Origin of the sequence: Halorubrum sp. FL23, from assembly GCF_052439115.2 — an archaeon.
Lineage (GTDB): Archaea > Halobacteriota > Halobacteria > Halobacteriales > Haloferacaceae > Halorubrum > Halorubrum persicum.
The window spans coordinates 1-57388 of sequence record NZ_JBQVRO020000010.1 but is presented as its reverse complement, the minus strand read 5'-3'; the positions used below and the strand labels follow the sequence as shown (position 1 = coordinate 57388).

General features: G+C 56.7%; 52 protein-coding genes and 8 pseudogenes (1 of these 60 cut by a window edge). 36 read left to right on the top strand and 24 right to left on the bottom strand.

Going from position 1 to position 57388, the window contains the following annotated elements:
- The 4 genes and pseudogenes from ACT4MF_RS12910 to ACT4MF_RS12895 all read right to left on the bottom strand — a co-directional run.
- A protein-coding gene (locus ACT4MF_RS12910; RefSeq protein ID WP_444682910.1) for an ATP-dependent helicase crosses the window boundary here: on the bottom strand, positions 1–1202 show its beginning. 2239 nt of this gene lie to the left of the window's left edge; the window shows 1202 of its 3441 coding nt (coding positions 1–1202); its start codon is at positions 1200–1202; its stop codon lies beyond the left edge, outside the window.
- Positions 1199–2104: a RecB family exonuclease gene (locus ACT4MF_RS12905; RefSeq protein WP_444682909.1), complete on the bottom strand. Its 906-nt coding sequence runs from the start codon at positions 2102–2104 to the stop codon at positions 1199–1201. Before ACT4MF_RS12905 ends, ACT4MF_RS12910 begins: the two co-directional genes overlap by 4 nt.
- Entirely contained in the window at positions 2101–4158 is a 2058-nt protein-coding gene (locus ACT4MF_RS12900) for a PD-(D/E)XK nuclease family protein (protein WP_444682908.1), read from the bottom strand. The genes ACT4MF_RS12905 and ACT4MF_RS12900 overlap by 4 nt, the downstream gene beginning before the upstream one ends.
- A 130-nt stretch (positions 4159–4288) precedes the next feature.
- Positions 4289–5090: pseudogene (locus tag ACT4MF_RS12895) on the bottom strand (transposase).
- 93 nt (positions 5091–5183) lie between these two features.
- Between ACT4MF_RS12895 and ACT4MF_RS12890 the strand changes: the two are divergent.
- The gene (locus ACT4MF_RS12890; protein ID WP_099255321.1) at positions 5184–7076 is read left to right on the top strand and encodes a cation:proton antiporter domain-containing protein; all 1893 of its coding nucleotides are present in this window, start codon (positions 5184–5186) and stop codon (positions 7074–7076) included.
- A gap of 152 nt (positions 7077–7228) precedes the next feature.
- Here ACT4MF_RS12890 and ACT4MF_RS12885 read toward each other — a convergent pair.
- Positions 7229–7399, bottom strand: a pseudogene (locus ACT4MF_RS12885) (RNA-guided endonuclease TnpB family protein); the annotation flags it as partial.
- Positions 7400–7421: 22 nt separating this feature from the next.
- Positions 7422–7544, bottom strand: a pseudogene (locus ACT4MF_RS12880) (IS6 family transposase); the annotation flags it as partial.
- 148 nt (positions 7545–7692) lie between these two features.
- Here ACT4MF_RS12880 and ACT4MF_RS12875 point away from each other — a divergent pair.
- The 4 genes and pseudogenes from ACT4MF_RS12875 to ACT4MF_RS12860 form a co-directional block, all read left to right on the top strand.
- Positions 7693–8123 (top strand): annotated as a pseudogene (locus tag ACT4MF_RS12875) (universal stress protein); the annotation flags it as partial.
- Positions 8124–8188: 65 nt separating this feature from the next.
- Positions 8189–8872 (top strand): potassium channel family protein, encoded by a 684-nt coding sequence (locus ACT4MF_RS12870; RefSeq protein WP_444682907.1) that lies wholly within the window; start codon positions 8189–8191, stop codon positions 8870–8872.
- A gap of 198 nt (positions 8873–9070) precedes the next feature.
- The gene (tnpA, locus tag ACT4MF_RS12865; RefSeq protein WP_444682906.1) at positions 9071–9451 is read left to right on the top strand and encodes an IS200/IS605 family transposase; all 381 of its coding nucleotides are present in this window, start codon (positions 9071–9073) and stop codon (positions 9449–9451) included.
- Entirely contained in the window at positions 9448–10722 is a 1275-nt protein-coding gene (locus tag ACT4MF_RS12860; protein WP_444682905.1) for an RNA-guided endonuclease InsQ/TnpB family protein, read from the top strand. The genes tnpA and ACT4MF_RS12860 overlap by 4 nt, the downstream gene beginning before the upstream one ends.
- 47 nt (positions 10723–10769) lie before the next feature.
- Here the strand turns inward: ACT4MF_RS12860 and ACT4MF_RS12855 are convergent, their stop codons facing one another.
- Positions 10770–11510, bottom strand: a complete 741-nt coding sequence (locus tag ACT4MF_RS12855; RefSeq protein WP_444682904.1) for an Lrp/AsnC family transcriptional regulator — start codon at positions 11508–11510, stop codon at positions 10770–10772.
- Positions 11511–11889: 379 nt separating this feature from the next.
- Between ACT4MF_RS12855 and ACT4MF_RS12850 the strand changes: the two genes are divergently transcribed.
- The 8 genes from ACT4MF_RS12850 to ACT4MF_RS12815 all read left to right on the top strand — a co-directional run bounded on the left by ACT4MF_RS12850 (position 11890) and on the right by ACT4MF_RS12815 (position 20968).
- A complete protein-coding gene (locus ACT4MF_RS12850; RefSeq protein ID WP_444682903.1) occupies positions 11890–12249 on the top strand; it encodes a hypothetical protein in 360 nt (119 codons plus the stop codon).
- A gap of 198 nt (positions 12250–12447) precedes the next feature.
- Positions 12448–13134 (top strand): potassium channel family protein, encoded by a 687-nt coding sequence (locus tag ACT4MF_RS12845; RefSeq protein ID WP_444682902.1) that lies wholly within the window; start codon positions 12448–12450, stop codon positions 13132–13134.
- A gap of 126 nt (positions 13135–13260) precedes the next feature.
- Positions 13261–14790, top strand: a complete 1530-nt coding sequence (locus ACT4MF_RS12840; protein WP_444682977.1) for a TrkH family potassium uptake protein — start codon at positions 13261–13263, stop codon at positions 14788–14790.
- Positions 14791–14905: 115 nt separating this feature from the next.
- Positions 14906–15571 (top strand): potassium channel family protein, encoded by a 666-nt coding sequence (locus tag ACT4MF_RS12835; protein WP_444682901.1) that lies wholly within the window; start codon positions 14906–14908, stop codon positions 15569–15571.
- A 200-nt stretch (positions 15572–15771) separates the two neighbouring features.
- The gene (locus tag ACT4MF_RS12830) at positions 15772–16704 is read left to right on the top strand and encodes a universal stress protein (RefSeq protein WP_444682900.1); all 933 of its coding nucleotides are present in this window, start codon (positions 15772–15774) and stop codon (positions 16702–16704) included.
- A gap of 33 nt (positions 16705–16737) precedes the next feature.
- Positions 16738–18294, top strand: a complete 1557-nt coding sequence (locus ACT4MF_RS12825; RefSeq protein ID WP_444682899.1) for a TrkH family potassium uptake protein — start codon at positions 16738–16740, stop codon at positions 18292–18294.
- Between the two features lie 76 nt (positions 18295–18370).
- A complete protein-coding gene (gene rdfA, locus ACT4MF_RS12820; protein ID WP_444682898.1) occupies positions 18371–18964 on the top strand; it encodes a rod-determining factor RdfA in 594 nt (197 codons plus the stop codon).
- 57 nt (positions 18965–19021) lie between these two features.
- On the top strand, positions 19022–20968 hold the full coding sequence (locus ACT4MF_RS12815; protein ID WP_444682897.1) for an archaea-specific SMC-related protein: 1947 nt from the start codon (positions 19022–19024) through the stop codon (positions 20966–20968).
- Between the two features lie 50 nt (positions 20969–21018).
- Here ACT4MF_RS12815 and ACT4MF_RS12810 read toward each other — a convergent pair whose 3' ends face one another.
- The gene (locus ACT4MF_RS12810) at positions 21019–21720 is read right to left on the bottom strand and encodes a potassium channel family protein (RefSeq protein WP_444682896.1); all 702 of its coding nucleotides are present in this window, start codon (positions 21718–21720) and stop codon (positions 21019–21021) included.
- A 217-nt stretch (positions 21721–21937) separates the two neighbouring features.
- Between ACT4MF_RS12810 and kdpF the strand changes: the two genes are divergently transcribed.
- From kdpF to ACT4MF_RS12775, 7 genes are all read left to right on the top strand, one after another.
- Positions 21938–22027: a potassium-transporting ATPase subunit KdpF gene (gene kdpF / locus ACT4MF_RS12805; protein WP_444682895.1), complete on the top strand. Its 90-nt coding sequence runs from the start codon at positions 21938–21940 to the stop codon at positions 22025–22027.
- A 2-nt stretch (positions 22028–22029) separates the two neighbouring features.
- Entirely contained in the window at positions 22030–23778 is a 1749-nt protein-coding gene (gene kdpA, locus ACT4MF_RS12800) for a potassium-transporting ATPase subunit KdpA (protein ID WP_444682894.1), read from the top strand.
- A 1-nt stretch (position 23779) separates the two neighbouring features.
- On the top strand, positions 23780–25936 hold the full coding sequence (gene kdpB, locus ACT4MF_RS12795) for a potassium-transporting ATPase subunit KdpB (RefSeq protein ID WP_444682893.1): 2157 nt from the start codon (positions 23780–23782) through the stop codon (positions 25934–25936).
- Positions 25936–26586 carry a potassium-transporting ATPase subunit KdpC gene (gene kdpC, locus ACT4MF_RS12790; protein WP_444682892.1) on the top strand — a complete coding sequence of 217 codons (651 nt, stop codon included), beginning with the start codon at positions 25936–25938 and terminating at the stop codon, positions 26584–26586. Before kdpB ends, kdpC begins: the two co-directional genes overlap by 1 nt.
- Complete coding sequence (locus tag ACT4MF_RS12785; protein WP_444682891.1) at positions 26586–27404, top strand: universal stress protein; 819 nt, start codon at positions 26586–26588, stop codon at positions 27402–27404. Before kdpC ends, ACT4MF_RS12785 begins: the two co-directional genes overlap by 1 nt.
- Positions 27405–27518: 114 nt before the next feature.
- A complete protein-coding gene (locus ACT4MF_RS12780) occupies positions 27519–27677 on the top strand; it encodes a DUF7556 family protein (protein WP_444682890.1) in 159 nt (52 codons plus the stop codon).
- Between the two features lie 602 nt (positions 27678–28279).
- Entirely contained in the window at positions 28280–28639 is a 360-nt protein-coding gene (locus ACT4MF_RS12775) for a hypothetical protein (RefSeq protein WP_444682889.1), read from the top strand.
- Positions 28640–29029: 390 nt separating this feature from the next.
- On the opposite strand, the gene ACT4MF_RS12770 is transcribed toward ACT4MF_RS12775, so the two are convergent.
- The 5 genes and pseudogenes from ACT4MF_RS12770 to ACT4MF_RS12750 form a co-directional block, all read right to left on the bottom strand.
- Positions 29030–29566 carry an Lrp/AsnC family transcriptional regulator gene (locus ACT4MF_RS12770; RefSeq protein ID WP_444682888.1) on the bottom strand — a complete coding sequence of 179 codons (537 nt, stop codon included), beginning with the start codon at positions 29564–29566 and terminating at the stop codon, positions 29030–29032.
- The gene (locus ACT4MF_RS12765; RefSeq protein WP_444682887.1) at positions 29563–30636 is read right to left on the bottom strand and encodes a DHH family phosphoesterase; all 1074 of its coding nucleotides are present in this window, start codon (positions 30634–30636) and stop codon (positions 29563–29565) included. Before ACT4MF_RS12765 ends, ACT4MF_RS12770 begins: the two co-directional genes overlap by 4 nt.
- Complete coding sequence (locus tag ACT4MF_RS12760) at positions 30636–31667, bottom strand: hypothetical protein (protein ID WP_444682886.1); 1032 nt, start codon at positions 31665–31667, stop codon at positions 30636–30638. Before ACT4MF_RS12760 ends, ACT4MF_RS12765 begins: the two co-directional genes overlap by 1 nt.
- Before the next feature lie 387 nt (positions 31668–32054).
- Positions 32055–34253 carry an amino acid permease gene (locus ACT4MF_RS12755; protein ID WP_444682885.1) on the bottom strand — a complete coding sequence of 733 codons (2199 nt, stop codon included), beginning with the start codon at positions 34251–34253 and terminating at the stop codon, positions 32055–32057.
- 312 nt (positions 34254–34565) lie between these two features.
- Positions 34566–34846 (bottom strand): annotated as a pseudogene (locus tag ACT4MF_RS12750) (zinc ribbon domain-containing protein); the annotation flags it as partial.
- A gap of 142 nt (positions 34847–34988) precedes the next feature.
- Between ACT4MF_RS12750 and ACT4MF_RS12745 the strand changes: the two are divergent.
- From ACT4MF_RS12745 to ACT4MF_RS12735, 3 genes and pseudogenes are all read left to right on the top strand, one after another.
- Positions 34989–35252, top strand: a complete 264-nt coding sequence (locus ACT4MF_RS12745; RefSeq protein ID WP_512053298.1) for a hypothetical protein — start codon at positions 34989–34991, stop codon at positions 35250–35252.
- Between the two features lie 240 nt (positions 35253–35492).
- Complete coding sequence (gene trkA / locus ACT4MF_RS12740; RefSeq protein ID WP_444682884.1) at positions 35493–36827, top strand: Trk system potassium transporter TrkA; 1335 nt, start codon at positions 35493–35495, stop codon at positions 36825–36827.
- Positions 36828–36909: 82 nt separating this feature from the next.
- Positions 36910–38478 (top strand): annotated as a pseudogene (locus ACT4MF_RS12735) (TrkH family potassium uptake protein).
- Positions 38479–38580: 102 nt separating this feature from the next.
- Here ACT4MF_RS12735 and ACT4MF_RS12730 read toward each other — a convergent pair.
- Both ACT4MF_RS12730 and ACT4MF_RS12725 read right to left on the bottom strand, forming a co-directional pair.
- A complete protein-coding gene (locus ACT4MF_RS12730) occupies positions 38581–39018 on the bottom strand; it encodes a potassium channel family protein (protein WP_444682883.1) in 438 nt (145 codons plus the stop codon).
- Positions 39015–39212 carry an FAD-dependent oxidoreductase gene (locus ACT4MF_RS12725; RefSeq protein ID WP_444682882.1) on the bottom strand — a complete coding sequence of 66 codons (198 nt, stop codon included), beginning with the start codon at positions 39210–39212 and terminating at the stop codon, positions 39015–39017. Before ACT4MF_RS12725 ends, ACT4MF_RS12730 begins: the two co-directional genes overlap by 4 nt.
- 16 nt (positions 39213–39228) lie before the next feature.
- On the opposite strand from ACT4MF_RS12725, the pseudogene ACT4MF_RS12720 reads away from it, so the two are divergent.
- A pseudogene (locus ACT4MF_RS12720) lies at positions 39229–39785 on the top strand (transcriptional regulator TrmB); the annotation flags it as partial.
- A 794-nt stretch (positions 39786–40579) separates the two neighbouring features.
- Here the strand turns inward: ACT4MF_RS12720 and xacF are convergent.
- The 3 genes from xacF to ACT4MF_RS12705 all read right to left on the bottom strand — a co-directional run bounded on the left by xacF (position 40580) and on the right by ACT4MF_RS12705 (position 44723).
- On the bottom strand, positions 40580–42028 hold the full coding sequence (gene xacF / locus ACT4MF_RS12715) for a 2,5-dioxovalerate dehydrogenase (protein ID WP_444682881.1): 1449 nt from the start codon (positions 42026–42028) through the stop codon (positions 40580–40582).
- A gap of 603 nt (positions 42029–42631) precedes the next feature.
- Positions 42632–43393: an IclR family transcriptional regulator gene (locus ACT4MF_RS12710; protein ID WP_444682880.1), complete on the bottom strand. Its 762-nt coding sequence runs from the start codon at positions 43391–43393 to the stop codon at positions 42632–42634.
- A 544-nt stretch (positions 43394–43937) separates the two neighbouring features.
- Complete coding sequence (locus tag ACT4MF_RS12705) at positions 43938–44723, bottom strand: IclR family transcriptional regulator (RefSeq protein WP_444682879.1); 786 nt, start codon at positions 44721–44723, stop codon at positions 43938–43940.
- A 278-nt stretch (positions 44724–45001) separates the two neighbouring features.
- On the opposite strand from ACT4MF_RS12705, the gene ACT4MF_RS12700 reads away from it, so the two are divergent.
- Genes ACT4MF_RS12700 through ACT4MF_RS12690 form a run of 3 tightly spaced genes read left to right on the top strand, consistent with a single transcriptional unit; the run spans position 45002 to position 48224 of the window.
- Complete coding sequence (locus ACT4MF_RS12700) at positions 45002–46114, top strand: amidohydrolase family protein (RefSeq protein ID WP_444682878.1); 1113 nt, start codon at positions 45002–45004, stop codon at positions 46112–46114.
- Between the two features lie 5 nt (positions 46115–46119).
- On the top strand, positions 46120–46584 hold the full coding sequence (locus ACT4MF_RS12695) for a Rieske (2Fe-2S) protein (RefSeq protein ID WP_123115003.1): 465 nt from the start codon (positions 46120–46122) through the stop codon (positions 46582–46584).
- Positions 46581–48224, top strand: a complete 1644-nt coding sequence (locus tag ACT4MF_RS12690) for a BCCT family transporter (protein WP_444682877.1) — start codon at positions 46581–46583, stop codon at positions 48222–48224. Before ACT4MF_RS12695 ends, ACT4MF_RS12690 begins: the two co-directional genes overlap by 4 nt.
- Positions 48225–48368: 144 nt before the next feature.
- Here the strand turns inward: ACT4MF_RS12690 and ACT4MF_RS12685 are convergent, their stop codons facing one another.
- Positions 48369–48797, bottom strand: a complete 429-nt coding sequence (locus tag ACT4MF_RS12685) for a universal stress protein (protein WP_512053297.1) — start codon at positions 48795–48797, stop codon at positions 48369–48371.
- A 149-nt stretch (positions 48798–48946) separates the two neighbouring features.
- On the opposite strand from ACT4MF_RS12685, the gene ACT4MF_RS12680 reads away from it, so the two are divergent.
- The 4 genes from ACT4MF_RS12680 (at position 48947) to ACT4MF_RS12665 (ending at position 51888) form a co-directional block, all read left to right on the top strand.
- Entirely contained in the window at positions 48947–50197 is a 1251-nt protein-coding gene (locus ACT4MF_RS12680; RefSeq protein ID WP_444682875.1) for a saccharopine dehydrogenase family protein, read from the top strand.
- 799 nt (positions 50198–50996) lie between these two features.
- On the top strand, positions 50997–51287 hold the full coding sequence (locus ACT4MF_RS12675) for a hypothetical protein (protein ID WP_444682874.1): 291 nt from the start codon (positions 50997–50999) through the stop codon (positions 51285–51287).
- A gap of 200 nt (positions 51288–51487) precedes the next feature.
- Positions 51488–51661, top strand: coding sequence for a hypothetical protein (locus tag ACT4MF_RS12670; RefSeq protein ID WP_444682873.1), 174 nt, complete (start codon positions 51488–51490; stop codon positions 51659–51661).
- Positions 51658–51888 (top strand): hypothetical protein, encoded by a 231-nt coding sequence (locus tag ACT4MF_RS12665; RefSeq protein ID WP_444682872.1) that lies wholly within the window; start codon positions 51658–51660, stop codon positions 51886–51888. Before ACT4MF_RS12670 ends, ACT4MF_RS12665 begins: the two co-directional genes overlap by 4 nt.
- A gap of 13 nt (positions 51889–51901) precedes the next feature.
- Here ACT4MF_RS12665 and ACT4MF_RS12660 read toward each other — a convergent pair whose 3' ends face one another.
- The 3 genes from ACT4MF_RS12660 to ACT4MF_RS12650 all read right to left on the bottom strand — a co-directional run bounded on the left by ACT4MF_RS12660 (position 51902) and on the right by ACT4MF_RS12650 (position 53447).
- Positions 51902–52261 (bottom strand): hypothetical protein, encoded by a 360-nt coding sequence (locus ACT4MF_RS12660; RefSeq protein WP_444682871.1) that lies wholly within the window; start codon positions 52259–52261, stop codon positions 51902–51904.
- 138 nt (positions 52262–52399) lie between these two features.
- The gene (locus tag ACT4MF_RS12655; RefSeq protein ID WP_444682870.1) at positions 52400–52750 is read right to left on the bottom strand and encodes an ArsR/SmtB family transcription factor; all 351 of its coding nucleotides are present in this window, start codon (positions 52748–52750) and stop codon (positions 52400–52402) included.
- 19 nt (positions 52751–52769) lie between these two features.
- On the bottom strand, positions 52770–53447 hold the full coding sequence (locus tag ACT4MF_RS12650) for a CPBP family intramembrane glutamic endopeptidase (protein ID WP_512053296.1): 678 nt from the start codon (positions 53445–53447) through the stop codon (positions 52770–52772).
- Between the two features lie 381 nt (positions 53448–53828).
- On the opposite strand from ACT4MF_RS12650, the gene ACT4MF_RS12645 reads away from it, so the two are divergent.
- From ACT4MF_RS12645 to ACT4MF_RS12630, 4 genes are all read left to right on the top strand, one after another.
- The gene (locus tag ACT4MF_RS12645; RefSeq protein WP_444682868.1) at positions 53829–54164 is read left to right on the top strand and encodes a helix-turn-helix domain-containing protein; all 336 of its coding nucleotides are present in this window, start codon (positions 53829–53831) and stop codon (positions 54162–54164) included.
- Between the two features lies 1 nt (position 54165).
- On the top strand, positions 54166–54486 hold the full coding sequence (locus ACT4MF_RS12640; protein WP_099255184.1) for a hypothetical protein: 321 nt from the start codon (positions 54166–54168) through the stop codon (positions 54484–54486).
- Positions 54486–54782 carry a DUF7521 family protein gene (locus tag ACT4MF_RS12635; RefSeq protein ID WP_444682976.1) on the top strand — a complete coding sequence of 99 codons (297 nt, stop codon included), beginning with the start codon at positions 54486–54488 and terminating at the stop codon, positions 54780–54782. The genes ACT4MF_RS12640 and ACT4MF_RS12635 overlap by 1 nt, the downstream gene beginning before the upstream one ends.
- A 698-nt stretch (positions 54783–55480) precedes the next feature.
- On the top strand, positions 55481–56032 hold the full coding sequence (locus ACT4MF_RS12630) for a hypothetical protein (RefSeq protein ID WP_444682867.1): 552 nt from the start codon (positions 55481–55483) through the stop codon (positions 56030–56032).
- On the opposite strand, the gene ACT4MF_RS12625 is transcribed toward ACT4MF_RS12630, so the two are convergent.
- On the bottom strand, positions 56033–56539 hold the full coding sequence (locus ACT4MF_RS12625; protein ID WP_444682866.1) for a GbsR/MarR family transcriptional regulator: 507 nt from the start codon (positions 56537–56539) through the stop codon (positions 56033–56035). It lies immediately after the preceding gene.
- Positions 56540–56683: 144 nt separating this feature from the next.
- On the opposite strand from ACT4MF_RS12625, the gene ACT4MF_RS12620 reads away from it, so the two are divergent.
- The gene (locus tag ACT4MF_RS12620; protein WP_444682865.1) at positions 56684–57028 is read left to right on the top strand and encodes an ArsR/SmtB family transcription factor; all 345 of its coding nucleotides are present in this window, start codon (positions 56684–56686) and stop codon (positions 57026–57028) included.
- Between the two features lie 290 nt (positions 57029–57318).
- On the opposite strand, the pseudogene ACT4MF_RS12615 reads toward ACT4MF_RS12620, so the two are convergent.
- Positions 57319–57388 (bottom strand): annotated as a pseudogene (locus ACT4MF_RS12615) (IS6 family transposase); the annotation flags it as partial.

Sequence of the window (57388 nt, the reverse complement as noted above, 5' to 3'; positions counted from 1 at the left end):
CACTCGTAAATCGCCTGATCGTCGTCACCGACGACGAACAGGTTGTCGTCGGTGACGAGCGACGTGACGAGGTCGAACTGGAGGCGGTCCGTGTCCTGGAACTCGTCACAGAACACGTAGTCCCACCGGTCGGCGATTTCCTCGCCAACAGGCGAGTCCAGTAATGCCGCCGTTTCGACGACCAAGCCGTCGAAGTCGATGAGATTCCGCTCGTTGAGCTCACGCTCGTACGCGGCGTACCCCGCCGTCAGGTCACGGGCGGTGAGGCAGTCCGAGAGGAACGAGTCGAGGTGATCTGTGAGTTCGAGGTTGAGATCAGCCGGGATGCCTGTCGGTGCACCGCTGGCGTACCCACCGAGCAGGTATTTCGGGAGCTTGTACGCGTTGTCGGGGAGTTCCCGGTCTCCCGCTTCGTGGGCTTCGAACGCTGTTTCGAGCGCGTCGCAAAGACCCACGAGTCGATCGAGGAAGTCGCGTGCGCTACCCTCCATCCCGGTTGTCTCCAGTGCATCGCGTTCCGCAACGAGATCAGCACGCGCGTCTGGCAGTGCATCCAGTACGCTTGATACCGACCGGCCGCCGAGATGGTCGCCGGCGATGGTTTCGATGCGCTCTGCGAGGTCAGCGAGTTCGTAGACGCGATCAGCAGGCCCGAGGAACGCGTCGATGTCGTCGGGGGTGATGCCGCTGCGTTTCATCGATCCGATGAAGTTGAGCAGCTTCGACGCCGCGCCGGACGCGTACCCGTCGCTACCGTACACGTTGGGTTTCACAGACCGGTACTCGATGTCATCCAAGACATCCAGCACGATAGCGTACTTCTCGGCGTCCGTGGCGACCTCGAAGTCCGGGTCGATCCCCGCCTCGTATGCGTAGTCGGTAAGGATCTCGTTACAAATCGAGTGGTACGTGTACGCGTCAATGTCGTACCCTGCGGTCCCGAGTTTCGCGTTCAGTTTCTCCCGCATCGAATCCGCAGCGTTGTTGGTGAACGTCAACGCGAGGATCCGGTCCGGGGAGACGTCTTCTTCGTCGATGAGGTGCTCGATTTTCCGCACCATCGTGAACGTCTTCCCCGTCCCTGCGCCGGCGAGCACGCGCATCGGGTACGCCTCCGAATCGATGATCGTCTGCTGTTGGGGCTCCGCCGTCACGTCTTCTTCTGTGACTGGATACCACGACGGGTACTCGTCGTTGGTCATCGGCGGACCTCCTCAGAGAGGCGCTCGGGACACATCTCTCGATAGTCACAGTCCGGGCACGCCTCTTCGTTGATGATCTCGAACGGTTCCGGCGCGAACGCCTCGCCCGTGATGCCGTCGTGCGCCGTTCGTATGAGCGCCCAGATCGTGTCGCGGTGGTCCTCGTAAATATCCGTAGTCTCCCGCGGATACCCACGGACAGACACCTCATAACCGTCGGGCGTGCTCTCAAAGGACGTCCTGTTGAGGAGGCCGTAGAAGCTGAACCGGACCGTCGTTCCGTCCTCGTAAAACGGTTCGTTCTTCACACCCTCAACGTACGTCGCCGTCTGGAACGCATTCCGCACGCGCTTGGGCTCGTGGGCCTCACCGTCGAGATGGTCAGCGAGATACTCGGCCGTTCCGCTGGAGATCACGCCGCGCGTATTGCGCTTGTAGTCGAACACGTGGAGGCCATCGTCGGTTCGAATCACGTTGTCCGCCTTTCCGTGAAGGGCTCGCCCGTCGATTTCGCACGTCACCCAGACCTCGGTGGCGACCGACTGGCGCGCGTGCTCGACACCGTCGCCGCCGTCCGGGTCGAAGAACGCGTCAATAGCTGCGCGGTTCTCCACGCGCTGGTACTCTCGGTGCGCATTCGACTCGTAGTCGTCTCGGCTGCTGTGTTCGTTCCACTTCTCGTCGAAGACACGCATCGCTCGCTCGTGAATCGTCGACGCGTCGTCGTCTCGCTCGGTTGCGTCGCACACGTCTTCGATGGTCTCGTGGTAAATCGTTCCCTGATTCAAGTACAGTTCCGTCCGGTCTGGCGTGTTCACGTCCTGAACGTAGCCGTACTCGTACTGCCGCGGGCACGTCGCGTACGTCGCCAGCCGCGACGGCGAGAGCGCACGTTCGCTCATCGCCGCACCTCGCCGTTAGCGAACTCGACACGCGCACGCAACGCTTCTCGGAGTTCGTCGCCACGCGCCCCGCTCTTATCGAGCAGATCCTGAATCTCGCCGAGTTCCGCTTCCACCTCGTCGAGCGACACCGTCACCCCTTGACTGTTCGCGCGGCGCACCGCCGCAAGCGCCTCGTCAACCCGCGACAACAGGAACTCCTCCGCCGCTTGCTCACTCGTGATGTGCGGGTCATCAGACTCGGTGACCCACGGAAGGCGGTCGTACGCGTCCGTGAGGAACCGCGACGCCTGCGCACGCTCCTCCAACGCGGTGTCCTCGTACTCGTAGAGACAACAGTACAAGTGCTCGTCCGCAGCGCCAGCCCCAACCGCTAGGCGTCGCCGCGCGTGTTCCGTGTGATACCGCGCGAACGGCCGACTCGACGCCGTTGACGTCGTCGGGAACGTCGCATCTACGTCCAACTCGTCGAGGTCCGTGGCACCCGGGTAATCCGGCATCGATGCGACGCGCTCAGTCGGGAACAGCCGCGTCATGAACGGATCGCCCGGGTACTCACTGTCCACGAGATTCACGAGAAACACCGCGCGGAAGGACTCGTTCTTGATCGCTTGCAAGTGATCGACGCGGACCCCGCCGTCGAGATCCGTGGCACTCGTCTGGTTTTGCTGCGGCGCGTACTCGTGTGCGCGTTCAAGCATCTCCTCGAAAGATTCCCACGTCGCATCTAGGAACTGGGTGTCTTCGAGGAACCCGGCCATCCGGAACGCTCGCCGGACGTTCCCGAATTGCGCCCGTGCGTCGAGCGGCGACGCGCGCTCTGCGATTCGTTCTTTCAATCCCGCGTCTGTCGCCCACCAGCGAATCCCCTCTTCGAGGTTGTCCATCTCCCGGACGCAGGCTAATCGCTCCGCATCGAGATCAGGGCCGTGGTCGGCTACCTCATCTTCGTCGTCGGCCGCGAGATACCGAACAGCAGCGAGGAGCTCTCGAATCGCAGGGTCGTCACCGAACCCCGTGACAGTCGTCGAGTCTGTTGGAATACCGGTGCGTTCGAGCGCTTCGATGGTGTCCGTAACGGTACCCCCACTTTGTTTGGTGGCGACAGCGATGTCGCCGTACCTCCAGTCCTGCTGCGCCACGAGGGCTTCGATCTCGTTGGCAATTTCGGCGAGTTGTTCGTCACTGGAGTCTGTAGCGAGGACGGACACCGACCCGGTCTCCGGATCTGTCGGGACCGTCCCTTCGGCGAAGTAGGCTGCTGTGGCGGCCGGTCGTGACGACGGCGGTTTTGATTCCTCACGTCGTGACTCGGTGAACGCGACGTATTCCGTGATTGGCCCTGGTTCGACCCACGTGCGGCGCACACTCGCGTTCTCTTCGCCGATACAGACGAGCTCACAGTCCCCTACGAGCGCGTCGAGATACGCGCGATCGAGGGGCATGAACTCTTCAAACTCGACTACGAGCACCGCATCAAAATCGACGACCTCGTCACGGGCATCTCCGGTGAGGACGCCGAGCGCATCAGAGATGAGTTGGCCGCGTTCCATATGATCATGCTCGGCCAGCCACTCTTGGAAGGCATCGAGGGCACCCGTGATGTCTCGGAGTTCCGGCGTTGCCTCTGGCGTAACTGTCTGCCAAGAGATCGTGCTCATCACGGCGTCTACATCCTCGATAAAAGACGGTTGTTCAGATGCGTGTTGGAGGTACGCTGTGTCCCACTCGTAGTCTGCGAGGAATCGGTGAAGGAGTTCTCGTCGTAGCGCGTCGGAGAGAATGACGCGGTCATCGGTCTGATTGAGAACATCGGTCGCGTGTACAACGAGCGACGTCACGTACGGCGTCGCCGCACCCGGCAACTCCTCACCCAAGGTCTCCCGGAACGTGTCCGTGCTCGTCGGTGCACCAGTAATGACGAGTACATCCTCAGAATCGTGCTTCTCAAGATAGTCTGCGTAAGTAGCGCGTGCTGCTGCTTTGACGTTCCGTGTTCCGAACGGAGCCGTCACCAGTTCGCCATTAATGCTGTGATGGCCCGCTTTACTCATTGACAACCCTCAAACGGAGAAGACATACTGTTCGTGTACCGCATACTACATGAGTCTAAGACCTATCTGATAGGTGTTCTCCTCTTCAGTAGTCTAATCTGCTCTGTTGAATCCGATAACGGCGTGGGGGTCACTGTTTGAGACCCTGTTCGAAGTTGCTGACTGCGGTGGTCACCACGAGTTCGCGGAACTCGCGGTGCCAAGCGAGAGGATGGACAGCGGGGCCGGACCGACGCTTGATGGCCGAGACCGCCTTCTCGTCCATCCAGCGCTGACCGTATAACTCGCTGCCCAACCGTGCGTTGTGGGCGTGATCGTACGCAGCGAACAGCCGATGGCGCAGCAAGGGTCGGACGCCCTCTGACCGGAGGGCGTCCCGGAGAGATTGGTCGTCATAGCCTTCGTCGCCGGCGATACTTTCTATTTTCCGGTGTTACGAAGGGCGACTCGACGGCCAGTTTGCGTGTCGTGAGGCCAGTGTGCCGAGCAGTGAACATCGAGGATGGCACACGAGTCTGTATCGACGAGTGCCGTCGTTTTCAGCGTGCGTATGTGACGATCCGAGCGGTGTTGGTATGTCTCGATGCCGTTTCCCGATCGAAGAACGTGGCATCGATGGCACCGTGCGAGCCCGGATCGCAGATGGTCGCGGACTCCCGAAGGAAGCCGAGCTACACCGACAGAGGCGACAGAGGCACCCTCTCGAACGACCGGTACAGCGTTGAGGGTGCGGGAAATGCCGTTCGAGCGAGCTGTAACAGACCACGAACGCGATCCATCTCGCTCGCCCAATCGACGATTTCGAGCTGCGTCGCGTCCATATGAACCCGCAAAAAGTGAAGCGTAACGTGCTTCCATCCGGGAAACCCGTGGCCAGTCGGGTCACTCACCGCCGTTGGACTGGCGGCACAGCGCTTTTGAGCCAGCGACACGGCCTGCTTAACACTTCCACCGAATCAGCGGACGATAGTGTGGCTCACCAAGTATCTTATATCCCACCATCAATTGAGAAACCGCACGAGGAACTGAGTGTGGCAGGAGATTTATTGATTCCGCTTGTTGCAGGTATCATCGGGCTTGGAGTCCTTGCCCAGGTTCTCGCGGCCCGGCTCCGGGTCCCGAGTATCATTTTCTTCCTGCTTGTCGGGTTGATTATCGGCCGGCCGGGCCTCGGGATCGTGACGAACGCGAGTTTCGGTGACTCCCTCCCAGCAATCGTCGGCCTCGCCGTCGCGATCATCGTGTTCGAGGGAGCCTTCCACCTCGAGTTTGAGCGTATTCAGAAAGCCCCACGTGCGGCCGTCCGCCTCGTCACTATTGGTGCCGCCATCGCATTAGTCGGAACTGCGGTAGCTGTTCGCCTCTTGGAAGGACTCCCGTGGGGGCTCTCATTCGTGATCGGCGCGCTGCTGGTCGCCACGGGCCCAACGGTCATCACCCCAATCCTGGATGTCGTCCCCGTCAGAGATCGGGTCTCGGCTGTCCTCGAGACTGAGGGGATCGTCAACGACGTGACCGCAGCGATCACGGCGGTCGTACTCTTTGAAACGGTGAATCCGACGGTGTCCTCTGAGGGGCTGATTCAGGGGTTTGCCCTCCGTCTCGGTGAGGGACTGCTTGTCGGTCTCCTCGTCGCGGCACTCCTCTACTACCTGCTTCGGTACGTCGACCTCTCGCCCGAAGCCGCGCCGCGGAATGCGCGCTTACTCGTACTCGCTGGAGCGTTGGCTGCGTATGCGGGCGCGAACCAGCTGGCAAGCGAGGCCGGGGTCGCGGCGGCCGCTACTGCTGGGTTAGCTCTCGGGAATTTGGACATCCCTTACAAAGAGGAAATCACCGATTTCAAAGGCGACATCACGCTCCTCGTGTTGGCGTTTGTGTTTATCGCACTCGCCGCCCAACTGCCGCCAGAGGCGATATTTGACGTCGGAGTCGCTGGACTCGGTGTGGTCGTCGTGGTCGCGGTGGTGATCCGACCACTCCTTGTCTTCATCTCGACCGTCGGCGACCGGTTCACCATCCCAGAGCGATTATTTATTAGCGCGATCGGCCCGCGGGGGATCATTCCAGCGTCAGTCGCAACGCTCTTTGCCACCGAACTCAGAACCGCTGCTACGGAACTCAATAACCCCACACTAGCGCAGCAAGCGGACTTGTTGATCGGGACGGTGTTTCTGGTTATCTTCGTTACAGCCCTCGTTCAGGGCGGGCTGGCACGCTACATCGCACAATACCTCAACGTGATACCCATGAGAGTCATCATAGTCGGAGGCGGACAGGTGGGTCGCGCACTCGCCGAACGTCTCGAAGATCGCGGCGAAAACGTCGTCATCATCGAACAAGATGAGGCGACTGTTGAATCGTTACGAAATGCCGGTTTTGGTACCGTTATCGGCGACGGCACGAAAACTGAGGTGTTGCAGAAGGCCGGCGCAGCGAACGCCAAGACCGTCGTTGCAGCTACTGGTGACGACGACGCGAACCTGCTTGTCGCACAGCTCTCGAAGACAAAATTCGATGTCGAGACAGTCCTCGCAAAGGCGAACAACTCTGATAATGTCGAGGCGTTCGAAGACCTCGGCGTGAGCACGATCTCCGCGGCAATGTCGGTCGCGTGGGCCCTCGATAATCAGATTGAACGGCCAGATATCGCTCACTGGATGACCGATATCGGGAAAAACGGTGATGTCCAACAAGTCACAGTCACCAACGAGAAGTACGTTGGAAAGAGTATCCAAGAGGTGGGTCCAATGCTCCCCGATTCCTGCCTCATCGCCGTCCTTAGTGATAGTGAGCACGAATCGGTTAGGGTTCCAGACGCAAACACGGTCGTCAATCGTGGCGATCACGTTACGCTCCTTGGTCAGCGGAAAGCCGTCCGAGAGGGAATGTCGATGCTAACCGACTCTCACGACTGATTTAGTTGCTCAGTCGAGCCGGCGATTTGTGCTTGACCTTCTTCAGGCTGTGTGCGGCTTTACCCGTCGCCATGAGGTATGTGAAGGTGAGAACAACAACCCATTGATATTCTCTTCCGACTAAAGGCGGAGAAGTCCCGAGCGTTGGGATGTTACGATTTGCAGTCTCTCTGCTCTCTCGTGGTGAACGCTCCGCTCACCTGGTCGAACAGGAAGACTCCGGGCTGTGCCACCCAGCCGTTACTCATATCCCCAGTTAGGGGAGTCTGAGTCATCTTTCGTCGGATGTTCACCGCACCGTTCACGTCTGCGTTCATCCAAGTAAGCTACCACGCCCGGTAGTGTTCAGATAAGCTGATTCCATGCGAAAGCGAACGATCTCAGCCACTCATGAGCAGTTTCTGCGTTGGCGTTGCTGAAATAGTTTGAAAAACAGATAGTGTGTTTTATCTCACGAAATAGACGTTTGGGAGTCAGTGCTATTGAACATAGTTTGCGGAATGGGTTGTCGGCTTCCTCCCGCGCCTACAGACGCGGGTTTCCGCCTTTCCGTCATTATCTGCCGATATCGCTGGTTTAGAAGGGTGAAGCCGAGGAAATCGAGCTTGGTATGGAGATCGTCTTGGATGGGCAGGAACTGGATCTATCGAACGTGCTCGTGCCGACTGGCGGTGGCCCCTCCTCGGATCTCTCTGCGGAGGTCGCTCGCGCGCTCCGAGACACGATCGGCGTCGACGTCTCCCTGATGTACGTCGTCGACTCGGGTGAAGAGGCGTCCGGCCGCGAGTTCCTCGCCGGTTGGGCCGACGGGCACGGTCTCGGCGATGCGGAACTCCGCGTTGAGGCGGGCGACGTCGAGGAGACGATCGGCCAGGTCGTGCGAGAGTCCGACTTCGTAATAATCGGGCGATCGAACGCGGGCTGCTCTCGCGGATCGTCCGCGGCTCCTTGGCGTTCGAAACGATAGAAAACCTCGAGACGCCAGTGTTACTCGCAGAACGTCCCTCTGTGCGGTCCCTGTGGGAGCGGCTGGTCGGCGGGCGATAAGACATCCGTAGTCCGTCTAGGCTGGAACGGTAGCCTTTCAATGCTCCCGTTTGCATCTTAGTAGCATGTATCTGATCATCGTTGGTGCGGGCGATATTGGAACACCACTTATCAAGCTCGCGACCGAAAGCGGGAACCAAGTTGTCGTCATCGAGCGAGATGAGGAACGGGCAGAACGGGCCTCAAGCCAGTATGATTGTCTGGTGCTCAACGACGATGCGACGACCAAAGAGACGCTTCAGGATGCTGGAGCTGACCGAGCGGACGCACTCATTTCGACGACTGATCAGGACGCGACGAACATTATGGTCTGTTTGCTTGCCCAAGAGCTGTCGATTCCGAACATCGTCTCGGTCGTTCACAACCCCGAGCACATGAGCGTGTTCGAACAGATCGGCGTCAACACAATGCAGAACCCACAGAGCCTCATCGCAGAATACCTCTACAGAGCTGTGAGTCGGCCGTCGATCATTGACTTCATGCACATCGGTGAGAATGCGGAGGTGTTCGAGATCACCGTTGGGGCCGACGCGGCGATCGCCGGCAAGACGCTCCGTGAGGCGGACGGGGAAGACCTCTTAGGGGATCAGATCCTGATCGTTGCGATTGAGCGTAGTGGCACGGAGACCCCGATAACACCTCGCGGGACTACCCGTATCGAGGCCGGGGACCTGCTCACCGTCTATTCGGGGATCGGTGTGACGCCGGAGGTAACAGACGTGTTCGGACACGCGGAAGACCATGACTGAGAAGACGATCGGTCCGATGGCAGTTGAATTCCGTCTGATCTGACTCACAATCTCAGTGGTCTTACGGGAAAATACGAGGCGAAAGCCTCGCGCTTCAGGGCGGGGATGAAGCCGACCAATAGTATTCAACCGCTGTCGGTGGCATAGACGGGGTTCCAATGCAGTGCTTAAGCTATCCGACCATGATAGTATACTCAGATGGTGAAGAGTACCCGTCACGCGAAATACGAACTCTACTACCACATTGTGTTCGTGCCGAAGTATCGGCGTTCGCACCTGACGGGGAAGACGAAGGAACGTCTCGAAACCATCTTCGCGGAAATCTGTGAGGGCAAGGGCCTCGAACTGGCCGAGTCCGAGGTCATGCCCGACCACGTACACCTGTCCATCGGGAGTCCACCGAAGAACGCCCCGTCGCTCATCGTCAACTGGGTCAAGGGCATCTCGGCGCGGAAATACAATCAGCGGTACGACGACCGCGTGAAGTGGACTCGTTCGTACTACGTCGGTACGGCGGGGAGTGCCTCGAAGGGCGCTGTCGAACAGTACATCGCTGATCAGGAGGGTGGCGACGAATGAAGCGCGACAACACCTTCGAGGTGGTTCCACAAACCGAGAACGACAAAGAGTGTCTTCGACGGCTACTCGACGCCTCCGCCTCTCTGTGGAACGAACTGACCTACGAACGTCGTCAGAACTACTTCGGTGACGGCGACGTGTGGGACACTTCCGAGTACCGAGGACGCTACAACGGCGTCGTCGGAAGCGCGACCGTTCAACAGGTCACGCGCAAGAACAGCGAAGCGTGGCGGTCGTTCTTCGCCCTCAAAGAGAAAGGCGAGAACGCCAATCCACCGTCGTACTGGGGCAACGAAGAGGATGGACGCGAACTCCGAACCTACATCCGCAACGACCAGTACACGATTGAGTGGGGCACGCGTAGCCGTCTCGAAATCCCTGTCGGGCAAGAACTGAAAGACGAATACGGACTCGGCTACCACGAACGACTCCGCCTCGAAGTCCGAGGCAACCCGAAGTGGGACGGCAAACAGGGTCGTCTGGAACTTGAGTACGACGAGGTTAGCGACACGTTCAGGGCTTTCCAACCAGTCACCGTACCTGACTCTCGACTGGATTCACCACTGGCTTCGGAAGAAGCCGCCCTCGACGTTGGCGCGAACAATCTCGTCGCCTGTTCCACGACCGCTGGGAACCAGTACCTCTACGATGGGCGGAAATTGTTCGGACGGTTCCGCGAGACAACAGACGTGATCGCCCGCCTACAGTCGAAACTCCGAGACGGACGCTACACTTCCAAGCGGATTCGACGGCTGTACCGACAGCGGACGAAGCGCCGTGACCACGCACAGAACGCGCTGGTGCGCGACCTCGTTGAACGGCTGTACGACGAGGGCGTGGCGACGGTGTACGTAGGCGACTTGACCGACGTGCTGAGAACGCACTGGTCGGCCAGGGTGAACGAGAAGACGCACAACTTCTGGGCGTTCAAGACGTTCATCCACCGTCTCGCGTGTGTCTGTGAGGAGTACGGCATCAGCCTCGAAGCCGAATCGGAAGCGTGGACTAGTCAGACGTGTCCTGAGTGTGGCGACCACGAGGAGACGGTTCGCCACGAAGATACGCTGACGTGTCCATGCGGATTCGAGGGACATGCCGACCTCACGGCGTCAGAGACGTTCCTTCGAGAAAACAGCGATACGGAAGTCAGGCCGATGGCACGGCCCGTGCGATTCGAGTGGGACGACCACGAGTGGTCGGGGAAACCACACCCTCATGAAAGTCCCAAAGAAGTGCGCACAAACCCGCAAGTTGCCTCCGTGGGTCGGTAGCCGAACCCCTAACGGAGGAATCCTCGCGCTTTAGCGCGGGGAGGATGTCAAGTTCCAAAGGCATCTAAAGAGCTCTTGTCCAGTGGTCTCTTTGAGAACAGCGAAAGAATATCTCCTGGTTGTATCTGTGTTCTCCCTTTCGGGGTGAGAACCTCTCCATCTCGTTCGATACCAACGACGAGCATTTCATCGGCTATCAGGTTTTCCTCTACAGCCTGCTCAATAGTTTTATTTGCAATCTGCGCACCCTCAGATACGGTAAACTCAACTACTTCTGCACCTCCAGCGAGACTCATGAAATCCGTTAGTGACGGCCCTTTCGTGATATTCTCTGGACCAAACGGGTTATATGGGGTATGATACTCGCCTTCAATAACACTCTCGTCTTCTATTTTTAGTCCCAAGTCAGAAAGCTCGCCTGCGATCTTATTGATTTCGTCAGTACCGTCTCCGACAACTGTAATAATGAGATTTGTAGAACCAGACATCAGTTCCCGTACCGATACAACTCCAGATACTTCTCGAGCAGACTGACCAAGCTGGAACCGATCTGGAATTGGTGCTGTACATATGAACTGGTACGTCACATACCCTTCAATTGATTTATAATCGACATCGGCCAAATAGCCCCGCAAAATGTCTTGTTCCTCAAGCCGGTTGATTCGATTTCGGATTGTCGCTGGGGTCACGTCCATCTCTTCAGCGATATCCGTTGTTGCGGTATTTCGCGCATCTAATGCTAAATAATAGATGATGCGCTTATCGATTTCATCGATTCGCTGGGACATATTGGCTCTAGTATCAGTATACATAAGAAGTATTCTGTATGGATTGTGTTTTGAAAGAGCTATTCTGTTGTGTTTTTGATTCGTACTATGACAGGAATAGTGAGATAATTTATCATTTAACTAAATAAATATGTCTTGGAGTACACTAAATCTCCTATTTTTTCTCTGTGGTGAATCCCTCCGGCCACAGTTACAAGGACAAAAATATAGGCGCGATCTTTCGCTGTGCGAGAAAATTTCATGCCAATACTTATGTTCTAGGGTGAATTGAGGGAGACACGGACAGCCTAGCAACAGATCAGTTGCCGCTAGCAGGGCCGGTTAGCAGCCACGCCGTAAACTGCTATACCGCACCGAAAACGGTAACACCCGATTCACCATGACCCACTCAGATATTGACTCCCCTGAGGACCTTCCCGAGGGACTATCGGCTGTGCTTGAGGAATATGATGACAGTCAGCTCAGAGATATCATCAACCACGCACAACGGCTTCTCAGGGATCATCCTCCCCTGACGGAGGCTATTGAAGCGCGCCACGGGGAGGAGATCGTTCGGACTGAGGAGTATGACGCATACACGATTGTCGTTGTAGAACGTCCGGCCGAAGTAGGTGAAGCGCGTGGACCGTTTGCCTATAGGGTACAGTGGGAGCCTAAAATCGATGACGGGGAGGGTCGATACAAGTGGCATTACCTTGGAAGAGTAACCGAGACTCCGAGCACTGATCGCGATGACTAAACCGATTTCCCAACGAGTCGTTGTCCCGTCGTACACCGTGACGATGCGGTATCGACCGCGACGGCACTCGGGCCATATCTCGAGGTTACCAATAGTGACCTGCCATTCCTGGTCATTCCCGACCGAGACCAGCAGCAAGCCGATACAGCAGCATCCCAGCCGAACAAGCAAACCGCAGATCGTTAACCCATACCACACATGTACATAATCATCGTCGGTGCCGGTGACATCGGAACACCACTGATCGACATCGCAACACGAGCCGGAAACGAAATTGTGGTCATCGAAAAGGACGCCCAGAAAGCCGACGCAGTCGCGGGTGAGTACGACTGTATGGTACTGAACGCAGATGCGACAACGAAGGAAACTCTGGCGGATGCCGGCGCTGAACGGGCTGATGCGATCATTTCGACGACCGATCAGGACGCGACGAACGTCATGATCTGTCTGCTCGCAAAAGAGCTGGAAATCCCGGGGATCACTTCTGTCGTCCACAATCCAGAGCATATGACTCTGTTCAGACAGATTGGTGTGAATACAATCGAAAATCCTCAACAGCTCATCGCTGGCTACCTCTATCGGGCGGTCGCCAGACCAGCGATTGTCGACTATATGCGTATCGGAGAGGATGCGGAAGTCTTCGAAATTACGGTCACTGAAGAGGCGCCGATAGCTGGAAAGAATCTCACAGAAGCCGGTGAAGAGGGGATACTTCCTGATGACGCTTTGATCGTGGCCATTGAACGTGAGGGTGAAGACAGACCACAGACGCCGCGCGGAAACACCCGAATTGAGATCGGTGACCTGTTGACGGTATATTCGGCGACGGGCGCTGACCCAGAACTCACAGACATTTTCGGTCACTACGAAGACCGAGCAGTATAATTAAATACGTACCGTTAGTGATATGGTAACATGTCCCCTTCTCAGAGCGGCCGGCTCGATTTTCTGACCGCCTCAAAGACGGTTGTCAGAGATATCGGTGCCCTCCAGGTTCTCATCGGCAGTCTGATGTTGATTCCGCTGCTTGTGTCGTTAGTTTACCAGGAATGGTATAGTGGGCTGGCGTTTCTCATCAGCAGTGGCGTTACCGCACTCGCAGGCGGAATCGCGTACAAGACATGTGTGGATGCCCCGGAACCCAAACGCTACCACGCAATGATTGTCGCCGCGCTCGGGTGGCTCATTACGGCAGCATTCGGCGCACTCCCGTTCATCATTGCTGCGTACATCACGCCGCCGGCAGTTCTTGAGTCGTTCGTGCCAGCGGGAGCTAGCTACCAATCAAGTCTGCTCAACTTCCAAAATCCGATCCACGCGCTCTTCGAGAGTATGAGCGGCTATACGACGACTGGCCTGACGATGAGCGTCCGTGAGCCCTCGATCGGTCACGGTTTCCTCTGGTATCGGTCCCAGATACAGTGGATCGGTGGTGCCGGGATGATTGTCCTCTCGTTAGCGATACTGCGACAGCCGCTCGGGGCTGCTGGTGTCTCACTCTATCAATCAGAGGGCCGCAGCGAGAAGCTACGGCCGAGCATTGCCGGCACCGCGCGTGCGATCTGGAAGATTTACCTCGGGGTTACTGCTCTCGTAGCAGCCTACCTCGCAGTAGCAACCTTTCTGGTTCTCCCCGGATACGGAATCGAACAGACGATCTTCGACGCGATCAACCACGCAATGACTGGCCAGTCGACCGGTGGATTCAGCACGCTAGACAACTCTATCGCGGGGTACAACTCCTACGCGATGGACCTCGTCCACATCCCCGCGATGATCACAGGCGCGATTTCGATCCCGGTGTACTACGCGGCGGTCTCCGAACGTGACCTCCGAGAGTTTGCGCGCGATCCGCAGGTCAGGGTCATGTTCGCGCTGTTCCTCGTTGGCGTGATCGGTTTAACGGCGTTTCTCGCCCGGTGGGTCGGGGTCCCGTATAACGGCGATCCTGTGGGGTACGTCGGGCGAGTGGCGACGAGCCAGGCGTTCCGCGAGGGGCTCTTCCAGTTCATCAGTGCACAGACGACCACCGGATGGCAGACGTCTGCTATCGGCGACTGGAACAACGGCGCAGTGATGTTCATCGTCTTCGGAGCGATGTTGATCGGGGGATCTGCCGGCGCGACAGTCGGAGGGATCAAAATTCTCCGCGCGTATATCATCCTCCGCGGTATCATCTGGGAGATCTCTCGTGTGTTCCTCTCCGAACACGCCGTTGATGATCTCCGAATTGGGCGGCAACGGTTCAAAACCGATGAGGCCAACGATGAAATCCGCGCCGCGGGTACGATGGCGGCAACGTACCTCATCGTGCTGATCATATCTCTGTTTGTGCTATTGGCGGTCCTCCCGTCTGATTTCACGTTGGCCGACGCGATCTTCGAGGTCGCAACCGCACAGGGAACCGTAGGCCTGTCTTCGGGGATTACTGGCCCGGGTATGCCAGTCATCGCTGAGATCTTATTTATCATCCAGATGTGGATGGGGCGACTTGAGATCATTCCCGTGCTCGTCCTGATTAGCAGTCTCTTCCGGAGGTAACTCGCATGCTTTTCCAAGTACATTTCAGGAACAGCATTATTGATGTTCCCGGTCCACCTTCGGGTGTAACTCTCTCTAACCGTATCGCTTAGAAACTATCAGCAAACCACCACAAATGTACATAATCGTCGTCGGCGCAGGCCGCACCGGACGTATCGTCATCGACCTTGCGACTCAGGACGACCACGACGTGGTCGTTATCGAACGCGACGCAGAGCTGGCGGAGGAGGTGAGCGCATCCTATGACTGTCTGGTCATCAACGCTGATGCCGCATCGAAAGATATCCTGCTTGAAGCTGGGGTCGAAGAGGCAGATGCGCTTATTTCAACGACTCCAATCGATTCTGTGAATCTCATGGTCACCATGTTCGGCAAACAGTACGGGGTCGAGACGCTGGTGAGCTCAATCAACGACCCCGAACACAAGGATCTCTTCGAAGATCTTGGCGTAAATATTGTTGAAAGCCCCCACCAGCTGAACGGCGAATATCTCTACCGTGCTGTCCAACACCCTGCAATAGAGGAGTTTATGCCGATCGCTGGCGACGCGGAAATCTTCGAGGCAACCGTCGATATGGGTGCCCCGATCGATGGGCTCAGTCTGATCGATGCAGACAAGAACGATCTACTCCCCGAAGAAACAATCATCGTAGCTATCGTTCGTGATAGCGAACTGATAATTCCACAGGGGGAAACTGAAATCCAGGCAGGTGACGAGGTAACAATCTTCTGTGGCAATGGAGCAACAAGCCGTGTCACCGAGATATTCACAGCTTCATAACGATGTCAAACGACCCTGAGGGCTCGTCGGTTCGCGTTTCTGTTCAACCTGAACCATCCGAGTCGGCTGAAGATTCGAATTTACGGAGCGGTCCAGTCATACGGACTCCAGATTATCTCGTTGTTGTCCCGATTACCGAGACGCTTCTCGACTCGTATACGGGAGTCAATATCCGACGATTTTTACAGACGGCCGTTGCGATGGCAGCAGATAACGATGGCCGAGTGCTTCTCCTCGGTTTCGAGTCGGTGTCAAGTGACACGACACTCGAAACCGTTCGCGAGCACATACAGACCGGGCAATCGGACGACACTGACCGTCCGGACACGATCGATGCCGTTGAAAAACGGCGCACCCAGCTAGCGGAAATGATCGATGTAGCGCAAGAACTTGCTCCGGCTCCGCCAATCACAGCCTCTCTCCAGGTTGTGAGAGATGTCACCAGCGGTATTCTGGCAGTCGCGGACCGAGACGGTGAGACCACAGTCCTACTTTTGCGCGGTGTTGGTCTGGGGGGAGACCAGCTGCTTAATAGATCCACCGTCGATGCGGTACTCGCCAACGCCCAGTGTGACGTCTTCGTTGAAAACACGAGCACGGAGGGTGGCGAATTCCCACTGTATGTTCTAAACACCGAGGACCATGCGGTCACTCCGTTGGTTGACTCCGAAGCGAGACCCGTCGACTCGATACTGCTTCCTGTCAGTGCGGGCCCACACGCTGCTCTTGCCGCGGAAGCAGCACGGGCGGTGGCACGTGCCGACGATGCGCCGGTCACCATACTCCACGTCATCTCGTCCGATGAAGCAAGAGCTGATGGAGAAGATATCCTGAAATTCGCAGACTACGTCCTCGGCCCTAATGTCGAAACAACGACAAAGATCCAAACGGCCGACACGGCAGTCGAAGCGATTGCGAACGAAGCAACGGAACACGACTTCGTATCGATCGGAGCACCGGACCAGAAATCGCAAGTAGAGCAATTCGTCTTTGGGTCTCTAGAAGAGACGCTCTCGGAACAGATTGAGGCGACGATCTTGATGGCACGCGATGCTGACGCGACGATGCGATCGCTTTATTACCGATGGAAGCAGGGTATTGAATCGACAGACGATAATGAGACGTCTGAATAAAACGTGGGCAGGCGAGCCGCTGACTGAAGAGTCATGTTGACAGTAAACAGACGCGCCGTCGGACACGACGTTGGTCGGATCGTACAGGCGATATCGCTGATGTCTGCGGGTTCCATCCTCGTGGCAGCCGTCAACGCCGAATTCTTCGCGGTACCCGCTTTCGCCGTCACGGCGGTGATTATGGGCGCTATCGGAACTGGACTGGTCCGAAGATACCAAGGCGCTGATCCGCCGGAGAAACGTGACGCGATGGTTACTGCGGCCACCGCGTGGGCTCTCATCGGTATCCTCGGTGGACTCCCGTTTCTACTCATTGCGTGGACCATCCAGATCGACCCGTTCCCGGTCTGGATGAATACTCCACCGATGGATGATACGACTGTCATCTTTCTCAACCCGTTAGACGGAATCTTCGAGAGTATGAGCGGCTTCACCGGAACCGGACTGACCATGGCCGCCGTTGAAGACAAACTCCCGCGGTCGATCCACTGGTGGCGGTCGTTCATCGAGTGGGTCGGTGGCGTCGGTGTGATCGTGTTGACCGTTGCGATCCTCAGCCGGGGCGGCGGAAGCAGCGGCTCGTATACGCTCTACGAGAGTGAAGCTCGGTCGGAGAAGATTCACCCGAGCATCGTAACGACGGTTCGAGAAATTTGGAAGATCTTTGTGGGACTCACGGTCGGATCTATCGTGCTGTTTCTCATCGTCGGAATGCCCCCATGGGACGCGATCAACCATGCCATGACTGGCATTGCTACCGGGGGATTCTCTGTCCATGGCTCGTCGATCGGCCATTACGGTAGCCCGCTCATTGAGTATGCGGTTGTGCCGGTGATGGTCGCGGGGAGTATTGCATTCCCGATCCATTATCTAATCTACAAAGGCGAAATTCGGAATCTCTATGCTGACTTACAGACACGGTGGGTGTTCATCTGGTTCACGGCAGGGTCGCTCGTGTTAACAGCGATTCTGTGGGCGAACGGACAGTACGACACGCTTGAGCATACGTTCCGTGCGAGTCTGTTCCAGTTCGTCTCCGCGGTCTCGAACACTGGCTTCGGAACCGAGTCGATCGGTAGCGGGACGGAACAAGTCTGGAGTCCCGGTGCGACGCTGGTCACGTGTCTCGGAATGCTCACCGGCGGTGCGGCTGGGTCGACGACCAGTGGGCTCAAAATCATCCGAATGGTCACGCTAGTCAGAGGGACAGCGTGGCAGATCCGCAACGTTTTCCAGCCGTCGAGCGCGATTCGATACCTCAGGATTGGGGACCGCAAACTCGACGAACAGCAGGCGGAACGCGAGTACACGGAAGCGACGGTGGTGTTTATGCTCTGGATTGTGTTCCTGATGATCGGCGTTGCTGTACTACTCCGCGTGCTCCCATCGGGGTATCCGCTTGAGTACGTGATATTCGACGTGATGAGCGCTCAGAGTAACGTCGGGCTGGATTCGGGTATTACTGGCCCGACGATGCCTGACAGCGCGAAAGCGATGTTGATAATCAATATGTGGGTCGGCCGGCTTGAGATCATCCCAGTAGCAGTGCTACTCGGAGCGATACTACAGCGGCTGAACCTCTACCGCTAACGACCGACAGCGGATTTCCTTTCAACAGTTTTCCGAACCGATACACTCCTATTGGTGGGGACGCTACTGTGTGACAATGGGGACGCAGAGTTCCGAACCGTGTTGTAAGGTCACCAGGGTGGCTGCCGAGTACCATATTCCAGACATCGACGAGCGGCTGCTTAGGCGACGCGACCGTGGGGAAAGCCTTCGCGAGATCGCGGCGTACTTCAACAAGCAGGTGCTCTCTCAGGCCCTCGATTCTGCCACACAGGAGATTGTCGGCGATGCAGACCAAATATACAACGCGTTGACGGGGGAATCATCGACTCGCAGTAAGAAAGTAGAACTTCGTTCGAAGCTCGATCGTAATGGTGTGGATATTCAGGCTGTTGAGTCTCACTTCATCTCGCATCAAACCGTTCGAAATCATCTACACGACTGCTTAGAAATAGACACTGGGAGGCAGTCTCACGTAGATATAGACGGGGGACGGAAGACGATTGAGTGGGCACAAGCGCGCTCGGAAGGAGTTATCGAACAAACACTTGAACGACTCCGCTCTGCTGAGGAAATTACTGATGTGCCGACGGAAGTAACCCAATCAGTACGAGTGGGATGCCGTGCCTGCGGTCAGACGTATCCCATAGAGGAGTTCTTAGAAAACCGTGGCTGTGACTGCCAACAATAACATATACAACGATCCCTAATACACGGTACATTAACCGATCTCAGTTACACTAAATCTATGAGCCAATCCAACACAGCCGACGAAATTACGATTCGGGCGGAGAACATCGGCGGCATAGACAGCTGCGATATTACGTTTACCCCAGGTGTGACCGTTCTTGAAGGGCGAAACGCCACCGGACGGACATCACTGTTAAACGCCTTAGCTGGGGCACTCGGTGGCTCTCCTCCATCACTCCGGAGTGATGCAGAACACGGCCGTATTGAATTGTCCGTTGACGGGCAGAGTTTCAATCAGGATTATACGCGGACACAGAATGGAATCGAAACGTCCGGTGAGTCGTTTTCAACACGGGACGATCTCATCGATTTGTTCGTTCGATTAACCGAAGACAACCCTGCCCGGCGCGCGATCATCCAAGACGGCGATCTCCGGGATATAATCATGCGCCCGGTCGATACGGACGCAATCCAGCGACGAATCGAAGAGCTCGAGTCTGAACGAAATCAGCTCGGTCAGCGCATCAGAGAGATCGAACGGCAGCTAGAAAAACAGCCGGCACTCGAATCACGTCGGGTTGAGCTACAGGGTGATCTCGAGGATCTCGATCAAGAGATAACGGAGCTACGAGAGCAGCTTGAGGAGTTCGATACGAATCCCGAGGAAGCCGAGGCTGTGGAAGAGGCGTTGGAGTCTCTTGAGGAACGAAAACAAGAGATCACGTCGGTTCAAAATCGAATCCAGACTCAACAGGAGACCATAGAATCACTGCGAGATGAAAGAAAGGACCTCCAAAAAGAGGCTGACGCTCTCGAAACATCTGAAAACGAACTTACACAGATAGACACTGAACTGTCAGAACTTACGACGCGGGAACGTTCACTTGCGACGACGATCAATGACCTCTCCGCAATTGTTGATTTTAATGACGATCTGATTTCCGGGGGCGACCTCGATGCGGTTACAGCTGAGAAAGAATCTCAGTCGCCTCTCTCCCAATTGGATCCGATGTCTCAATCAGTGCGGTGCTGGACCTGTGGGAGCGAAGTTCAACGAAACGACATCTCTGAACGGTTGGACGAACTTCGCGACGTCGTCGATGAAAAACGACAGGAGCGTGCTGATGTCCAGTCTCGAATCAAGGAACTCCGGTCACGACAACAGAATCTTCAACAAGAGATTGATCGTCAAGAGGAGGTCAATCGTCGTTTAGAAGAAGTTTCTGCGGAAATACAGCGCAGAAAGGGGACTCTCGAGTCATTGAAAGAGCAACGGGACGGCCTTCGTGAGCAGCTTTCTGAGCTCGAATCGTATATCGAGGAGAATGACAGTTTCAAGGAAAGCGAACTGGTTAGCCAGTATCAGCAACTGAGTGAACTCGAATACGATCGGGGACAGCTCGAAGAGGAGCTCTCATCGGTTCGGTCAGAAATCGCTGAACTGGACCGCCTTGAGGAAGAACGTGATCAGATCGAATCACAACAACAGGAAATCCGAGAGGAACTTAAGAGCCAGCGGACACAAATCCGCGAGCTCGAAGAATCCGCTATTGAGGCGTTCAACGAGCACATGACGGAAATTCTCGACATCCTCGAATACAAGAATATTGCTCGTGTGTGGATACAGCGGAAGGAAGGGACAAAATTCGAATCGAGTCACGGTGGGTACCGCGGCGGTTCAGCGACGCGCTTTGATTTACATATCGTGCGTGAAACCGACGACGGGAGTGGATACGAAGATACGGTGGCTAATCTGAGCGAAAGCGAGAGAGAGGTGATCGGACTGATTGTCGGCTTAGCTGGGTATCTCGTTCACGACGTCTATGAAGTCGTTCCGCTGATGCTACTGGACTCGCTCGAGGCCATCGATTCCCAACGGATCGCTGCGCTCGTGGACTACTTTTCAGATTTCGTTCCGTACCTCCTCATCGCATTATTGCCGGAGGACGCGGCCACAATAGACGATGCGTACTCGTACGTGACCGCCGACGCGCTCACTTCGTGACAGAGTGCGTTCTCTCCCCTGATTTACAGTAGATCTATTGTAAACAAATCTTAGTCTAGGATGTCTGTCAGGCCGTCCGTTCCTGAGTCGAACGGTTCTGTTACCTCGTCGGTTACTCCCTCTTTCGAAAACACAGTCACAAGGTCTCCTGCTTCGACAGTCGTGTGGCCGCGGGGGATGATGATCTCCCCGTCCCGTTCCACGGCCACGACAATCATGCTCGAGGGAAGCAGCCCCTCGACATCAGCCTGCTCTAGTGTCTTGGCGACAATTGGTGCCGACTCGTTAACTGCCAGCTCGAATACTTCGGCCTCACTTTTTGGGTCTCCGACGTGCATGAAATCCTGAATCGTCGGATTCCAAACGCCCCGAAAGAGGTACTCCGCGATCAGTCGCTGCGGGTTCTCGATGACGGTCGCACCGAACTGACTGAACAGTGGTAGATTCGCTTCCTGATGAACCACACTAACCAGCGTATCACAGCCCATCTCACGGGCGACCATCAACACCATCAGATTCGTTGCGTCCTCTTCAGTAGTCGTTATCACGGCATCAGCATCGTTGACCCGAGCGCGAAGGAGGGTCTCTCTGTCGGTCGCGTCACCGCTTATAACCTCACAGTTTTCAGCCGATTCGAGCTCATCGACCCGACTGGGATCCTGCTCGACAACTCTGATCTCGATGTCCACATCAGTAGCCATCTCGAGCACACTTGACCCGATCCGACCTGCTCCGACGATAACGATAGACATTACCAGCTCTTATACTACCCATGATAATAACCTCTCGGGTCGGTGGCGCGCGCACGAAAAATATCGGGCTGCAGATGTGGACTCTCCGTACTCCATTTATATGGTGAACTTCGCCTTATCGAATCTCGCTCGAATCGATTTACAAACAATTGGTTGTAAAATTTTCCGATCAAAGCGCAACCGATATATATGGGTCATGCCTCGAAGGCGACTGCACATGCTAATCGGCGAAGCGGTACTGGCAGTTACGACAGTAGCGGTCATGGCGTACCTAGCGTACGTCATGATAGATCCAACGAGGTTCTAACAATGACGAGTCCACCACCGGTCGTCGAGTACACGGTGTTCTTCGTCCTCGCGGCGATACTGATATTCGCCCTCGGTGAGTACCTCGCGTGGGTCTACCGCGACCAAGCGAACAGCGACCACAGACCACCCAGTTTCTTGAGCTGGTTTAACCGGCTTGACAGGGTTTTCACACCCGTTGAAAACGGGTTCTATCGACTTGCCGGGATCAATCCCAGACGGGAGATGACCTGGAAGGGATACCTCAAAGCCGTACTCGTGTTCAACGCGTTCATCTGGGTGCTGTTGTTCGGCGTCCTGGTGTTCCAGAACGTTCTCCCGATGAACTACGTCGGGGTCGGCGGTGAAAGCCTTGACCTCGCGTTCCACACCGCGAGCTCGTTCACCTCGAACACGAACCAGCAACACTACAGCGGTGAGAACCTCTCCGTGTTCGCTCACACGTTCGGGATCGGGATCGCGATGTTCCTGACGCCCGCGACCGGGCTGGGGCTCATGCCCGCGTTCGCACGTGCGTTCACCAACTCGGAGGACCCGCGTCTCGGGAACTTCTACGAGAACGTGGTACGGGGGCTCGTTCGCTTCCTACTCCCGATCTCGTTCATTATCGCGGTCATCCTGATGGCTGAGGGGTCGGTCCAGACGATCCTCAGTGGGAAACTCACCGCCGAGACGTTCACGATGGGCGTCCAGAACATCCGGATCGGCCCCCATGCGGGGATCGAGGCGATCAAGATGTTCGGGACCAACGGTGGGGGGATCAACGCGGCGAACGCGGCGACGGCGTTCGAGAACCCCACTCCCCTGAGTAACCTCGTCCTGACGCTGGCGATGCCGATCGGCACGTTCAGCGCGATCTACGCGTGGGGCGCGTGGGTCGGCAATCGGAGCCACGGGGTCGCAATCGTGGTCGCGTTCTTCGTCATCTACATGGCTCTCACTGGTGTCGCGGTCGTCGGTGAGACCGGCGCGAACGCCGGGATGCAGGTCACCGAGAGCGGCCTGACCGTCGATCAGTCGGTCGGGAACATGGAGAGTAAGGAGACGCGCTTCGGGCCGACCGCCAGCGCCATCTGGGGGCTGACGACCACCTCGACAACGAATGGGGGTGTCAACAGCATGCACAACAGCTGGACTGCTCTCGGGGCGTTCTCCTTGCTGTTCGCGTTCGCCACCAATAACGTCAGTAACGGGGTCGGAACCGGGCTGTTGAACATCCTGATGTTCGTCATCCTCACCGCCTTCATCGGCGCGCTGATGATCGGCCGTCGCCCGCAGTACCTCGGGAAGAAATTGGAATGGCAGGAGATGCGGTACGTCTTCGTCGTCATTCTCGTTCTCCCGCTACTGGTCCTGATACCGCAGGCACACGCGGTCGTGTATCAGGGGGCGATCGACTCGATGAACAACCCCGGATTCCGCGGGTTCTCCGAGATACTCTACGAGTTCTTCTCGGCGTCCGCGAACAACGGGAGTGGATTCGAGGGGCTCGGCGACGGCACGATGTACTTCAACATCGTCGACGGGTTCCAGGTGCTCCTGGCCCGGTACGTCCCGATCACGGCACAGCTCGCGATCGCGGGGTACCTCGCGAACAAGAAACTGAGCCCCGAATCTAAGGGCTCGCTCGACACGGATACGCCGGCGTTCGTCGGCCTCCTGATCGGTGTCATCATCATCGTCAGCGCGCTGGTGTTCCTGCCGGCGCTGGTGTTCGGCCCGATCGGTGAACTGCTGAGCGGAGGTATCTGACATGGCAGAGATAACACTCACGATAGACACGGAACAACAGAAGCAGGCGGTTAGCGATTCGTTCGCCAAGCTCGACCCGCGGTACCTGGTCAAGAACCCGGTGCTGTTCGTCGTCGAACTCGGAACGATAATCGGCTTGGCGATGACGATCGCTCCGGGACTGTTCGGCGCGACCGACTCGCGCGTGTACTACGCAGTCATCACGGTGCTGCTCGGCTTCACCGTGATCTTCGCGAACTACGCGGAGGCGTACGCGGAACTGGAGGGTGAAGCGCAGGCAGACAGCCTGCGTGCGTTGCAGACGGAAACGGAGGGCAAACGGCTCCGAAACGAAGACGTCGACCTCGAAGACGTCGGCGAAGACGACTACGAGGCCGTCGCGAGCGACGAGATCGAGCAGGGTGACGTCGTCTTCGTCGACGAAGGCGACGTCATCCCGCGCGACGGGACCGTCGTCGAGGGGAGCGCCTCGGTCGACGAGTCCGCGATCACCGGCGAATCCGAGCCGGTCATCCGCCAGTCCGGTGGTGACCGGACGTCCGTGGTCGGTGGGACCGAAGTGCTCTCCGACAAGATCAAGGTCGAGGTCACCTCCGAGGAGGGCGAGTCGTTCCTCGACGAGATGATCGGTCTCGTCGAGAACGCACAGCGCCAGAAGACACCCAACGAGATCGCGATGACGATCCTGTTGAGTGGCCTGACGCTGGTGTTCGTCGTCGCCGTCGCGACGATGTTCTTCTTCGGGGAGTACCTCTCGACGTTCGCGCCGAACTTCGCCGGACTGGACATCGCCGAACTCGTCGCGCTGCTCGTTGCGCTGATGCCGACGACTATCGGTGCGCTGCTGGCCGCCATCCGCGTTGCCGGGATGACCCGCGTCACTCGGCGTAACGTCATTGCGAAGTCCGGCCGAGCAGTCGAGGCAGCGGGTGACCTCGACGCGTTGATCCTCGACAAGACGGGGACGATTACGACCGGTGAGCGCGTCGCGCAGGACTTCCATCCGCTCGGCGATGCGGACGACGCGGACGTCGTCCGCGCGAGCTACCAGTCGTCGCTGTACGACGAGACGACCGAGGGTCGTTCGATCGTCAAACTCGCCGAGAAGATGAACGGGGAACAGGCCGCCGACGGACAGTCTGACTCCGAGGAGCTCGACGAACCGGGTGATTCCGTCGACGCGCCCCGGACGGTGTCTGTCTCCCTCGATGCCGAGGGACTCTCGGAGAGCAATTTCGTCCCGTTCTCCGCCGAGACCCGGATGAGTGGAATCGATCTCTCCGACGGAACGGAGATCAGAAAGGGTGCAGTCGACGCAGTCGAAGAGTACGCGACCAGCGTTCCGGGGAAGCTCCGGCAGCGGTCGAACGAGATCAGCGAGAACGGCGGAACGCCGCTCGCACTTGCCGTCGACAAGCAGGTCGTCGGCATCATCGAACTACAGGACGAGCTGAAACCCGCCATCGCCAGCCGAATTGCGGAGATTCAGAAGATGGGCGTGGAAACCATCATGGCGACCGGTGACAATCAGCGGACCGCTCGCTGGGTCGCGGAGCAGGTCGGTATCGACGAGTTCCACGCGGAGTTCGATCCGGAAGAGAAGATCGAGCTCGTCGAAGACATCCAGGACGACGGGAAGCTCGTCGGGATGACCGGTGACGGGACGAACGACGCCCCGGCGCTGGCGAAAGCCGACGTCGGCCTCGCGATGAACGCGGGGACGAACGCCGCGAAGGAGGCCGGCAACATGGTCGACCTCGACTCGAACCCCTCGAAGATCATCGAGGTCGTCGGTATCGGGAAGCAGCTGCTGATGACCCGCGGGTCGCTGACGACGTTCTCGGTCGCGAACGACGTTGCCAAGTACTTCGTGCTGCTTCCGGCGATCCTCGCGGCCGCGATCCCCGGACTGGCGGCGATGGACATTCTGAACCTGTCCACGCCCGCGAGTGCGGTGACAGCGACGCTGGTGTACAACGCGTTCATCATCCCGCTGCTCATTCCGCTCGCACTACGCGGCGTTGACTACGAGGCACAGAGCGGAGCGCAACTGCTCCGGAAGAACTTGGTCGTCTACGGTGGCGGTGGCCTCATCGCGCCGTTCATCTTCATTAAGGCGATCGACATGCTGTTCGTCGCCCTCGGGGTGTTCCAATAATGAACCGTCAAGATCTCACAGTGCCGCTGCGGCTCCTCGGTGTGAGTTTGCTCGTCTTCGGGCTGCTCTACCAGGGGTCGCTGATGGCCATCGGTGATGTAGCGTTTCCGAACAATTCGGCAGGCAGTCCCATCTACGTTGATGGGCAGGAGGAACCGGTCGGATCGCAGATGATCGGGCAACAGTTCCGGCCCGGTCAGGCCGAGGACGCCCAGTACTTCTGGTCGCGTCCCTCGGCGAACGATTACAACGCGATGACCTCGGCGAGTACGAACTGGGGCCCGACGAATCCGTTGCTGACGGAACGCGTCCGTGGCGACCTCCAGAACATCTCGGAGTACGAAACGCCGGATGACTCCGTCCCGGTGAACCTCGTCTCTGAGTCGGGGTCTTCCTACGACGCGCACATCTCGCCGGCGGCCGCGCAGTATCAGGTGCCGCGCGTCGCCAATCAGACCGGGATCTCCGAAGAGCGGCTCCAAGGAATGATCGAGGACGCGACGAGCGGGCCGTGGCTCGGTATCTGGGGTCACGAGCGCGTGAACGTGCTCGAGCTCAACATCATGATCAACGAGGAGCTCCAACAGCAGAACGGAACCGACCAGAACAACAATATCGGTGGAACCTCGACAATCGAGGGTGACCGCTGATGGTAGCAAACAACGAGATCGGATACGAACGGGTACTGGTCCCGGTCGGTGACAAGTCGGACCCGAACATGCTAACCCAGCTGTCGAGCACCCTCGTCGATCCGCGACAGGGGGCCGTTCGGTTCACCCACGTGACCACTGATCGAAGCTTCGTCGGGTCACAAGAGGCTTGGCGCACCGGCTCCGACAGCGTTGCCGAGAGTCAGCACACGCTTCGCGAGGAGGGGGTTGAAAGCGACGGAACCATCCGAACCGCCTCATCTGCGCTGGAAGGGATCCTCGAAGAGGCCGAGGAGTACGACGCCGACGCCATCCTCATCGGATGGACCGACAAGGATTCCGTCTCCAGTCTCGTCGATAAATTGCTTCGGAAGGCGAACTGCGACGTGATCGTCTTCAGTGCTGACGACGACCCCATCGATGCGGAGTCGATACTCGTTCCGGCCGTCGTCCCCCCCGACGAGAACCGGCTTCAGATGATCGCCATCATGAGCCAGCGGACCGACGCGACGGTGACGTTCGGATACGTCGCCGGGTCCGAGGGGTCCAAAGAAGACGGACGCGAACTGCTGGATCAGTCCGTCGACCGGCTCGCCGAATACGGCGTTCAGGCGCAGACCGAACTCACGGGAGCCACCAATCCTGTTCAGAAACTCGGTGAGCTGTCTGCTGATCACGACATCATGGTGATCGGGACCTCACGCGGGTGGTGGCTTCGGAAGACACTGTTCGGTCGCAAGACCGACAAAATCGCCAGGGAAGCCCAATGCTCGCTCCTGATGCACAAGTGGCAGGGGGAGGTTCCGCCAGACGCCTGAGACACGTCGTGACCGGCTCACGTGATGCGGTCGGCCTTGACGACTCGTGTGCTGGTCTCTATCGATCAGATTCGGCCGGAGAGACGGACGGCGAACAACTAACAGTTCAAACCCATGTATATTACCAACGGCAGCGATCACGATGCGGATATTGCCCCATCAGTCATGGGAGCCTTCGATGGTGACCGGTTCGTGATCGCAGACCTGGAACGTGACGATCGATGGCTGTCCGTTTCACGGGCGGTCGCTGCTGACCTAGAGGACACTCGGTGATAACTGCTGAGCGCACGATCTCTCGAGTGTTTTCGAGGCCCGTTTGTGCCTCAAGACGGACGTTCTCCCGCACGAAGACTGGTCTCGCTGCCGTGCGGCCCGCAGTAGGCATTTCGATTTGAAACAAGAAAATAACCGAACGATGACAGCCGCTCTGAATTCGAACGCTCTCGACGAGCACGAGCGGCCGGCATCCTCAACCGAGGGCTTCGACGATTCGTTTCCGTCGGTGTAGCAGCGAGCTTGGTCATCCTTCTCCTCGGATATCCACTTACCGGCGGCATCCCCATCATCGTCAACAGGTACCCCTATTCGTTGGCGTTCCTGTCTCTGGAGAACGCTCCGGTACTCTATCTCTCACTGACTCGGTTTCTTTGTTGGTGCTGCTCTCCACGGGCTCCCTCCTCATCCACGAGTCTCTAACCGGGTTCGACACAGACCGTGACCGAGTTGTCGTGATTCTTTGTTACGTTGCCTTAGGGTGTAACAGAGGAGCTCTCCGAATCATCTTCCCTCAGGCAGTCGAATTTGTATCGGCTTCTCTGCCATAGACGACAGCTACGCACGCCAATCCTTATGACGGATCCTTCCAACGGCTAATCATGGATCGCTCGCATTTCCCCCTCGGGATCAGCGTTGTCTCTGTCATTTGGTTGCTGATAGCTCTGTTGAACGGGGTACAGATCGTTCAAGTTGTGATTGCCGGACCAGTATCATCCGAAGTCTTGGTTTTACTCGGTCTTATCGGCGGACTCTCGGTCGCCTACCTCGTGGTCGGTGTCGGCCTTTGGAGGACCCGGTCGTGGGCGTGGAAAAGTGCCCTCGCACTCGCAGTCATCGGCATCGCCGGGAGTTTTTTGCAGCAGCCTCCGGCGATCTTTATCGCTCTTCTGTTGCTCTGTGTCGGGATTTACCTGGTAATCGAGCGTGAACAGTTCTTGGCTGGGGAAAGAACTCTCTGACTTCCAGTCGCCAAACGGGGAGGGTGTAACTCCACCCAAACCGTCGATAGTTCATCAAATAAAGCGGGTGGCCGGACAGATGCGTTCATTACGGTTCGTATCCTCGCCGCTGTCCCATCACGGTGGACAGTTCACTGACATCCCTCTAAGTTGGGCTTGTTGAAGCAGCTTGCTGAAAATTGACTGACCGGCAGTCCGAACCTCGGTAACCCCCCTTCCGAACACAGGTATTCTACGCTCGGAAGAGTGAGTGAGGGCACTCGCAACTCCGGGATAATGCGTTCTGATACTGGAGATATTTGGATATCGTCCCGAAAACGTATTATCTCTCTACACTTTATTCGTGAGAGACATTATCTGTTGGCTCAGATGTACGGACCGAATCCTATGCTATTCGCCATCGCCATCTGTGCCCTCGCTGGAGGCAATCTCGGTGTCGAGGCTCGCCTCATCGCCTGCGATCAGCGAGATATCTTCGACGTCGAGATCGAACTCGGAGAGCTTATTCTCCAACCGAGAGATCGTATCCGTTCCCGTTACTGTGCCAACCACGTGAAGATCCCCTTTCCCACTTAGCAGTACGCGTGTTTGGACAACATTTGGAACCCCATCGACGTGCTCAGCTACCAGCTTACTGGACGTCGAACCGGTCGTACAGATAAACAAGACCCTGAACCGCCCCAGCACCTGGTAGTTGATGACGGGTCGATACTCTCTGATCACCCCGCTCTGCTCTAACCTATCGATCCTGTTTCGGATCGTCGCTGGGGTCACATCGACCTTGTCGGAGATATCCCGACTTGACATGTTTCGGGCATCAATGAACAGATCACAGAGGATCTGTCTGTCTACGCTATCGAGTTCCGCTCCTGATTCGAGGATTTGTGGTCCGCTCTGGGCGCTATCGGACGGCGGTGGTTGCGTCATGGCTCTGCCCAGCTGTCCAACGCGGTGAATAGTCGTTTTTGAACCGACTGGTTGAGGAGGTCAGTTGCCACCTCATCGTCTTCATCGACCGGTCCGAGCAGACCGAGCGGGAGCTGTCCACCGGCCATATCGTGATGGCCGCCGGCGCTCCCGTCTTCGTCAAATGCGCCTTTGAGGAGTTGTCCGATATGGACCTGCGAATTGTTGGTCCGCGCACTAAGGTGGATATTGTCGTCAACGATACCGAATACCACGGTCGTGCTCACACCCTCCAGCTTAAGTAAATAGTCCGCTGCCTGCGGGAGGACATCCCGTTCGTGAATCCGGCCCAGAGAAGACACCAGACAAGAGCCTCGAACCTCCCGGTTTGCAATTGCGTCTCCGATTCCATTGAGTGTTTCACTCGTAAACACCGAGTTCGAGAGTGACTCAATGAGCGAATGGTCCGCAAGCGAATGAAGATAGCTCGCGGCCGCGTGCTCTGCGGCCGTGGTTTCCCGTGTGAAACTCAACGTCTCTCGATGTATCCCGAACAGAAGTGCGGTTGCTAGCCGCTCATCAAGCTCCAGCTCGTACGCTTGTAGATACCGCGTCAAGATTGTCGCCGTCGCGCCGACGTTGGGCCGGTGGTCCACGTATTGGCCGTTAACTTCCTCTGAAGGGTGGTGATCAATCACGATATCCGGGACCAGGTCCTCTGAAACGGAATTGTTCCTTCCGGAGACGCTATGATCAACGAACGCAACAAGGTCGAAGTCTGCTAACGCACACGATTCCATCGGCGTCATCTGGATGTCCAACGCGTTGACCATCGCCCGGTTCTGTTGGTGAGAGATCGTTCCACCATAGGAGATCGTCGCCGACGCCACACCCGACTGTTCAGCGATAGTTGAGAACGCTAACGCGCTTGATAGGCTGTCCGGATCCGGATTGTCGTGACACACTACTACGATCGACTCACTTTCCTCGAGTAAGTGCTGTAATCGCTGATAGTCGACCGTTTGGTCATCAATGAGGTCGGCTAACGGAGTCGCCTGTGCCGCTCGCCCTGTCTGCATGTTATCTGACATCAATTTACTCCCCCAGTCGGTGAACCCGATGACTCCTCATCGACTGTACGCTCGATAGCGCGTTTCCACCTATAGTATACGGTATTCATCGCATCGCTTGGTTGGCGGGCCATAACGACGGACACCGATGAGTCCATGGTGTCCTTTTCTCTTTCACCCGTCTTAAACACGCGTTCAACGAGAGGCTGCTTAGTCGGGGCCCCCATGACAGCTACATCGTGCTGTTCAATCTCTCTCAGTAGGTCATCAACAACATGATCGACCTCTCGTGAGGTGCACGTCACGTTGGGGATGTCTGAAAGGACGTATTCACAGACCGATAATGCATCTTCCCCACTTGCTTTGACATCTTGGTCGGTAGCGGTAGAATACAAATGAAGCGCGTTCACTTTCGCATCACATTCTCGCGCCAACGCTCGGGCAGCTTCAGCGCCAAGGACCGAATGAGCTCCCGTTCCAACGGCGAGCAAAATCGTGGCGACGCTTTGAGATGAGCTGCCGTTCTTTCCGAGATCTGTTGTTTCATCATCCTCCGGTCGCTGGAACTCAAGCTCTGTGCCTATATTCTCCACGTAAATAGCACATGAGGTGGCATCGACCATCTCCTCGATAACGGAGCGATCCCAGAGTGTGGTTTCAGTATCCTCACTCCGCGGAATGTATAGCCCATCGTACTGATCGTCTGCGGTGAGATGTTCCATCACGTTCTCAGACAGATGGCCCACCACGACAGTGCCATGTACCGAAACAGATGGATAACTGTTCGAAACATCATCCACAATTGACGCAATCTGTGCTTGGCCCGTACTGATGAGGTTCTCTATCGGGGCTAGCTCCTCGTCACCTGCCCTTACACCCGTAAGTGGGAGATCACTGGGCGCGTTCAGAACCATTGTAATAGTTACTGAACCGTCCCGGTCAGCGGCGATCGAACACGGTGTTCGTAACAATCTGCTGACGTTGATATCTCCATGCTTCGCAGCAGTTTCCTCGGGGATTGGAACGAGGATCTTGTACGATGCGTTTGCCACGGGAGAATGCTGAGCCCGCTCGACCGTCGACGTATTCTCACCGCTTTGCTCTCCACAGACGGTAACCGGAACTGAGGCAGGGTCAATCATATCTTATCTCTCCCGACCAAAGCCGGTGTCTGAATATTTCGAAATACCCAATCAGTTGGGGAGTACCAGCTACTGGACAACCCGCGTCGTACTGGTGGCGCGCCAGTCGAAATACTGTCGACTAGAGCTGACCCAAAGCTGGGTATAAGCGTCATAGTTGGGCGTGTTCTATCTCTGATAGAGAAGAGCAAAGCATAACATTTCCGGTCGGCACGCAAAGGTTTACAGAGTATTGTCTGTAAAGTAACTGTGAAAACCGAACCGCAAATGCGGGGTGGTGAACAATCCGGAAACGTCTTAGAACAACCGTCGTTCGATAGCCCCCCGGAGACGCCCTGGCTGGCTTACTCCGTAGACGACGAGGGTTCCATGCTCTGTTCCAGCCGTTATTGGGTTCGGTTCCTGAGAGAAGAGCCGATCTGTGAGATTCTGCTGGATGCCGCTAACAATGAGTACATTGGAATCGTTAGCCGCAAGCTCAATCGCCTCATCAGTACCCAGCTCAACTATTTTTGTTTCAACCGGAGAATCAGATACGTCCACCAGCTCTGAGAGATAATCGTCGATAGTGTTCCGGCGGCTTTCAGGGAGATCCGCTTTTACTGGGAAATAGAACGTAATCGTCGCATCGACCGCTGAAGCGAGCGCATCGGCCAGTGCAACTTTCGTCGGGTCAAACGGTCCCTCGTCGGTGATGACTCCAATACGTTCTACATTTCCGTGGTCGAAGTTCGAGACTTCGATCACATCACAAGGGGCGTGATCTTCAATCCAGCTGGTATCGCTGCTCAGCAGCGACTCTGACCCAGTCGACCGCTCAATGATTAGTGTGTCGGCGTTGATCTCGTCAGCATAGTTCACGATTGCGTGTCGGGTATCATGGCTGACAACCTCGCCGTATCGGATCGGTATCTTCGAATTGGCGGCTCGAGTACCCATGCGCTCTTCGAACGCTTGATCGGCCTCTGTGAGGGTTGACGCCGACTGTGGGAGCGGGGTTTGGTCAGGGATGATGTCGAACTGTGCGACTCGAATCCCTCCCTCCCGGGTACGCGCGAGGTCTGTTGCTAGATCGATTAACGACTGTTCTACCGCAGGCGTGGTCTGTTCTGTTACCGCCACTAAGACTTCGCTACTGTCGGTCTGTACCTCGGATTCCGTTTGCTCAACCACGTCCCGTCCGACGCTACGGCGGAGGGCATCAGTCATTGCCCCCTCGCGAGCGACGCCGCCGCGGCGATAGACGAAAAAGTAGTACCAAAGCATGGACCCGAGAATAATGACGACGGCTCCGACCAGCGGGACAAACCCGATGTACCGGAGTAAGACGAAGCCACCGATGATTCCGACTAGCTGTGGAACAGGGTACAACGGAGATTTGAAGCTCGGGTCATACGCCTCGATTGACCCCTGACGAAACGCGATTAATGCGACGTTGATCAGGATGAACACTAATATTTTAAAAGCGCTAGCCAACTTGGCGATGTCGTCGATAGGGACGAACGCGATGAGGACGAGCAAGACACCACCGGTAATTGTGATTGCGTTGACGGGCGTTTCGAATCGATCACTGACGTTCTCGAAGATGTCCGGAGCGAGTCCGTCACGACTCATCGCGAAGGGGTACCGCGACGAAGAGAGAATCCCCGCGTTTGCCGTGCTGATCAAGGCGAGTAACGCTGCCAGTACGACAGCAGCGACGCCGATCGTGGGCAGCGCATTACTTGCTGCGACCTGCATCGGCGTCTCTGTGTTCGTCAGCGCCGCCTCGTCGGCGACACCGACCATCACGGTAACGATCGCAACGTAAATTCCCGCGGTGATGATCAGTGATCCGAGAATGCCTAGTGGGAGATTCCGATCCGGATTCTCCACCTCTTCGGCGACACTCGCGATTTTAGTCACACCAGCGTACGAGACAAATACAAATCCTGTTGCGCCAAGGATGCCTTCAATTCCACTGTCAAAGAATCCTTCAAACCGAGTTGGTTCGACGCTTGGCGCACCGGCGATAATAAACCAAAGCATTACCGCCAGCATAACCGCAACGATGACGATCTGCATCCGTCCAGTCTGCTTCGCACCAACGATGTTCAAAATGATTAGCAAGGCTGCGACGGTTAATGCGACAGGTGTGACTGGAAGGTCAAACAAAAGTATGAGATACGGTGCACCGCCAACCAGTGCCAGCGCGCCTTTAAATGTCAATGAAAACCATGTCCCAACTCCGGCAATTGTCCCAAATAACGGGCCCATCGCTCGTTCAATATACAAATAGGTCCCTCCCGCTTCAGGCATTGCGGTGGCCATCTCAGACTTACTCAGGGCTGCTGGCAGTACTAGCACTCCCGCAAGAAAGTATGCGAAGACGACTGCGGGGCCCGCCATTTTCATAGCCAAGCCTGGCAGGATGAAAATCCCACTGCCAACCATTGCGCCGATGCTGATAGCTGTCACCGATGGGAGGCCTAAATCCCGTTCTAACTGCTTCCCCATTATCGGTTTGAGAAAATTATCGTTGGACAGACCCTAAACAATCCACGAATGGACATACCTGAACTCAAATTTGAATCGTCTATCACGTGTGTCAACCAAAATGTGACAAGCATAAATAAAACGCGCGGTCACAAAGTGTCCGTCTCGATGGGGTAGAGAAAATCAGATTTATTCAAGAATTTGGTTTTTTGTGCTTGTTCAATCGTCTTGGGAGTGTACTCTCCCCATGAATGACCAGTGTACGCTATGGTTCCCATCCGGGCGAGGCTCCTCCGTGACGTGGTAAAGATACGGCCCGTATGGACATCACAATCAACAAGACAAGTCGTGAAGGTAGACCCGGGCTGTGCCAACCAGCCGATACTCCTATCTTCATCCAAACTGGACGAAGACTCGGAGTTACTTTGATTCACGTCGAGACGGATGTTCTCCGCCCCATTCACATCGGCGTTGAACGCCGCATCACACTCATCGCAGACGTACAATCCACGTTTGACGCGCTGACTGTCGACTTCTCTACCGCAGACGCAACACGTCTTGCTCGTATCGCGCTCGGATACTTCTACGACTTCGATTCCCTCGACCTTCGCCTTGTCGTAGACGGCGCGGACTTGTTGCAGGTTCTCGACGCTGACGCCGGGGCGGACTTCGGACCACGTCGGGGATACACTCAACCGTATTCTCATTCCGCTCCGCGGTGACGGTAACCTCATCCGAATTCTTGGATTTGTCGGAGTGCTGCTTCGCGAAAGCGATGGGTCGGTGATCCTCTTCAATGTCGCAGGGTCAGATGACGAGGCCTCTCGTGGCGAACTGCTGGTCCGCGGAGCCTGCGATCGGATTGGAGAGACTGAAGCTATCGATCCCTCGCGTGTTGACTGGCGCTTGGAGCGTGATCGCTCGACTGCGATCGCTATCGTGGACGCCTTTGAGGACTACGATCTACTGATTGTCGGTGAATCGCAACCGTCACTGACCGATCGCATTCTCGTGATGTGACAGATGAAGTCATAGATAGATCGCCAGATCCACTGCTGATCGTTCGCGAAAAGTAACCCCCCGATCCGGCGTTTATCTCACAGCTTTCGACTCTGCCAGACTAGAAGAACTCCGTCGCGGGAGAATTTCTTCGTCTCCATGTCAGTCGCTAGAGACAGGTCGGTACAGATGTATGTTAGATAGTAACCACAAACCGAAGGATAATAATCATGTCACACAGAACACTTGGTAACTTGAGAAATGCGTATACTAATTGCGGGCGCTGGTCAGGTGGGGGCCGAGATCGCAGCGGAACTCGATACAGCCCACGACATCGTGGTGATCGACGTGGACACCGACCGGATTGATAGACTTGGTTATGATCTTGATGTCCTCGCAATTTCGGGAGACAGTACGACTATCGAGACACTTCGTGAAGCTGGCATCGAGGATGCCGATATCCTGATTGCATGTACTGACAATGACGAAATCAACATCATCACCTGTGCCACGGCCAATTCACTCACCGATGTCACTACTGTCGCGCGCGTTAAGGAAATAAATTATATCGACACTTGGGATCAGGCAGAGAACGTCTTCGGGGTTGATTTCATGGTCGGGACGAACTTATTGACCGTCGCCGCCGCCACCGGCGGAACTGGTCTCTCAGCTGCGCGTAACTTCGACGTGTTCGCAGGTGGACGAGTTCAGATGGCCGAGTTCGATATCGGAGCCGACAACTCGCTCGCCGGGCAGACAGTCAACGAAGCCGACCGATTCGACTCGCTCACCTTCGTCGCGATTCTTCGAGATGGAATGACGATCATCCCCACCGGGAAAACACGGATTCAGTCCGGTGATGGTGTGGTTGTTGTAGGAACTCCTGAATCGGTCCACGCAGTCGGCACTGAACTCGACTCTCGGCAGACTGATTCGAGGAACGTGTTGATTATTGGGGGAAGTGATATCGGCTACCAAACGGCTCGACTGCTGGAAGAGCGTGGCCTTCGGCCGCATCTTATCGAGGCTGATGCCGACCGCGCCAAGGAATTGTCCGAACGACTGTCCGCCACAACAGTTCGAACAAAAGACCCGACAGACCGAGATTTTCTTGAGAACGAACGGATGGCCGATGTTGATGCTGTGGTCGCAGCGCTTGAGCACGATAGCGAAGAGAATCTATTGGCCGCGCTGCGGGCTAAGCGCGAAGGCGCTGACCGATCTGTCGCCGTCGTCGATAACGGAGAATACGTCGAACTGTTCGAAGAAGCGGGTGTCGACGTCGCTGTGAACCCCCGCCGAGCGACGGCCGCGGAGATAATTAATTTCGCTCGTGATCAGGATACTCAAAACGTTGCTCTGCTGGAAGATAATCAGGCCGAGGTAATCGAGATCCAGATCGATAGTGACAGCATCATCGCAGGTCAACCGATTCGTGAAGCGATCCACCAACTTCCCGAGGGAGTTGTTATCGGGGCTGTCACACGAAATGGGAGTAACCTAGCGCCTCGTGGAGACACCGTAATCGAGCCTGGCGATCATACTGTGATACTCGTAGACAGCGAGTTTGTTGAGGAAACGATAGCCCGTCTATGACCACGACACACACCGATCCCCGACTGTTCAAGTCGATGATAGACCTAGATTTCACGCTGGAGTTAGAGGTTGGGGTCACTAAATGCAAGTGAGCGTGGACTGGCGGCAAAGTGTCGCACTTGTCGGAACCGTTCTGAAATACCTCGCCGTGGCGATGGTAATTCCTCTGGTTGTCGCAGTGATTTACGGAGATGATATCGTAGTCTTCACCGTCTCAATCGTTGCAACGGCTGCCATTGGACTCACACTTGAACAACTCGAAGATGACTCCGATCTACGGCTTGAGGAAGCACTCCTGTTCGTCACGCTCGCTTGGGTTGGGGTCTCCGTCGGTGGGACAATTCCCTACCTACTCGCCGGTTACGGCACCCCGTCAACAGTAGGCCTTTCGCTCGGCTCGCCAAGTGCTGTAATCGTTTCCTTCGTCAACGCGCTCTTCGAGTCAACCTCGGGTTTCACCACGACAGGATCGACCCTCCTCGGAGAGATTTCCTTCGAGCGACACTCTCACGCGTTACTGATGTACCGACAGATGACCCAATGGCTCGGCGGAATGGGGATTATCGTGCTCATGGTCGCTATTTTGTCTGAACTCGCGGTCAGCGGGGCCCAACTAATTGACGCGGAGGCCCCTGGCCCGGAACTCAAGAAGTTGACACCGAAAATAGCCGAGACAGCGCGTATTCTGTGGTCAATCTACACTGGAATCACGCTGCTGTGTATCGGGTTGCTATACGGGCTTCATCTCGTTGGCCTCGCTCCTAATATGAACTTGTACAACGCAATTGCTCACGGACTCACAACGCTCCCAACTGGCGGGTTTTCGCCACAGGCTGCGAGTATTGCGGCATTTTCGCCAGCAGTCCAGTGGCTTGTGATCCCGTTCATTATCATTGCGGGGACGAATTTCGCGCTGTTCTACTTCCTCCTCCAAGGCGAGTACGCCGATGTATTCCAAAATTGAGAGTTTCAGGCTTACATCGGTGCGATTGTCGGAATCGCTGTGTTACTCTGGGGGTTGTTGTTCACCGGGACAGCTCCGGCACTAGAGTACGGCGGTGTCACAGTGGGCATCGTGGAGAACTCTTTCCGGCAGGCAGTGTTCCAAACGGTGACGATACTCAACTCAACTGGCTACGCAACGAGCGACTTCGCACAGTGGCAGTCGTGGGGACAGCTGCTTCTGTTGGCTGCCGCATTCATTGGTGGATCGGCAGGGTCGACCGGCGGCGGGATCAAGATCATCCGGTGGCTTGTCGTGTTCAAGGCTGCTCGGCGACAGCTCACTGCGACGGTCTATCCGGACGCTGTAGAACCAGTCCGTCTCGGCGGCACCGTCATCGAGGAAGATGTAGTTCGTGCGGTGTTCACGTTTGTTTTTCTCTATCTGGTGCTATTTGGGGTGTCAGCCGTCATCATTGCGCTGGATACACATCGGATCGGGATCGAACTGACCACCATTGAGGCACTGAGCGCGAGCATCGCGACTCTCGGTAATCTGGGTCCGGGATTCGGTCGGCTTGGTCCCTTCGGGAACTACCTCTTTTTCCCTGCCACATCGAAGTTTCTTATGATTGTACTGATGTGGCTTGGACGCCTCGAAGTTGTTCCTGTCCTCGTGATTTTCACCCGGTCCTTCTGGGAGTGGTAGCACTAACTGCTCAAATTTATTTCGCGTGACCGCTGGCCACTACAGTCGAACAGCCGACACATATGCGGGTGAACTCACCCGCGTAGCAATTGGTCGACTTCGTCAGTCACTGAAGCCCTGACGGCGAGAACGTACTCCCCCAGGGGTCAATACTGTGTCCGGCCCTGGGAACTGGCCGCTTGTCTTGTCGGCTACGACCACCGCCCCGCGGGGGAGCGCGACATCTTCTAGTGTCTTTCCAGTGACGGGCGCTCTTCCCGAAACGGTGATTTCGATGAGTTCAAGATCGTCGGATACCGCTTCGATGGTCCGAACACCGCCATCGCTCACCTGGATCACCTCGTTAGCCGCTGCTTGGGCCGCCAGTTCTTCAGGGTAGATGACCGCGTCAACCATCTCCCCGTACTCGTCGTCATCGCCGTGCTCAATTCGGGCAATCGTCTGGATATCGGATGTAATTCGTTGCCCCGTCATACAGATCCCAATATTCGTCATTGATCCATAGCTCGTCAGCGAGGCTAAGACATCGGCGCGCTTCAAATCGGCTTGGCGGAGGACAGGGCGCCCACCATCCCCATGAATGACGTGGCGATATACTGTTTACTCAAGAAGTCCACACGGTTCTCATCCTTCTCAACGATAACGATATCGTAGCCACTATTGGCGAGCCTGCGAGCCGTGTGGTAGCCGACGTGGCCGCCGCCGACAATGACGACCCGAAGATTTGATCCCATAATTGATAGCCTTTTCAGAGCACTCGAGGTGCTGTACCACCTCGACCAGCCACGAACCGTCTCCGATATCGCCGACCGGAGGGACAACTACCACAACACGGTCAACCGCATTCTCAAGCGGTTTCGCGACCGCGGGCTCGTCGGGACGGTCGACGGCCACTACGAGTTCAACGCCGACTTCGATCGCCTCAACGTGTTCTCCCGGGAACTCGCACACCATCTGTATCGCCCACCGCCTCGAAGCCGTTGCCCCGAAGGGCACAATTTTCTGGGGGAACGATGACGAATTCCTCGCTCAGACCGAAACGGAGACCGACGCGGAGGCGTTCCACGAAACCGGCCTCGCTCGATTCGCGGCCTTCGACCTCCAATTCGTGCTCACCGGCCACCGCTACTACACCTACTCCGAGGACGTCGACGCAGTCTCGGCAGCGGAACTCTGCTGTCACACGCTGGTAATCCGACGACGGAAGCCGCCACCGCTCGTACTGTCTCCTCCTACTCAGCCACGTCGATGTCGACGACGAGGTCCTCCGAGAGCAGGCGGCGAAGTATGGCCTCGAAGAGAGATAGATCTTATATCTATATCTTAGAGAAATTTCTTAGAAATACAGGGCGGCTGAGCACCGGATGGTCCGATCTTCTTGCTCCAAAGCGATCGGCGACTGCGCCGCCTCACCGACTGTACTGAGTAGATCGATTTGGAGTTCGTGGAGCGGAGACCCAACGAGATCATTGAACCCGGTATTCAACTGTATCTCGTTGAACTATCGATTTTCAATATAAAATAGTAACTTGATATATTGGGTGTCAAACGAACCCGGACAGCAATTCACAACTTAATTCAGAAGCCGATCGACAGCTAACTGACGGTGCGAGCCGAGTCACGTTCCGGTCAATAAGACTGCGATTCAGATCGGCACCAACAGATGCTGGCTGTACACTACTGTCGACCCCCGCACAAATAGATCCTCCACGTCGACGTACTTTTAGTCCGAAATCAACGACTCTCCCTGTTGTTTCTCTCGAAGTTCGGTGATTTTCAACACGTTAACGATGCACGCGTTTTCGTTGGTGGTGGTCAAGATCTCGCAGCCACACTCGTGCGGATCTCACTCAGATTTTAACTCGCTCACCATAGTAATTGGGATGCAGTAAGACACATATTTTTATAGGTAGAAAAGTAGACCTATTCGATTCTATACATACAAAATGCGGAGCCGACGACAGAAGACTCATCGCTCCGAGCTGTCACCGTCTGCTGGAACCGATGCTAAACGTAACACAACCGATCCGATGAGCGGCCTCCGCTGTTAGAAAACGCCGCGCCTCACTTTAACCTCATGTGAACCGCCACGCAACTGCCGTTAGTGGCTGTCGTAGACGGTCTTCTCGATCGTGTAGAACTCCAAGCCCTCGTCGCCTTGCTCGCGCCACGTTTCCGAGGAAGACCGCTTGAAGCCGCCAAATGGAACGTGAAGCTCCAATCCGGTCGTCTTCTCGTTGACCTTCACGACACCGGCCTCGGCCTTGTCGATGAACTGCTTGGCCTCGGTGTGGTCGTCGGTGACGACGCTGGCCGAGAGTCCGTACTCGACGTCGTTGGCGACGTGGAGCCCCTCGTCGAAGTCACTGACCTTGATGACGGCGACGACCGGGCCGAACACCTCCTCGCACGCGATCGTGTCGTCGTTATCAACATCGGTCAGGACGGTCGGTTCGACGAAGTGGCCGGTCTCAACCGCCTCACCGGTGGGCTGGCCCCCGCCCGCGGCAACCGTCGCGCCCTCATCGCGAGCCATGTCAATGTACTCGAGCGTCGACTCCAGTTCGTCGGCGCTGACCTGGGGCCCCATCTCGTGGTCGAGCCCCGGACCGATGTCGATGGCCTCGGCCGCGTCGACGAGTTCGTCGACGAACTCGTCGTACACGTCCTCGTGAACGACCGCGCGGGAACACGCGGTACACGACTGGCCGGTCGTCCCGAAGCCGCCGGTCGCGACGATCTCGGCGGCCTCCGCAGGATCAGCTGAGTCGGTGACCAGCGTGGGGTTCTTGCCGCCCATCTCGGTCTGGACCCGCTTGCCGGCGTCCGTGGCCTGATCGTAAACCAGTTCACCGACCTGTCCGCTGCCGGTGAAGGAGACGGCGTCGGTGCCCTCGTTGGTGATGAACTCGTTGCCGACCGAGCTTCCGGGGCCGGTCACGACGTTGAGCACGCCGGCGGGGAGCCCGGCCTCGTCCAGCGCCTCCGTGACCGCGAGGACGACGCCCGGGGCGGCGCTCGCGGGGTTGATGACGACGGAATTCCCCGCCGCGAGCGCGGGGGCAAGCTTCCAGGCCGGAATCGCGATAGGGTAGTTCCACGGCGTGATCAGCGCCGCGACGCCGACCGGTTCCTTGCGCGTGTAGAGGGTCGTGTCACGGCTGCTGGAGGCCTTCATCGTCCCGCCGAGGTCAGACGCCTTCCCGGCGAAGTAGTGGAAGATGTCGATCGCGCGCTGTACCTCGCCGGCCGCCTCGGGACGGGCCTTCCCCTCCTCTTCGACGAGCATCGTGGTGAGCTCGTCTTTCCGATCGGCGAGGATCGTCCCCGCCCGCCGGAGGATGCGACCGCGCTCCGGGCCGGGCGTGGCCGCCCACTCGTCCTGCGCGGCGACCGCCGCATCGACCGCCTCGACGGCGTCCGCCGCGCTGGACTGCTGGTAGCTCGCTATCGTCTCATCGGGAGCTGCGGGGTTGTGGACCTCGAACGTGTCGCCGCTTTCCGATTCGATCCACTCCCCGTCGATATAGTTCTCGTGAGCTGTCGCCATTCCATTCGAGTACTCTCCCTGCTGGTATAGATTAGTTGCGGTGTCACGGGTATTCGCCCCTTCTGGCTCCGGCGAATCGCTAGGCTGCCGCGTTCGGGCATCAAAACGATCGGCGTCGCCGATACAGTGACGCGAGCGTGCCCGTCGATCACAGCCCGCTCCAGGACGGTCAGTGCACCCGACCGGGCGCCAACTCTCCGGTCGCAATCTAGGTGAGAAGTACTGAGCCGACGGTGCCGCCGAAGCTGTCTGTGACCGCCGTTTTACCGCTCAAGTACACGCTCGGGATCGCCGTGCGCGAAGCTGAGAGGCTGTGAAAATGTCCTGCTGTGTCTCGCTAACTGCGACGACCCGGCTGCATATCCCACGACGATTCACAACGGCCTCCTGCCGTGCTCGTCGTCACCGCTCAGTCGATTCAGTCTGCGCTATGGAGCGGTATGAACCCGCAACTCGGACAGCCGTTATGCTTTGTCGTCTTGTAATCCATCTCTGTGCCGCAGTTCGTACACTCGTAATGGGACGCTGCCATCAGACGCCTGTTGATCGATCCCACATATATACGTTTTGCAGGCATTCCCATAAAAAACGGCACTGTGAGTGTTAGTAATCGCGAAGGTTCACTTCGATTCGGTTCTTCGTTGCGAGTAATCGGTCCCGAAGGGTTTCCCGATACCACTCTCCTCTCATGTCGGCTGCGGGCCCCGAGAGACTAATCGCGCCGATTACCGCGCCGTCGGGACCGAATACCGGTACTCCGACGCATCGGAGCCCGGGACCGTACTCCTCTTCGTCGAACGCGGCGCCGCGATCGCGAACCCGGTCGAGTTCGTCTAATAGCTCCTCGCGTTCGGTGATCGTGTTTTCGGTGTGGCCGACGAGGTCCATCGATTCGAGGAGCGTTTCGAGTCGATCTGACGACGCGTGAGCGAGAATCGATTTGCCGGTAGCCGTACAGTGTAAGTCGTGTCTCTCGCCGGCCCGCGTGGAAAAGCGGATGTCGTCGCTTCCGCGAGATCGGTACAGGTAGACGCCTTCGCCCTGCTCTTCGACGCTCAGGTTACCCACTACGTCCAGCCCCTCGACGAGGGCTTCGATCTGCGGTCGCGCAATCTCGAACAGGTCCGTCTGCATCCGCGTTGTCTCGCCGATGCGAAGGAAACGGAGCCCGAGTCGGTATCGACCGTCCTCATTCACGACGTACCCGCGTTCGCGAAGCGTTGTCAGGTGGTTGTGCACGGTGCTTTTCGAAACGCCGACCGAATCGGCGATCTCCGTCACACCGGCCTCGTCCGCCTGTTCGAGGTATTCTACCACTGATAAGAGGGTAGTAATTGATTCGACGGGGGCGTTTGTGCGGTCCATGCGCGAAGCGTACTCACTGGGTGCACTTGTAGTTAGCTCCAAACTGTTTTGTATCACAGAACGCAGGCGTTATCTCTCGTTTCTGCTACCGTGGTGCTGTCAGTACTTCTCTCTCCGATTCGATGCGAGTTCCGTGACGATCGCTCGTGCGTTCGGGTGGGGGCAGTACTATGAGACTGTTCCGTTCTGTGAGACAGCGCCGTTTCTCTCATCGTTCCTTTCGTGCGCTTTTCTCCTGACTAAGTGATCCGCCGTGCGGAACTTGGATAGGGAATTACAGCAGTATGACTGTAATACTAATGGTGCCCAGAACGATTGGTGCCTTTTGTTCTGCTGAGCAGAACAGTCGGGTGAGCAACCAGCACACGGTCTATTACGGTGCCGCTCAAGCGGATCACGTTCGGTGACGAAACCCCGAATCGACACTCATTCGACCGACGAGCGTCTGAATCGCCCAATCAGTGACGCTGAAGAGGGTTGGAGATGACAGAACGACCGATCGGCGGGTCAATCTCCGAGACTATTTCCGCGAGGGCGACTCGATTTAGCTGGTCGCATCACTCGAACTGTAGTTTAGTTCGATTATATTTCTGGCCGAGAGGAGCTTCCTTCGAAACTCCTCTTCGACATCGGGTTCTCGCAAGCGGTGTGCAGGGCCGGTGATACTGAGGCCGCCGAGGACGGCTCCGGTTGAACCCTTGATCACCGTCGAGACCGACGCCATCCCCATCCTGTATTCTTCGTGGTCGAACGAGACACCGCTCTCGCGGATCCGTTCGAACCGCTCTTCGAGTTCGTCACGGTCCGTGACCGTGTTTTCCGTATGTGCGGGCATCCCGTGTCGGTCGAGTATTTCGGTTACGCGGTCGTCGGAGTACTGTGCGAGGAACGCTTTGCCGACGGCAGAGGCGTGCATGTGAAAATGCGTCCCGTCGGTAAAGTCGTACGAAATGCTGCGATCGTTCTGAACGACATCGAGCGCGACGCACATTCCGTTCTGTTCGACGGACAGCGTGACGAATTCGCTGCTGGTTTTTTCCGCGAGGGCGTTCACTTCCGGCTTCGCTACGTTGTACAGCGTGACGTCGTCGCGAACGGATCCCCCGAGTTCCAAATACCGGAAGCTGAGTTCGTACGCACCGGTGTCCTCGTTCTGTACCACGTACCCCAATTGCTGAAGCGTGCTCAGGTAGTCGTGAACGATGCTCGCCGGCCTGTCGATCGTCTCTGCGATCGCGGTCACGCCTCGCTCACCGTCTTTCTGGAGTGCCGTCACGATATCGTCCATCGTCAGCAACGCCTTGATCGGACGGTTTGCCTCGTCATCCATACCTTGGCTATCAGGGCCATCGCACATATACATTCGGGATTGTCGAATAAAGTGATCGGAGCAAGCGGCCCAAATCGAGGAACCGAGGATATATCCATAACTATTGATCATGTTGGTGCTAGTCCATTCGATAATTCCGAATTGAGAGCCCGTTTTTTAAATAATGAAGGTTCCGCTCTTCTGGCGAATAGCCGCTCTAGAAGCGCTCTATAGCTACTTTCGCTATTCAAGATGAGGAAAGACTTATTAGGGGTAGTCAGTGTATGTCTGTGTAGAGCATGGCACAAGATACCCAGGGGACGAGACAAGACCGTCGCTCGGAGTCGGAACTGACGCTAGTTGATGCGGATGTCCACCAGCGGTGGGCGGACGACGAAGCGATCGCTCAATACCTCCCGGACCGCTACAGAGACGATGGGCTGGTGCTTCCAGAACTGCTGTACCGAAATCCCGGGGAGTTCCTCCGGCAAGACGAGAAGACGGAGGACGGGAACAAACCGGGAACCGACATTCAAAAGATCTGCGACGATCACCTGGACAAGCACGACATCGACTACGCGATGTTGACCGGGAACTCGTGGTTCAACCTCGCGGCACTACCTCACCGCGATTACGCGCACGAGCTCGCTCGGGCGCACAACGAGTGGTTGGTGAACGACGTTCTTCCGGTCGACGACCGGTTTATCGGATCGATGTACGTCGCACCGAAGGCGCCAGAGAAAGCCGCGGAGCTCATCCGCGAATACGGCGACCACCCACAGATCCGTCAGGTGATGCTGCCCGGCGGAGCCGAAGTGCCGTACGGTCGGCCCCAGTACTGGCCGATGTACGAGGCCGCCGAAGAACAGAACCTCGCGATGGCGGTCCACCCGTTCTCGGAAGGGCACGGAACGAGCAATCCGCCGACCGGTGCCGGCCATCCGAACAATTACATCGAGTGGCACACGCTCCTCGGCTCGTACTACATGGGACAGCTCGCCTCGATCGTCACCGAGGGCGTCCTCGTCGAGTATCCCGACCTGCGGTGGGCGTTCATCGAGGGCGGTTACGGCTGGGTCCCCCACTTCATGTGGCGGCTTGATAAGAACTGGAAGGGGCTGCGCTCGCAGGTCCCGTGGTTGGAGGAGAAGCCGAGCCACTACATCCGAAACAACGTCTGGTTCGCCAGCCAGCCCGTCGAGGAGCCCGAGCGGCCGGAGTTCCACGACTACATCCTCGAGATGATGCACGCGGACGAGATGCTCATCTACGCGTCGGACTATCCACACTGGGACGGCGACGATCCCACGTGGGGGTTACCGCCAATGGACGACGACATGGAGCAAGCGATCAAACACGAGAACGCGGCCGAGCTGTGGGATCTCCCGACGGACGGAAGCAAACTGAAGTGATTCCAATGACGAAAAAACGATTCGAGATCTGTCCGGCTGCCGAATTCGACGCCGGCGAGCGGCTCATCGTCGACCTCGACGGATTCTCGGTCGGCGTTTTCAACGTCGACGGGGAGTACCACGCGATGAAAAACGACTGCCCGCACCAGCGCGCACCGCTCTGTGAGGGGAAACTCGGCGGCACCACGGAATCGGACAGCCCCGGCGAGTACGAGTGGGTTCGGCCGGGACAGGTCGTTCGCTGCCCGTGGCACGGGTGGGAGTTCGACGTCACGACGGGCGAGTCGGTTTTCAACCCGCACAAGGTGAAAGCCAAAACGTTCGAGACGCGAGTCGAACCGTCCGAATGCGAGGACACCGTCGCCGACGGCGGCTGTGAAGGGTGTGGTGCCGACTTGGAGGGGGACGAACCGCCGGTCGAGACGTACGACGTGGAAGTCGAACAGGGAACGGTTGTGGTCTACCTATGAGCGCAGATTCGGAGAGCGCCATCGCTGCCCTCCGCGACGAGATCGATCCGTTCGTCTTCCTCGGCGGAGCGATCGCGACCATCATCGCGATCGGCTACATCGCCGCCCGTCCGGGTGCAGCGGGGGAGTTCCTCACGAACGCGAATACGTTCCTCTGGAGCGAACTCGGATGGGTGTTCCTCTGGGCGATGTTCCTCGCCGTCGCGTTCTGCCTGTGGCTGCTGGTCGGACCGTGGGGGAAAATCAAGCTCGGCGGACCCGACGAGGAGCCGGAATTCTCGTACACCTCGTTCCTCGCGATGCTGTTCTCCGCGGGGCTCTCGACCGGGCTGGTCTTCTACGGCCCGGCCGAAGCGCTGTTCCACTACTCTTCGGGGCCGCCGTACTTCGGTGCCGAAGCCGAGAGCGCCGCTGCTGTCCCCGACGCGATCCAGTATACGATGCTCCACTGGGGTATCTCCCCGTGGTCGGCGTACCTGATCGTCGGCGTGACGATCGCCTACTACGTCCACCGTAAGGGCGCTCCGATCAAACCGTCAACCGTGTTCGCCCCCTTCATCGGCGTCGAGAATCTCGACAAGAAATGGGTGAAGCCGCTCGACCTCTTGATGGTCATCGTCTCAGTTGGCGGCGTCGCCGTCTCGCTCGGGTTCGTCGTCACTCAGTTCCTCGGCGGGATCTCCTACAACTACGGCGTCGAGGTCGGAAATCTCGGAACAATACTGGTGACCGTCGGCCTGACCGTCGGGTTCACAATTTCCGCAGCTCTGGGTGTCAAACGCGGCATCCGACGCGTCTCGACGTTCAACATGTACCTGTTCCTGTTCCTCCTTGCGGTCGCGTTCGTGTTCGGTCCGACATCGTTCCTGCTCAACACCGGAACGGAGGCGCTCGGCGGATACATCAACGGCTTCGTCGACATGAGTCTCTATTCGAACTCTGCGAACGGGGCCGAGTGGGTCGGTAGCTGGACCGTCTTCTACTGGGCCTGGTGGTTCTCGTTCGCGCCGATGATTGGTATCTTCATCACGCGGATCTGTCGCGGTCGAACGATCCGGCAAGTCGTCTTTGCGGGGCTCATCGGAACCACCGCAGCCTCGTTCCCCTGGTTCATCGTCATGGGCGGGTCGTCGCTGTGGGTCCAAACGAGGGGCACCGTCGATCTGCTCTCCATCGTGTTCGAGCAAGGACGCGAAGTCGCCGCGTTCCCGCTGTTCGAGACGCTCATGCCCTTCGGCGGCATCTTCGCCGCCGCCTACTTGCTTCTCGTCCTCACGTTCCTCATCACGACCGTCGACTCGACGACGCTGAGTCTCGCGATGTTCACCACGGACGGGAGCGAGCATCCGTCGACGATCAATCGCGTCCTCTGGGGCGGACTCGTGGGCTTGCTCTCCTCGCTGCTGCTCATCACCGGCGGCCTCGAGGCGCTCCAGAACTTCGTCGTCCTGCTCGGGTTCCCGATCGCGTTCGTCATCGGGCTGTGTTTCATCGGACTCACCATCGAACTCGAGCGAACTCGTCCCGTCTTGTTAACCGAGCGCCACAAGAAAGCCGACCGCGAGAGCGAGGATCAGCAGACGGTCGTCGATTATCTCTCGGATCGCCGTCCCGGCTGGGCGGGTGGTTCCGACGACTGAAGTTCGGTTCACCCGACGATTTCTCCCGGCCCGTTCTCGAGACTACAAGTCGGCAGTATCCTTCCTCAATACGACCACCTCACCGGCGGTCGTGTATGGACCACCAGCCGTTCCGTCAGAATGAGTCGAGAGCGACGTTACGGATCAGTCGAGAGCGACGTTAACGACCGGCGCAGGCGATTCGAACATCACGTCCTGTGTGACGCTTCCGAACAGCGCCTTCCCGGTCGGTGACCGCTGCCGTCCACCGATAACGACGTAGCGCGCATCCTGCTCCTCAGCGTACGCCGAGATCTCGGCTGCTGGATCGCCGACGCGGACCGAGACAGCGGGTTCTGGCAGCGTCGACTCGTCCGTCGCCCGGGACACGATGTTCTCACCGATTTGTTGTACCTCATAATTATCGGTCAGATCCTGTCCTTCGATGTCTTTCTCGAGGACTTTGACGAGTTCGGATCGTTGGAGGACGTGAACCGCGTGTACCGCTTCGTCGAAATTGGTCGCTATCGTCTGTGCTTCTTGGAGAACGGGTGCTGCTCGCTCCGAATCGTCAATGGCTGCCACAATAACCATACTCCGATGTTGGATTCGATCCACAAAGAGATTCCGGGAGCAAGACGGTCGCGAGCAACCGCTGCACAGAAACGCGGCAGGTAACGACCGAATTATTCCGCATCTTCCCCTAGTTTTAAGCCGGTTCGGTCAAGTTGCTAAACTGCTATATGAGTAGCAAAACTGTCGTACTAGGCGGTTCAGGAGCGATGGCAGCGGGCTGCGTCTACGACCTCCATCAGACGAGCGACTTCGATGAAATCGTCGTGGCCGACGCTGACGAAGAAAACGCGCGTCGCCTCCTCGAGGTCATCGACGACGATCGATTTCGGTTCGAATCCGTCGACGCGACCGACACGGACGATATCGTGCGGGTTCTCGAGGGCGCCGACTACGTCGTCAACGGCTTGCCGTACCCGTTCGAGGAGAACGTCCTCGATGCGATGCAAGAGGTGGGCGACCTCACGGGCGTCGATCTGAACGCGTTCGACTTCGAGGAGGTACTCGACCGGTCCGAAGAGTTCGCCGAGGCGGGGAACTCCCTCTGGTTCGCTAACGGAGGCCTCGTAAGCACTATCGCGCTCGGAATGGCCGCCTGTGAACGGTTCGACGACGTCGAGGACGTCAACTTCTACTGGGGGATGTGGCGCCTCCTCACCCAGACGACGCCCGGACTCACGGACACGGTCACCTACGAACACGACCCCGACGTCGACGAGCGAGCGAAGTGGGAAAACGGCGAGGTTATCAACGATCTCCCGGCGTTCAGCGAACAGCGGACGTTCGAGTTCCCGGACCCGATCGGCGAAGAGGATACGTACGTCATCTCCCACCCCGAACCGGTCACCTTCCCGAAGGCCCCGGTCGCTCAAGCGAAGAACGTCGACAGTATCATTACGCGCGGTGCGTGGCACGAGGAATGGAAACGCTACGAGCGGACCCTCCACGCGTCGAACGCGTTCGAGACGGACAGCCTCGAGGTCGACGGAGCGGAGGTCGACCCCATCGAGGTCATGCAACAGCAGGTGAAGAACCAGGGACTGGAGCTCGAAACGCAGTGGAAGCCGCCCGAAGACCTGTCACCCGAGACGGAGTGGACGCCTCAGACCATCCTTTCGGCGGAGGTAACCGGAACCGTAGACGGCCAGGATGACCGTGCCGTCTTCCACTTAGAGCAGCCGTCTCCGTTCTTCGACGTCGACGAGATCACCGTGATGCGTGAGTACGGCTGCTACGTCGGCGTCCCGCTGTCCGTCACGCTCCAACTCATGGCTGACGGTGCCATCGATGAGGACGGCATCTTCATTACCGAGACCAGTGGTCTCGACGCGGAACGGTACCTCGAGGAGATGGAGGAGCGCGGCTTCGACTTCGTAACTGAAGAAACTCCCAGCAAGTCGATTGCAGCACAGAGCCGATAAGTGATAGAAGTTCGAACCCGATAAGTGGAGATTCCAAACGGTAGTCGCACCGAGAACGGCCTGACGCGCGTCGCTGCTCGCTCGCGCTCTGAGACCCTTCTCAACCCATCACATCTTCTGGGCGGAGTCGCAAGTAGCCGCACAGTTTCGCGACGAACCTGTTCATTGTCTTATCGGCTTAGCTACGACATTACTAGACGGCGGGGGCTTGTAACCACGTTTCCGTGGTCGGTGAGTCGACGAAATAATTAGTTTGTAAACAAATACTTTTGCTATTCTATTTTTCTAGTAATATGTTTGGAAGCATTTCTGAATCTGGTTGTTCAACGCGGTAGCTGTAGTTTTCCTAGCGGAGTCCACCGATCAGATCGTCGGCACCATCGACGAGAAACAGCGCGTCTTCGACAACGTGGTTCTCAGCTAATCCAGAAAGAAACGCTCGTATAATCGATCGTATACGCCGAAAACAGCCGTAAATAAATGGGTATGTTTGTTTCTGTATCGGTGGCAGCGTACAGCGAGTACGGCCCACCGTTGATTCGGGTTTCTGACCAACCGCAATGCGTTCCGAGGCCCCACCGCTAACGACCTATAAATCCGTTTTCTGTAACCAGTTATGAACAGCCGCACTGCTCCGATTTACACCCAATTAATCAGGAAAAGTAACTGTATTTGTAAATGGTTATTCTGCGGTGGTATCAGATGCTTTTTCGTCCCACCTCTTGCTCAACGTAACACGACAGATCGTTGGCCGATATATTTATAATGAATGATTATGTATATTCAACAAGTGGTATGTATGAGCACACCAATAAAACCGGAGACGCAGCATGCCTCAAAGCGCAATGGCGGTTCCAGTGACGGTGCCGTTTGGCGGCTGTTAGAGGCGATCACCGGAGCTCTCGCGGCCGTGACTGTCTTTGCACTCTCGCTGCCGATGTTCACTGAGCTCGTGAGTCTGTTTCACTCGCTGTTCCCGGCAGGTCTGTTTGTATCGATGTACCCGATGGGACTCCTGTTTGTGCTCCTATTCATGTGGTTGTTCTTCTGGGTGGCTACCGCGAGCTTCCGGGAGTGGGAGATCGGGTAGCCGCTTGCACATATCCAAGAAGGGAACCGGCTTTACACCGGTTGTGCTGGATGTGAGCAGTTCGGTTTGACGATTCGTGCGTCAGACCGAGACATCTATTCGCATGCGCGATCGGTATTCTCCCTATGATGCCTCTCACCCCCGTTCCCAGCCGGGTACACCCCGGAAACTCTATCACCGCGTCCGCTGATGGTCCTCCCGTGCCTACCGACGAGTCCACCCTCGGCGCAGAGTCACAGCGACTCCTCCGTGCGGTTCGATCCCCGGGTGACCGCGGACTGCCGGTCGACGCCGTCAGCAATCGGATCGCCGACGTTCAGTCGATCGCAGTGGACGCGATCGACGCGTTCCGCAACCGGAGGAACGACCGATGAGCGACGACGGCCTATTGGAGTCGCTGTCGGTCGTCGGTCTCCTGAGCCTCTGTTGTATCGGGTTCGGTGGGATCGCTGGTGGGGCGGCTCTCGTTGGCGGCAGCGCCTCCGTTACGGTCGTCACCACCGGTGCGTCGAGCGTCCGGGGCGCGCTGATCTCCGGCGTCGTCACGTTCGCGACCGTGTTCGTCGCGGCTGTCGCGATCCGATGGCAACTGAATCGTTGATGTCCTCCTCGTCTTAGCCTTGATTTCGGTAATGGGCAGCGAACATTTCTACAAAGATACCGACAACTGGGACCAGTTGTGCTACCGTTCCGGCAAGTTCTCCCATCGAGATGAGCAAGTACGAGGCATATGTGAATCCACCGAGCATCAACAGACAGCCTGCAGCCAAGGACAGCGAATCCGCTACTCCATAGCGATAGAGTCGAGACGCGCCCCAGAAAACGAGAGACACCGGAACAACCCACCTGACCACGGGCAGAAGCTGTGGATATATCGTCAGCACTCCAGCTACGAGACCCCCGCCAACGAGCAGGGTCAAGAGCCGCCCAACTGGATTGTTCCAGACCGTATCGGCCGATTGACTAACGTTCATGTCTAACTGTCACTACAGCATACAATAAGTATTCTCTCTGTTTGATGTGATAGATCGCTCTCCTACTGAGTGGTTAGAGGTGCAAACCTGTGACAGCACCGGCCTTCCGGCAGCCATTCCGGATCGAGGGTCCCACCGTTACGTTTCTGAGGCAGAAGTTCCAAATTGAACGACTAATTCTTTCACAGAGAGTGCGTATACCGTCATCTCTGTCCCTTTTTCTGAGTACCATGTATCGACCGGTTCAATGAGATCGGCTTTGCAGAGTCGATTCACGTGATACTTAGCATTCTGGATGGATGTACTGATGGCTTCGGCGATATCTGAGACTGTTGCTGGCCCGTTGTTAAGCGTGGCCAGTACCTGCTGTGCTGTCTGTGACGAGACTGTTTGCAGCAGGTCACTCGGATTGTCGCTATCAGCACAGACAACCGTTCGTTCACACGGCGTATGATCTGTGGGGGTGCGGTAGGGAAATGCAGATGGCATGAATGTCGATTGGATCGGGTTATCGTCCGACGTAGCTTGTTACGCGATCGTCAAGTGTGAGCGCTCCGTCGCGCCAGAGAATATACGCCGACAGTAGAAGGCCGCCGAGAATAGTAAATCCAACGAACACGAGGCCCTCTTCTCCGACCCAGCGAGAAGGGCCGATAATATCAATTGCAAGAAGCTCCGGAGTCCGCTGTGAATGTCCTAATCCGAAGATCGCGGACTGAGTGAAATTGTAAAACACATGGAAACCGGTGCTGAGTGCGAGTTCTCCGGTCAAGACGTATGCCCCGCTCAACACCAGCCCTGCAATTATGTAATACCCATACTGGCTCAGGTGAGTGACTTTTCCTCCATGTAGAAACGTAAATACGAGCGTGCTGAAACCCATTGCAAACCCAATGGCAACCCAACGGGGAACATGGTCATTTGCCCCCTCAGCGAGATTCTTTATCAGCGCACCGCGCAGAATGAACTCTTCCCAAGCCGCCGCAAAAGCGATGTACCCGAACACAATCGCCATCGCAGCCACGAAAGGGAGGTCACCAGAATCACGCATGACGCCAGCGAAGGTGACCCAGCCAGCGCCGAGAGACACAGTGAGGGCACCACCGTTGATCACAGTAGCTACGCACCCCCCGACAGCAAACGAGTGCCACCACTCCCGATCAAACGAGAGTCCATATCCACTCACCGGACGACGATCGATAATTCGCGCGCTGAGAAGTACTGCACCGGTTAGCATGGCCCCGATACCAACCAATTCGATGAGCTCTCGGACAGGATGGACGAACCTCGCTCGTATCGCAGATTGGAGTATCGCGAGAAAGACGAAGGTTACTACGGTTGGTAGCAGTGCACGAAATGGGGCACGCAGTCGACGTTGATCAGTGTTCCAAACTGGCCACAGAATCTGGCTCAACCTCTCACGGAGGGGAGTCGAAAGGATACGTTCGATTGCCGTCTGTAACGACATACACGACTCCAGATACCCCGTACAAGTAGCCCCCTAGGCACGACTTCTGGCCCAGAAGCTGTGACGGGTTTTTTACTACCACCGGAGTCTGGCCTACATATGGACGAGGATGCAGTCTTGGCGTTACTCGACGATGAGTACGCCCGATCGATCCTCGCCCACCTCACAATTGAACCGATGTCGGTCGATGAACTCTGTACGGCCTGTGAGATGTCGGATGCGACGGCGTACCGCCGTCTCAACCGATTGCAGGAAGAAGATCTCGTGGCTGAACAACAAGAAATGGATCCTGATGGTCACCACTATAAGCGGTATACAGCCACCGTCGAGGCAGTGACAGTCACGTTTGCTGACGGTGCCTACGAAATCGCCGTTACGCGGTCGGAATCTGATCCTGCCGACCGGTTCACCGAACTGTTCGAGGGGTTGTCCTAAGATGATCGAGTTACAGATGAGTGCCACCGGAGCGAATCCAGTCATCGCAGTTGGTGTGCTCGGTCTCGCTGTGATCTCGGTGGTGCTTTCGCTGACGATTGCTGTGGTTCTGATTCGCGGGTACAGCCAAGGCCCGTCTCACCGCGGAATGCTTTGGCTCGCAGTCGGCCTTATCTGCTTAATCACAATTCCTGAACTGCTTCGTGTCGTAGTACCAACAGCGACTAATATCGGGGATGTCGGTCGGTCGATACTCGTTAGTGGTTGTGAGCTGTTCGGATTGGGAACGATTCTCCGGACCGTGTATGGAGGTGAGATATGATGATCGCAGCCAGTTTGCTAACGGTGGAACCGCTCAGTGTGGTATCGGCAGCTCGTGGCGTGACTGCGATCGTTGGATTGTTTGTTGCTACGCTGGCCTATCGTGGATATCAGCGGAACCACTCCGAAAAGATGCGGGCGCTTGCCGTCGGGATCGGCCTTCTCACTGCAGGCGTTTTCGTAGCTGTTATGATCGCTGACCTGAGTGGTGCAGAGAACGGCGCCGTCTTACTTGTACGCGGTCTCGTGACAGTCACCGGCCTCTGTGTCGTGTTATACGCTATTCTCGTCGCATAGTCAGAGTCCAGCAGCCCAACGCAGTGGGCCAACCCGCACCCGGAACGCCTGGTAGTCCGGCGGTTGAACTGTACACCGAACCCGGAACTCTCACCACTAGGGATCCACCCGTGTGCACGTCGAAGGAGATGTCGACCTGAGTCGATCAACCGATATATTCTGGAGTCGATTCAATTAGCCGATACACCGTAGTTGAGTATGCACGTAGTGTCCTCCTTCCCGTCATCACGATCGCTTCCAAACCCCGTCCTCATCGGTGCAAATATCACCCCTCTCGTCGGCGTTGTGGCTTGGGGGTGGGATCTCTGGTCACTGCTTATACACAGAATGGCGACTCGCCCCGATCGAGATTCCTGCTATCCAGTCTGCCACCCGATGAACTTCTCAAACCCATAGGTGAACGCGAGAAAAACGACAGCGAACACGAACCAACGGAACACGTCAAAGGTGCCGGTGAACGCGAGCACGTTGAAAATGTACGACAACGACGCACCAACGAATGCAGCGACGTAGAGATTCCATCGGCTATTCATGTAGGCACTTCCAACGCATGTGTGATAATACTTCACTAGTGGAGTGTTCAGACACATAAACGAACGTATATGTCCTAATTGGTTATGTTCCGTATTCGAGCTGGCCGATTCGTCACGCTCTATTTCATCGAAGTTACTTTCTTGATCCAACTGTTGGTTCACATAATGGCCACCTATGAAACGTTTGACCAAGACGTAGAGGTGAACGGTCAAACGATACTGGCAGTCGTTAAAGAGGCAATGGGGCGCTTCTCAGATGAGTATCAGGAACGGGCAGTACAGGCGCTTGCTGCGGAGGGAGTCACTGATCCGGAGCCCGAGGAGTGGTACCCTCAGCAAACGTGGTTAACGGCCTTCGAGACCATCGCGGAGGAGTTACAGCCACACGTCCTCGATCGACTTGGAGAACAGATCCCAGAAGTAGCTACATGGCCGAACAACTTCGAAACCGTTTCTGAGGGACTTCAATCGATTGATGATGCCTATCAAGAGAACCACAGAGGCGGGGAAATTGGTTACTACGAATTCGAACAGACGGGGGAGCGAACTGGCGTGCTAACATGTTACAACCCGTACCCCTGTTCGTTCGACCGAGGCCTCATCCGCGGCGTCGCTAGACAGTACGCGTCAGTCGACGCGTTCGTTTTCATTGAGGAAACAGGAGACACATGTCGTCGTAGCGGAGATGACACCTGTACATACACAGTGTATTGGTGACTACTTGTCGTATGATTCGAGAGCATCTCGAAGCTCCGCGGCGGTAAAGTTTGACGTTAGTGTGACGATCTCTTGGAGGTCCTCATATGTTTGTTGTAACTCTTCGATCCGTTCTGCGTCGGTGTCAGTATCCTCAGAAAGTTGTGCTTGGGCGCGTTGAATCGTACGCAAGCTTGTCTGTATCTCTCGCTGAACGTACTGCTGGAACACATCCTGTAGGATGAACCAAATTTCCCGCTCAGCGGTATACTGAACGCGTCGCCCCCCACCCTCTGATGATCGACGGTGTATGAGGCCGATCCGCGTCAATGTCCGAGTGACGTTGCTGATTGTCGATTTCGCGTAGCCCGTCTTATCGACGAGTTCCGGGATCGAGAGTGGCTCTCCGGAGAAGTATAATACGCCGTAGATGCGGCCCGCGCTTCGACTAAGGCCGTAGACTTCAGCCGACTGTTCCATTGACTCGATAATTCTCTCACGCGCGACAACGTTATCGTCTTCACCCATAGATGCCTGTAGTCCGCTCGACGTGATGGGAACCCTGTTGAACCATACTTCGATTATGGATTTCGTAAGTGTTAAATCGATTGATTCGTTTGTTCGGAGTGAGCCGAACAAACAAAACACATTGTCCCCATAATTACCAAATCTATGGCCAGCGCCTTTCCCCACCAGCCCCCAGTGACTCACTCTCCCCGTCAGCAAACAAACATCGTGGTTGACCGAGACGAGGCAAGCAAGATACTCCAGGTACTATCTTCCCAATCCGCGCAAGAAATTTTGGGCGCACTCAAATCAGAGCCGAGAACAACATCAGAGATCGCCTCAGCAGTCGATCAGTCGATGCAGAACGTGTCATATCACCTTGACCGATTGTGCGAAGCAAAACTAATCACGCCAGCCGATACGTGGTACTCCGAGAAGGGTAAAGAAATGACAGTATACGCTCTCGCTACCGAACAGCTCGTCGTCAAATTCTACGACAGTAACGACTAGCCTGCTATATACGCTCGAAATACGGACTGTGCGATGGGGTCTTGAATTATGCCTCAAAGCGGCTTTATTGTACCCTCAACCACCGGAGTTGCTCTTCTCAGCCGCGAGAGCGGGTCGTTACCACGATCGAGCAAGGAGACTGCAAACCATAATACTCCAACGCTCAGGGATCGATAAGTCACGGATCGAACGATTATGAGCAGCGGAGGGCACGGGTGGTCTTCTGTAGATATGTCAGATTCATCACTACTGGTGGTATCGTGGGCACGTGTAGGGTCGAAGGGGTCGCGTTAAGTTTGGCGTGAATTGTGGTAGACGGCGAGGGCTTCGAGCCAATTTTGAGCTGTCTCGAGCGCGACA

Coding starts and splice junctions, on each gene's coding strand:
- ACT4MF_RS12855 (WP_444682904.1), bottom strand. CDS start 11,510: ATGTCCCAGCGAATCGATGAAATCGATAAGCGCATCATCTATTATTTA.
- ACT4MF_RS12640 (WP_099255184.1), top strand. CDS start 54,166: ATGATCGAGTTACAGATGAGTGCCACCGGAGCGAATCCAGTCATCGCA.
- ACT4MF_RS12835 (WP_444682901.1), top strand. CDS start 14,906: ATGTACATAATCGTCGTCGGCGCAGGCCGCACCGGACGTATCGTCATC.
- ACT4MF_RS12825 (WP_444682899.1), top strand. CDS start 16,738: ATGTTGACAGTAAACAGACGCGCCGTCGGACACGACGTTGGTCGGATC.
- kdpA (WP_444682894.1), top strand. CDS start 22,030: ATGACGAGTCCACCACCGGTCGTCGAGTACACGGTGTTCTTCGTCCTC.
- ACT4MF_RS12625 (WP_444682866.1), bottom strand. CDS start 56,539: ATGGGTGAAGACGATAACGTTGTCGCGCGTGAGAGAATTATCGAGTCA.
- ACT4MF_RS12700 (WP_444682878.1), top strand. CDS start 45,002: ATGGCACAAGATACCCAGGGGACGAGACAAGACCGTCGCTCGGAGTCG.
- ACT4MF_RS12695 (WP_123115003.1), top strand. CDS start 46,120: ATGACGAAAAAACGATTCGAGATCTGTCCGGCTGCCGAATTCGACGCC.
- ACT4MF_RS12830 (WP_444682900.1), top strand. CDS start 15,772: ATGGCAGCAGATAACGATGGCCGAGTGCTTCTCCTCGGTTTCGAGTCG.
- ACT4MF_RS12630 (WP_444682867.1), top strand. CDS start 55,481: ATGGCCACCTATGAAACGTTTGACCAAGACGTAGAGGTGAACGGTCAA.
- ACT4MF_RS12810 (WP_444682896.1), bottom strand. CDS start 21,720: ATGTCTATCGTTATCGTCGGAGCAGGTCGGATCGGGTCAAGTGTGCTC.
- kdpF (WP_444682895.1), top strand. CDS start 21,938: ATGCTAATCGGCGAAGCGGTACTGGCAGTTACGACAGTAGCGGTCATG.
- ACT4MF_RS12685 (WP_512053297.1), bottom strand. CDS start 48,797: ATGGTTATTGTGGCAGCCATTGACGATTCGGAGCGAGCAGCACCCGTT.
- ACT4MF_RS12675 (WP_444682874.1), top strand. CDS start 50,997: ATGAGCACACCAATAAAACCGGAGACGCAGCATGCCTCAAAGCGCAAT.
- xacF (WP_444682881.1), bottom strand. CDS start 42,028: ATGGCGACAGCTCACGAGAACTATATCGACGGGGAGTGGATCGAATCG.
- ACT4MF_RS12860 (WP_444682905.1), top strand. CDS start 9,448: ATGAAGCGCGACAACACCTTCGAGGTGGTTCCACAAACCGAGAACGAC.
- trkA (WP_444682884.1), top strand. CDS start 35,493: ATGCGTATACTAATTGCGGGCGCTGGTCAGGTGGGGGCCGAGATCGCA.
- ACT4MF_RS12780 (WP_444682890.1), top strand. CDS start 27,519: ATGTATATTACCAACGGCAGCGATCACGATGCGGATATTGCCCCATCA.
- ACT4MF_RS12680 (WP_444682875.1), top strand. CDS start 48,947: ATGAGTAGCAAAACTGTCGTACTAGGCGGTTCAGGAGCGATGGCAGCG.
- ACT4MF_RS12690 (WP_444682877.1), top strand. CDS start 46,581: ATGAGCGCAGATTCGGAGAGCGCCATCGCTGCCCTCCGCGACGAGATC.
- ACT4MF_RS12665 (WP_444682872.1), top strand. CDS start 51,658: ATGAGCGACGACGGCCTATTGGAGTCGCTGTCGGTCGTCGGTCTCCTG.
- ACT4MF_RS12620 (WP_444682865.1), top strand. CDS start 56,684: ATGGCCAGCGCCTTTCCCCACCAGCCCCCAGTGACTCACTCTCCCCGT.
- kdpB (WP_444682893.1), top strand. CDS start 23,780: ATGGCAGAGATAACACTCACGATAGACACGGAACAACAGAAGCAGGCG.
- ACT4MF_RS12900 (WP_444682908.1), bottom strand. CDS start 4,158: ATGAGTAAAGCGGGCCATCACAGCATTAATGGCGAACTGGTGACGGCT.
- ACT4MF_RS12905 (WP_444682909.1), bottom strand. CDS start 2,104: ATGAGCGAACGTGCGCTCTCGCCGTCGCGGCTGGCGACGTACGCGACG.
- ACT4MF_RS12845 (WP_444682902.1), top strand. CDS start 12,448: ATGTACATAATCATCGTCGGTGCCGGTGACATCGGAACACCACTGATC.
- rdfA (WP_444682898.1), top strand. CDS start 18,371: ATGGGGACGCAGAGTTCCGAACCGTGTTGTAAGGTCACCAGGGTGGCT.
- ACT4MF_RS12755 (WP_444682885.1), bottom strand. CDS start 34,253: ATGGGGAAGCAGTTAGAACGGGATTTAGGCCTCCCATCGGTGACAGCT.
- ACT4MF_RS12660 (WP_444682871.1), bottom strand. CDS start 52,261: ATGAACGTTAGTCAATCGGCCGATACGGTCTGGAACAATCCAGTTGGG.
- ACT4MF_RS12710 (WP_444682880.1), bottom strand. CDS start 43,393: ATGGACCGCACAAACGCCCCCGTCGAATCAATTACTACCCTCTTATCA.
- ACT4MF_RS12840 (WP_444682977.1), top strand. CDS start 13,261: ATGTTGATTCCGCTGCTTGTGTCGTTAGTTTACCAGGAATGGTATAGT.
- ACT4MF_RS12775 (WP_444682889.1), top strand. CDS start 28,280: ATGGATCGCTCGCATTTCCCCCTCGGGATCAGCGTTGTCTCTGTCATT.
- ACT4MF_RS12815 (WP_444682897.1), top strand. CDS start 19,022: ATGAGCCAATCCAACACAGCCGACGAAATTACGATTCGGGCGGAGAAC.
- ACT4MF_RS12765 (WP_444682887.1), bottom strand. CDS start 30,636: ATGTCAGATAACATGCAGACAGGGCGAGCGGCACAGGCGACTCCGTTA.
- kdpC (WP_444682892.1), top strand. CDS start 25,936: ATGAACCGTCAAGATCTCACAGTGCCGCTGCGGCTCCTCGGTGTGAGT.
- ACT4MF_RS12645 (WP_444682868.1), top strand. CDS start 53,829: ATGGACGAGGATGCAGTCTTGGCGTTACTCGACGATGAGTACGCCCGA.
- ACT4MF_RS12725 (WP_444682882.1), bottom strand. CDS start 39,212: ATGGGATCAAATCTTCGGGTCGTCATTGTCGGCGGCGGCCACGTCGGC.
- ACT4MF_RS12770 (WP_444682888.1), bottom strand. CDS start 29,566: ATGACGCAACCACCGCCGTCCGATAGCGCCCAGAGCGGACCACAAATC.
- ACT4MF_RS12785 (WP_444682891.1), top strand. CDS start 26,586: ATGGTAGCAAACAACGAGATCGGATACGAACGGGTACTGGTCCCGGTC.
- ACT4MF_RS12850 (WP_444682903.1), top strand. CDS start 11,890: ATGACCCACTCAGATATTGACTCCCCTGAGGACCTTCCCGAGGGACTA.
- ACT4MF_RS12870 (WP_444682907.1), top strand. CDS start 8,189: ATGTATCTGATCATCGTTGGTGCGGGCGATATTGGAACACCACTTATC.
- ACT4MF_RS12705 (WP_444682879.1), bottom strand. CDS start 44,723: ATGGATGACGAGGCAAACCGTCCGATCAAGGCGTTGCTGACGATGGAC.
- ACT4MF_RS12655 (WP_444682870.1), bottom strand. CDS start 52,750: ATGCCATCTGCATTTCCCTACCGCACCCCCACAGATCATACGCCGTGT.
- ACT4MF_RS12635 (WP_444682976.1), top strand. CDS start 54,486: ATGATCGCAGCCAGTTTGCTAACGGTGGAACCGCTCAGTGTGGTATCG.
- tnpA (WP_444682906.1), top strand. CDS start 9,071: ATGGTGAAGAGTACCCGTCACGCGAAATACGAACTCTACTACCACATT.